The sequence below is a fragment of the Acinetobacter sp. YH12049 genome, from assembly GCF_013419875.1.
GTDB lineage: Bacteria > Pseudomonadota > Gammaproteobacteria > Pseudomonadales > Moraxellaceae > Acinetobacter > Acinetobacter amyesii.
This window is the reverse complement of the sequence record NZ_VOZH01000011.1, coordinates 55,048-104,901: the sequence shown is the minus strand read 5'-3', so window position 1 is coordinate 104,901 and position 49,854 is coordinate 55,048. Positions and strand designations below refer to the sequence as shown.

Genomic DNA, 49,854 nt, shown 5'->3' with positions numbered 1-49,854 from the left:
GCAAGTAACTTGGACCAGTGTTGATCATTTAGCATTGTTCGAGGCATAGCGAGTGTAAAATTGGGTTTGGCGATTTAATTTTACTATCTCGCTATTTTTTTAATCAACAAATGTCAACAGACCCTAATCAAAGACTAGGTATTTTTATTTAGATTTGATTGTGCTTAAACATGGCCTTGGAAGCTTTAACTCAACTTCCGTGCGCGGGCGAGCAACATGCGCTGACCAATTTTTGGAATGCCTTCAGCATCAAAATACTGCGTTTCAAAACATTCAAACTGGGCATCTTCAAGCAACTTTTGCATATGACGATCCAAATGACAGCCATCCGCGACTTTCTTTTGAATGGGCGTGAGTAAATGCTGTAACTGCTTAATTTTCCGATTTTCATTGTGTTGTACATGCTCTATTAAATGAAATGTCCCTGTTGGTTTAAGGACACGGTAGATTTCTTCAAGCGCAGTTTCAATATCGGCAATGCTGCATAAGGTCCATGTACTCACGACATGATCTAGACTTTCATCTGCAAAGGGTAATTTTTCAGCACCAGCTAAAATATGCTGTACCTCAAAAGGTGCTGCATGTACACGTTCAGCAGCTAAATGAAAAATATCAGGATTGGGCTCAAGCGCAAAAACCGTATCGACATTTTGATAAAATGCTAAATTCAAACCTGTACCAAAGCCAATTTCGAGCACCTCACCAGACACGGCTAAAAGGAGTTCGCGTCGTTTATCCATCAGGCTTGGCACCTGCATGACTTGATTTAAAAGATGCGGAAAAATGTGTTGTTGATAAAATTTATAAATCATAGCGAGGATTTTTGTTGGCTTTTTTTAAAGTGTAATTCATGTCTTTTTAATTTTAAATCATGTGGTAGGGCGTGGATATGGGCCAATTGACTGAATAACAGCATTTTGTTACCAAGTTCATAAGGTTTATGCAGACTGTGTGCGTAATATAGAGTTACAACTAGTGAAAACGACATTCATCAGGCTCAACCTACGCGATTTTAAGCTCATGTTCAGGTTGGGGCATTATGAATAGATGAAGTCGGCTCAATTGCAGAATTAAAATTGAGTAATGTGAAGTATTACAGGGTAAAGAGGATAACGCGATGATCAAGCGAATTGCATTAAGTACTGTGCTTGCAGGCTTTTTATTGAATGTCGGTGTCCAAGCGTCTTCAGATTATAATATTGCCAAAGGCTTAGCACCTGTTGCCAAAGGCCAGTCAATTTCTACCTTGAAAGAATTTAAAGGTGATTTCCGAATTCTAGGTTCAAAAACCTATCAAACAGATGAACAAGCAAAATTTTCTCCGATCGATTATGCGGTCAGTTGGGGTTTATTTGCAGAGCCAGAAATAGCTCGTACGATTTCAGTCAATCAATATGACCGTTTCTTAAATTGGAAAATGGATCGCGTTCCTGTACCGCAAAAGCAAGCCATGATGATGGTGTCGAATATGCACATCATTCCTGCAAACCCGCAAATTGCGAAACAAATTACTCAAGTGAAACGTGGCGATCTTGTGCGTTTAAAAGGGGATTTGGTTGAGGTGAAAGACAAAGATTTGGTTTGGACTTCATCTTTGACCCCAACAGATACGGGTGATGGGGCTTGTGAGGTTTTTCGTGTAAGTTCGATTCAGTGGATTGAAAAAGTCAAAGGCTAAACTTCGATTGCATCGAGATCGTATTGAAATCGGTGTGCATTAGATTCAAGGTAAAATAATTTGATGATGAAAATGACGATAAAGAAACAGCTTATTTTGAGTCTAATGTTGGCGAGTGGTTTGGCGCTTGGTGGATGTACCAGTATGAGTTCAACTGTAGATGGGAAAACCCATGTATTTACTGAACAGCAAAGTTGTCCGACTTTGCTTGAGATGGATCGTGGACAGACTTTGGAAGTACTGTTAAACGAAAATCCAAGTACCGGATATGTATGGTCTTTGGCTGAGCAACCGAAACTTTTTAAAGTTGAAGAAGTGTTTCAATCAGCTCAACAACAACAACAAGCTGCTGCTGCAGATGCGACACCAGTGCTTGGTGCCGGTGGTCAAAAAACTTATCGTTTTACCGCAACGACTGCGGGTGAAGAATTACTACATTTGAAGCATGCACGAGCTTGGGAAAAAACCGCGATGGCTGAATGGACTTGCAGAGTTCGAGTATCTTGATTTGAACCAATGATGAAAAGATAAAAAAAGCCAGTATTTATACTGGCTTTTTTATTGCAGACGAACTGATTTAGAACGTCTACCTAGGCATTATTTCGCGCTGAGCGCTTGACCGTCAAATTGAATACCTTCCCAACCATTTTGCATAAATTGGCGAATGTTTTGGTGGTCAGTTGCGTCTGGTGTTGCCAATACAGCAGCATAATGTTCAGCAAAAAGACTTAAGGTTTCAGCTTGGTTTAGACCATTCAATTGGGCAAAAGAAAATACTTTGGCACTGCCTTGGTTTTCAGTTGCTGCATTGGCTTGTTTGCCATTGGTAAAAGCGGTTGCTGTGTGGTTATAACGCGCTTCAATAAATACAATCACATCTGAAAATTTCGCAGTCCCTGCTTGAAGTTGATCTAATAATTCCTGAGCCATAATGTCCTCTTTCAATAAAAAATACCGCAAAGTGTTGCAGACTATAGCAAGCTTTGGCCCAAACATTTAACACTATTTGCGTAAATTAAATGCGTGTATATTGAAGGGCGACCTTAGGCAGTCTGTTGCCTAAATTGTAGATACCAATGATGTTGAAGTAGGACAACTATGAACTGGCTTTTGGTCGCATGTGGCGGCGCAATTGGGGCAACACTTCGCTATGCAGCAGGACTGTTATTGGCCAAGCCAACCGTGCTCTTTCCGTGGGCAACATGGTGGGTGAATATTTTAGGTTGCTTTTGTGCAGGTGTGTTTTTTGCATTTAGCCAAAAATATCCCGTTCTACAAAATGAAGCACGCTTATTGCTTATGGTCGGGATCTTAGGTGGCTTTACCACATTTTCAAGTTTCGGCTTAGAAACCTTCCAACTGCTTAGACAAGGGCAAAGTGGGCTGGCATTTAGTTATGCCATTTCCAGTGTGGTGATTGGCGTCATCGTATTGGGACTGGGATATTACTTATTTCAGTCGATTTTAAAAATAGATGTTTAAAACAACGCTTGAAATCCACAAAATTTCAGACATAAAAAAAAGAAGCTCAGGCTGGAGGAGGGGAACCCTGAACTTCTTCAATGCTTTAATTTTAAAAGCAAAACCTTAATCGAAACTGAACTTATTGTGAGCGTTTGAAACGCGCAAAGCGTTTATTAAAGTTCGCAATACGTCCTTCGTTATTCACTTGACGTTGTTCACCTGTATAAAAAGGATGTGATGCACTTGAAATATCGAGTGTCACATAGGGATAAGTTTTGCCTTCAAACTCTTTGGTTTGATTGGTGCTTAAAGTACTGCCAATGACAAAAAAGGCATTGGCATTGGTGTCATGAAAGAGCACTTCACGGTATTCGGGATGGATGTTGGCACGCATTCTTCTGTTCCTTAAACTTATTGATTAAAGAAATGTTATAACATAACAATATAAAATGCAAATATTGCCCGAAATTCATCGGGCAATCATCAGCGCTTTACGCTCCCTTAAGCGCTAGGTGGGACCAACTCATCAAAGAGATCATTGAGATTGTCATTCACTTTCAAATGAATCAAATTCCAATAATGCCCTGAAACAGTCCGGTTCACCATCAAGGTATCCGGTGACGGTTTAAACACATCCCAGTATTTAAGAGAAGGTTTAATTAATTCTACCCCGTCATGGTGCGCTGAGTTTTCAGCAAAGTCGTATTGTGTGGTCAGTGGACGCATCAGTACTTCAAGCCATTGTTCATACAACTCCGCAGGGAATTTACCGAGTTCATTGAGGGAATGTAGGGCATCGAGTTGCTGTTCCATCAGTGGAATATCGTGCTTGCGTGCAGCATTAATCAATTGCTTAAAGTGTGACACGATTTCAGGAGACAGGGTTTTCACACCGCCGTAGTCATACACGATGACTGAACCATCTTCACGAAAGGCGAAGTTGCCCGGATGTGGGTCACAGTGGAAACGTTTAAGGAAGAAAATTTCACGGCCAATGGCACGGAATAACCGTCTTCCCAAGGCATTTCGGGTTTCTTGTGACCATGTGCTGGCAGTTTCTATACTGTCGCCAAGCTCTAGGCTTAAAGTCAATATATGACGTGAAGAATAATCTTTATAGACCTGTGGAATGATGATTTTGTCATCCAGCGCACTATGAAACGCACGGGCCACATTTAAGTTTTGCGCTTCAATTTCGTAGTTCAGTTCGTTGTCCAAACTGTCCTGAATTTCACGAAATAGCTTGTTTTGTAACTTCCGATCAATTTTCAATACGCCCATCAGACGAAGGGCAAGGCGAACTTGTTTTAAGTCACTTTCACAGGCTTCTTCGACACCCGGATATTGCACTTTCACCACCACCTGCTGACCATTAGGTAACACGGCTTTATGCACCTGCCCAATGGATGCAGCGGCAAAAGGTTGTTCTTCAAAACTTTTAAAAATTTGCGCGAGGGGTTTGCCGAGTTCTTGTTCTACTTGGGCCTTAATTTCAGCAAAAGGCATGGCTGGCGCTTGGCGTTGTAATTTACTGATCGCTTTTGCGACTTCAGGTGGAAAAATGTCTTTGTACTGCGAGGCAATTTGTCCGACTTTCATCACCGCACCTTTCATTTCACCCAAAGTGTCTGCAATTTGCAGACCGATGTCCTGAAAAAGTTTACTGCGAGATGCATTTTTCTGTTCTTCATCGGCAGTGATATTGCGGATGGAATTGGAAACGGTTTTAGTAGCAATGCTTGCCGTCATACTGGCAAGTTTCATAAAGCGACGACCCGGTGTGCTAGCCGTTTTTGCCATGTGATGTTCCTCAAGATCATCATTTATTATCTAATACCGATCATAGGCGACAAAACACAAACTGCCTACTTTAAATTGTTAAGACTTTATTTGCATTGATAAAATGATGGGCAAAAATGTAAATACTGAAAATAATTCAGGCAAATTTAAGCCACGTGCTGAATGGTTTAAAATATCGCGTCGCTAGAAGAGAACTGAACGATGAAAGTGTATCGCTATTTAACCGGTAAAGATGATGTCAATTTCTGTGCCCGTGTGACCAAAGCTTTAAATGAAGGCTATGAATTGTATGGCTCACCGACCATGAGTTTTAATGGGACAGATGTGATTGTCGGGCAGGCGATCGTGAAAGACGTAGAGGACGACAGCCAAGTGCCACAAGGTTTAAAAAATGCCATCGATGCGCTTAATTAGTTGGTTTTTGCTGCTTCGCTCGATTCAGTTTTTTCCAGTTCTAAATGTGGACTGAGATATTTACTGCATTGGTTATGGTGTAAATTTTCATTCAAGGTGATGAGGTTTTGCGTCACGATAAAATCCTGATCATCCGCAGAGGTAAACTTTTGATTGGCCTTGATGAAGTCCTGATAGGTATACGCCATACCAGACTGCTGACAACTTAATTTTAAACGTGCGGTATATGAGTCCGCCTGTTGTTCATGATAAAAGCGAAAGGCTGTCCAAAGTGCTTGATTGATGTAATCAAATTCGGGTTGTGATTGGACTTTAATGGGTGCGTGATATAAAGGAAATTCATGTCGGTTGATTGACTGTTCAGCCAGTAGTGACATGGAAAAGCCTAAGCTCAGACAGAGACTGATCGAGCGAAATACATAGGACATGTTTATTTTCCTCTTCTTCGTGCTTTTTTATTTATGGCATTGCTATGCAGGGTGCTAATTTGCATTAATCTTCTGCATAGCCTAGCCGCCTTTTTAAAGTAACTTTTTAGATGATTTTTTAGGGTTTATCCCGCTTGAGCTAAACGTTTATTCATCATAAATAAACGTGTAAGTAGCAGTATACATGCGACAGTCAGACCCACAATCAGGCCAATCCAAACGCCTGCAGCACCAGTCGTAGTGAAGCGTGCAAGATAGATCCCGACAGGGAAGGCAATGATCCAATACGCGATCATGGTGATCCACATCGGTCCTTTGGTGTCTTGCATACCGCGTAAGCACCCTGCGGCACTGACTTGCCATGCATCCATTAATTGATAGGCAATTGCGAACAAGACCAAGTACACGGCAAGCTGAGTCACATCATAGTCATTGGTATACAGTGACACAATTTCATTACGTAAAAGCCAAAGCAGCAGCATGGTAATTAGGGCAAATACCGTCCCTGTCAACATACCGACTTTCTGGACTTTTCGCATCGCTAGCCAGTTCTTCTCCCCATAATAGGTACCGACCCGAATGGTCAGCGCAATCGCTAGTGACATTGGAATCATAAACAATTGCGAGGTAATCGAAATGGCGACTTGATGTGCTGCAATGGTGACTTCGCCCAAGGGACTCAACACAATAGCGGCTGTACTAAAAATACTGACTTCAAAGAAAATAGCTAAGCCAATGGGAAAGCCGAGTTTTAAAATACGTTTGATCCATTCACTGTTCATTTTTTCAAAAGCAGCGAAAGGTTGGGTTTTTTGATAGGCCGCTCCTTTGAAAACGTACATCGCCAAAGCAAAGAACATTAACCATTGCAAAATCGCGGTGGCAAAACCACATCCTGCAGAACCTAATTCAGGGACTGGGCCTAAACCATACATAAAAATAAAGTTCAGTGGAATTAACACCAATAAGGCCAATAGACTCAGCACAGTGACTGGACGCGGATGCCCCAATGCTTCTGAGTAACCACGTAAAGCTGCGTACATGGTGACAGCAGGCATACCTAAACTAATCGCATGTAGAAATAAACTGGCTTTGGGAAGCAAGGCCTCAGGTACACCAAGTACAGGAAGTAAAAGCGGCATTGCCTGTAAAACCAGTGCAGCGATAATGCCAAGAAACAACGCAACCCACAAAGACTGACGGGCGATGGTGGCAATTTTTTCAGGCGTCCGAGCACCATTGGCTTCGGCAACCAATGGGGTGGTGGCAATCATAATGCCGCTGAACAGCAGCATGACTGGTATCCATAAGCCGACCCCGACCGCAATGGCTGCAAGGTCATTGGCGGACATGTGTCCAGCCATGATGGTATCAATGAGACCAAATCCCGCTTGCGCAAACTGCGTGATCAATATCGGGATCATTAAATGAAACAGTTGTTTTAATTCATACTTGCTGCTTGTTACAGCCGTGACAGTAGACACAGAATGTACTCATTTCTTGTGAGGTGCTTAGGAATGAGGTCTTAGCGTTGGAAAGTGAGAAGCACACCAATAAAAATCACCACGCCACCCAATAAGCGTTGCCAGTTAATCGGGGTTTTTTCAGTGCCGAGCAAGCCAAAATGGTCAAATACCATCGACATTAAGATCTGTCCAAAAATAATCAGACCGGAGAGGGATAAAAAACCCAGTTTCGGTGCGGTATAAATACTGATACTGATGGCATAAACACCCAAACATCCCCCCAACCATAAATACCAAGGGATTTGAGCAAAACTTGCAAAGTCCGGTTTTTCGGCCGATTGAAAAAACACCATAAAGGCGAGGACTATTGTACCAACCAAAAAAGAAAAAAGGGCAGCTTGCAGCGGTGAATATAAATATTCACGCAATTGGCTGTTGATCGCTGTTTGAATGGTCATGGCGATACCAACACCCATCGCGAGCGGCAGTAAGTACAATAAATGGCTGCTTATTTTCATCTTCTAATCATCTAATTCTTCTTAATTTTATTAGTCTACTGTATTGTGGATGAGTTTTCATAAGCGCTCTGATGCAGTCATGTTAAAATGCGCTTACTTCTTTTGTTCCTTTTGAGCATTTTCCTTGGCTGAATTAAATCCTGCAGTTGTTCCGTTATCTTTATACATTCATATGCCGTGGTGTGTGCGCAAATGTCCATACTGTGACTTTAATTCGCATGCGGTGCCGAATGGTGAATTGTCTTTAGACTTAGAACAAGAATATTTACAGGCGTTGGTTGAAGACTTTAAAACCCAAGTCGATTTTGCTCAGGGTCGCTTGATTCATAGTGTATTTATTGGTGGGGGTACACCATCGCTCATTTCATCCAAAGGCTATCAATGGTTATTTGCTCAACTCAAAGCGTTAGTGCCATTTGAAGCGGGCTGTGAAATCACCTTGGAAGCCAATCCCGGTACGGTTGAGCACGATCCTTTTGCCGGTTATTTAGAGGCAGGGATCAATCGTTTATCCATTGGGGTGCAAAGTTTTAATACTGAGCAGCTGAAAAAACTGGGGCGGATTCACTCGAATGATGATGCGATTTCTGCCATTCAGCATGCACGGGAAGCAGGTTTTGAACGGGTGAATGTCGATTTGATGCATGGCCTGCCTGAACAAACCATTGAGCAAGCGCTTTTGGATTTGAAATTGGCTGTGGAAAATGGCGCAACGCATGTGTCGTGGTATCAGTTGACGATTGAGCCGAATACGGTCTTTTTCCGCACCCAGCCGATTCTGCCTGTCGATGATGTGCTTGAAGAGATTCAAGCACAGGGCGAAGCCTATTTAACAGCACAAGGCTTTATCAATTATGAAGTGTCGGCATGGCGTAAAGAAAAGCCGTCTGCACATAATTTAAATTACTGGCAGTTTGGCGATTATTTGGCGATTGGTGCAGGCGCACATGGCAAAGTGACCCAGCCTGATGGGGTGTATCGTTTCCAAAAAACCCGCCTGCCAAAAGACTATTTAGCCAAAGTCCCAGCGGAGAATCTTCAGTTTAAACGCATTGAGTCAGAAGATATGCCTTTTGAATTTATGATGAATGCTTTACGGCTAAATCATGGTGTAGATGCAAGTTTGTATACGCAGAGAACGGGTGAGAGTTTAGCGCCAATCTCTGAATTATTGGCTTCATTACGTCAGCGTCAATTGATGGTGAATGATCCTGCGCGTTTGTCTTGTACTGAACAGGGGCATATCTTTTTAAACTCAGTGTTGGAAGAGTTTTTGTAATGAATGCTATTGAAAAATTGTTTTTTTAATTTAAAAAGCACGTAAATTTTTATATTTCTAATGTAGTTTGCGTCCAATTTGTAAAATTAGACCTGTAATAATCCAATACATATTACAAGAAGGACTATCCTAAAAATGAAATATATTTTAAGTGCTGCAGTATTCAGTTTAGCTTTGATTGGTTGTGCAGATAAAAAGGCTACAGTAGAAAACACGGTATCAACTGAACCAGCGTCAGCAACTACTCCGTCGAATGACATTGCTATTGCTCAGGACGAGCAAGTTATTCATTTTACTGGGCCGCAAGATCTGACGATTGAGCTAAAAACCAAAGATAATTTTGAAACTGCACAATTGACGGATAATTCTGATCGGGTTTATGAGTTGAAACGAGCGGTTTCTGGAAGTGGTGTACGACTTGCCAATGAACAAGGCGTTTCTATTCATTTTAAAAACTTTAATGGTGTGAATGAAGGGACAGTTGAGTTGGTGAAAGATAAACCCATAGAGATCAAAGAATTTATTGCTGATAAAGCAAAGTAAAGATTAAAAAAGACCGCATTCGCGGTCTTTTTTTGAGTTTAACTTAACGATGTTTCGGTGGCATAGGGGGTAATTTATGCTGCGGTACAGGTTTGTGTTGATTGGCTTTAAATGCTGTGGCCTTATGGTTTTGTTTGGCAAATTTCGCATGAGCTTGTTGATGTTCTTTGTTCACCATGTGGGGCCCAGCAGATTTGTGATGTGTTGCTTTAGGTGGTACAGGTTTTTTATCGAAGTGTGCAGCAGGTGGTGGATTTTTATGATCGAATGCAGGCGCTGCCATAGCGGACATTGTCGCAGTTGTTGCAATCAGACCAATCATCAATGAAGACATCAATTTTTTCATGGTTACGCTCTCTATGAATCAATGAAGTCATCATAGGGGGAGGCTATGCAGAAGATATGAAGTTGTATGAGATACAAATGTAAAGCTAAAATTATGGAGTTAAATTTACTTTAAGTATTTAATATTTATTAAATAAAATTATGTTTTAGCGATAAGGTGTTCTATTTTTGTTGAAAAATACAACAAAATTTCTCCATATAAAGTTCATCTTTATACATTGTTATTACCTCATGAAGAAATTAAGAATACTACTCGTAATTCCTATAGATCAAAATTAAAAGAGAAGACAAAAAAGACCGCCGAAGCGGTCTTTTTATAGAGTCATTTAACTCGGTTTAAAGCTTAGTAGTCAAAGCTAAAGTGTTCAGGAGCCAAAGAAGTCATGGTCTTCGATGGGTTAACCATTGCTTCAGCGTGACCTTGTGAGCGTGGTAATAGACGTTCAAAGTAGAAGTCAGCCACTTTGATTTTTGCTTTATAGAACTCAGGAACTTCTGCACCATTGCCTTCTGCTAATTTTTCAGAAGCTACGGCAGCTTGTTGTGCCCAGAAATAAGCCATCATCACGTAGCCAGAGAACATTAAGAAATCGACAGAAGCAGAAGATACGATGTCACGGTCTTTACGTGCTGCAAGCATGATACGAACCGTTAATGCATTCCACTGTGCGCAAAGCTTCGTTAAGTCCCACGCAAAACGACGCATGTATTTGTTACGTGCATGTTGACCACAGAACTTCAAGATTTCAGCTGTGTAGTCACGAATCACTTTACCTTTAGAGGTCAGCAGAACTTTACGACCAATCAAGTCTAGTGCTTGAACACCGGTTGTGCCTTCGTAGAGAGTAGAGATACGTGAGTCACGAACAATTTGTTCCATGCCCCATTCTTTAATATAACCATGACCTCCGTATACTTGCATACCATGGTTTGCAGCTTCATAACCCATTTCGGTTAAGAAACCTTTGAGAATCGGGGTGTAGAAGCCTAAGTGGTCATCATGTGCTTCAAACGCTGCTGTATCACCGCGGGTTAAAGCATCAGTCATTTTGTCCGCAATTTGAGCTGCATAGTAAATCATTGAACGGCCGCCTTCAGCGATCGCTTTTTGAGTTAAAAGCATACGACGTACGTCTGCATGGTGAATAATCGCATCGGCTACTTTTTCAGGATCTTTTTTACCTGAAAGTGCGCGCATAGACATACGTTCTTTGGCATATGGAAGAGCGCCTTGGAATGCCAATTCAGCATGTGCAATACCTTGGATCGCTGTACCAATACGTGCAGTGTTCATGAAGGTGAACATTGCGTGTAGGCCTTTGTGTTTTTCACCGATCAAGTAACCAATCGCATTGTCAAAGTTCAACACAGCTGTTGCTGAAGCACGGATCCCCATTTTGTGTTCAATCGAACCACAAGTCACAGGGTTGCGTTCGCCCACTGAACCGTCTGCATTCACAAGGAATTTTGGAACGATGAACAATGAAATGCCTTTGGTGCCCGCAGGTGCATCTGGAAGACGTGCAAGAACGATATGTACGATGTTCTCTGTTAAATCATGCTCACCCGCAGAGATGAAGATTTTTGTACCAGAAATTGCATAGCTACCATCAGCTTGAGGTTCCGCTTTGGTTTTTACCTGACCTAAGTCGGTACCGCATTGAGGTTCAGTTAAGCACATGGTGCCTGACCAAGTTCCAGCAACAAGGTTCGGTAAATATTGGTTTTTCTGTTCTTCTGAACCAAATTGTAGAATGGTGTTGATACAACCTACGCTGAGACCCGGATACATTTGGAATGACCAGTTTGCTGTACCCATCATTTCAGATTTGATGAGATTCAACGACTGTGGCAAGTTTTGACCGCCAAATTCTTCAGGGAAAGACAGACCTTGCCAGCCACCCTGTACAAATTGGTCATAGGCTTCTTTAAACCCTTTTGGTGTTTTCACATCACCATTTTCAAAATGACAGCCTTCTTCATCACCCGTTTGGTTCAAAGGCGAAAGGATGTTTTCACAAAAATCCGCTGCACCTTCTAAAATCATGTCGACAGTGTCTGCATCAGCAGCTTCACCATTAGACAAAGTTTTGTAATGTGCTGGGTAATCGAGCACTTCATTCATTAAGAAACGAATATCGTGTAAAGGCGCTTTATATGCAGGCATAGTCTTAATCCTAATATCTAAATTTTTTTGGATTATCTGTATTGATGATTTGATTATTCATAATTTCATCTAAAAAACATTGATGAATACGCCCTTAAAAAATGTCAGAAAGGCGAATTGTAATATTTAACCAACATGTGAAAAATAAACTTCTGATAGACTTGATGTTGATCTTTTGATCATTTTTTTCTTTTAATAAATCATAAAGAACTTAGGTCTTTCGTACAATTATGCGATTAAAATATATAACACTTTGTTTACTGGGTTTGAGTATTACTGGGTGTGCTCAACATGTCATAAAAACCAATTCAACGGATCAGTCTCTCGGGCAACAAGCCACTCAAGGCTTAAACGCAATGTTTGAAAATGCCAGTTATGACATGAAAGGGCAATTTTCAATTCAGACAGATCTTCAGTTCGATGAAAAAAAGCCTGAAACCAAGTCAAAGCCTGCGATAAGCACACAGCCAGAGCTGGATCCTAAACTTAAAAAACAACTGGATCAGTTGATTAAAACCCAAAATATTCCGTTTAGCCAAAAAGAAAAGAAACAGCTCTATCAAGCCATTGCCAATGAATCGATCCCACCATCAGCGCGCTATAGCGATGAAGAGGATGGCGTTTCTCCGCAATCTAAAATTGCTCAATCACTGCTGAATGTATTGAATGATTTACAGTTTAGCTATAGCGGTTCAGTACATTTTAGAGAAAAACTTGCTGCCTTAACCTTGCAATTGAGTTATCAAAAACCGACCTTGCAGGTGAATGCACAGTTGCCGATGATCATTGATTTTAATCAACATAAATTTTATACCAACTACTTTGCGTTCATGCCGTTTATGGTGAATCGCGAAAGCCAAAGCAGCTTGGCTTATGTGGATTTTTCAAAACATAAAGAGACGATTGCTCAGTACGATTTGAAAAAATTTGCTGACTATTTAAAACAGATGAATGCTTTGCCCTATGTCTTGGCAGAGCCGAATCAAGTGCAAAATATTGCTTTAACACGTGATGAAAAAAATGCAGGGCTGACTAAAAAAATCCGCTATGTGGGTGATCTCGATGCGCTTTACACCCAGCTTGAACTTTTTGATTTTGTGAACGCCAACTATTACACCACGCAAATCAAAGGTCAGCGTAATAGTGACGCTGAGCAAGATGAATCTGTGGACGCTGCTGTGCATCACAGTGCTTCCGAAGAGGCGATGGCTGCGGCTGAAGCGGCGGGAGGGACTGCAGTAGCGGCAGCAGCTGAGGATGAAGACTATGATGCGGCTTATGCATCTGTTGAACGTGTGAATGAGCTGCTCAATGCGAAAATGCATGGCCTGATGTATCACCAACACGAAACTGAAGAAGAACAAACGTCTTCTGCCGCTGAATCTGCTGAATACGCGATCGATACTGCAAGTGCATATGCGGAGGCGACCGCGGCTGATGACGAAGAAACCTATAGTTCGGATACTGAAGTAACCGAAGCTTATGCGGTTTCCGAAGAAGATGATGAAACAGCGAATTTATCTGAAGAAGTCTGTCAGGCCTTGATGAACACCAAACAGGTGCCGATTGGTAAAGTCACACTGTGTCAGGATTATCAAGATGTTCGGGTGATACCGCTGCAAGAAGATTCTGTACCATCGGCCTCTGCTGCGGACGCATCCAATACAGATTCAGAGATTTCGGACGCTGTTGAACAGTTAAAGCCGGTATTCCAGCAATATCAAAGTGAACAACTTGTCGATGTCCAACAATTCCAGCAATTATGGCAAAAGCATCAAGTTGAAATTGCGCAGGTGCTGAATGCACAGGATAAATCATCTTCGAATGTCGTGATGGATGTAGGCTTAGATCACAAAGGCCGAGTCCAAGCAATGGACTATCAATTGGCCTTTAATGAGCCACGTTTAGGTCAATTAAAGCTGAAAAGTAGCAACCAAATCTTGAATTATGGCAATGCGACTCCAATTAATCGTCAAGCCATGAAACAGGCAAAATCCATTGAGGAAGTCAGTAAAGATTCACTCTTTGAAAATATGTTGAAAGGCCTGCTTGCGCCAATCACGGGAAATGATCCTCTGCTTGTTGAAGCAGAAACTGCCTCGGTTGATGATGTCCGTGCTGCAAATGAAGAAATCGAACTTCCTGAATATCTAAGTACTGTGGCTTTGCAAAGTTATAAGCGCCATCAATCTGAAGTGAAAGCTTATCAAGCGGCATTTGTCGTGGCATTTGCTAACTATCGCGCTCAGTATGTGCGTTATTACTCAGCCAATGATTTGAATGAAATTGCTGAAGTTTATGCATATCGATTTGTTGATGGCTTAAAAGAGCCAACAGGCAATGCGCTGAAACGTTTAAATCAATTACGTGATAAGCATGCTTTGCATCGCTATCAAGACTTTGATGACTTAGGTTCTTCAGTCAATCATTATGTGCAGTCGGGGATTGGTGAGTACAAAGCTCAGGTTGAGTGGAAACAATTGCAAAAAACCTATAAGACTGATCAGGCGATTTTTGCACATTTATATCAACAAAACTTTTTAGCCAGTTATGAACTGGAAGGAACTGAAAAAGCACATTTGGTGAAAGCATCAAAAATCTATGCGCAAGCCTTTGCTGATGATATCAAAGGAAAATTATCAGAAGCGTCATTACAAGGCCTAACAGCAGAACACGAAGAGTTGTTCAGCCAATCGGCTTATTATGAGACTTATAAGGCGATACAAAAACACAAGAACTAAGTTGGATAAAAAAAGAACCTCAATCGAGGTTCTTTTTTTAGGTGTTTCGACTGCTCTGAAAGTAAATTGAGCAAATCATTTTGAATTATAGAAAGTCTTTTAGATCAGGTTTGACGCCATTCCAAATGGAAAAAGATTCGATCGCTTGACCAACCAACATGCCAAAACCTTCTGAGGTTGGAACATGGCGTGCTTTGGCTTGATCCAAAAATGTCGACGGCTTGCCATAGGCCATTTCATAGGCGTGCGTGAATTGTAATGCTTCAGGCAAAATTAGCGGATCACCCGTTAAGCTTGCCGATGTGGCATTAATCACCAGATCAAATTGACCTGCTAAGTCAGTGAGGGCAATGGCTGCAAGTTCGGCATTGGGGACAGCAGTTTTTAAGTCAGCGACCAATTGTTCAGCACGCGCTAAAGTACGGTTGGCAATGACGATTTTTTTAGCCCCAGCTTGTACCAGCGGATAAATCACGCCACGTGTTGCACCACCTGCACCAATGATCAATATATCGCTCTGTTCTAAATTCCAATCTAAGGCATGAATGGCATCGACTAGGCCTTGTCCATCGGTATTATCGCCATGGAGTGTGCCATCTTGCATCCATAGTGTATTGACCGCACCTGCAATTTTGGCACGTTCAGTAAGGACGGCACATTGTGCATAGGCTTGTTCTTTAAACGGAACAGTGACATTCATACCGATGCCACCTTCGGCAAAGAAGGATTCGACGCTGTGCTGAAAACCATCGAGTGGCGCAAGTCGTTTGCTGTACTGAATGTCGAGGCCTGTTTTTTCAGCGAAGGCATGATGAAGTTCAGGTGAGCGTGATTGTTCAATCGGGTTGCCAATCACGGCAAATTGTTTGCTCATTGCACAGCGTCCATGTAGATGTGAAAGAGCAGACAATATACGCCAAAACCGAGGATGGCTAAAGTTCGGGCAGTCTTAAAATCGTGAAATAAAGGCGGAAAATTAAGGATTACAAATATCTAGGACGCTTTGAATCAAGATGCTCGCTGCACTGATGACTAAACCAATCAAGGCAACCACCATGAAGCCAATAGCCAAATTATCATTCAAAGACGTTTCGGAAAAAATATTAGTACTGATAGCGCTGATCAGCACAACAGCAAAGCTCCAAAACACCAAGGCAGTAAGACTGACTGCTTTTTTATTGAGTGTTTGATGTGTCATGTGCGTTGTACTCCGTACAAGAAAATTACAGCCATGAGTTTATTGACACATTGTGCAATGACATAGCTTAAAGCTGTTTAAAAGATGTGTCATTGTTGAGCAATATGATTACAAAGTAAATGCTTAAAAAATTTATTTATGCATCAAGATATTACATACAAATGAATACTCTAATCCTCAGGCAATAAAAAGCCCCTGACGGACAGGGGTAAATACATGTTTATCCGTTTTATTTCAATATATTAAGCCAATCTTGCGGTTTTAAATAAAAGTCAGTCAGTCTTTTTTCAGCAGAATTTTCTTCCCATTCAGGACGATATGACCAGCCTGCCAAAGGTGGCATACTCACTAAAATGGATTCAATACGTCCACCAGTTTGCAAGCCAAATAAGGTGCCGCGGTCATAGACAAGGTTATATTCAACGTAACGACCACGACGGTAAAGTTGGAAGTCTCGTTGTGCTTCGGTATAGGCTTTGTCTTGGTTTCTTTGGAAGATCGGTAAAATCGCCTCTAAATAACCATTACCCACGGCCTGCATATATTTGAAACAGGTTTCAAAGTCCCATTGGTTGAGGTCGTCAAAGAATAAACCACCCACACCACGTTGTTCATCACGGTGTTTTAGATAGAAATAGTCATCACACCATTTTTTATGTTCATCATAGAGCGTATCGCTAAATGGGGCACAAAGATCATGGGCAGTTTGATGCCAAGACAAGACATCTTCATCATTTGGATAAAATGGAGTGAGGTCAAAACCACCGCCAAACCACCAAATCGGATCTTGGCCTTCTTTTTCGGCAACAAATAAACGCACATTGGCATGTGAGGTCGGGACGTTGGGGTTTTTCGGGTGAATCACCAGTGACACGCCCATGGCTTGCGCTTTTGCACCTGCAATAGCGGGATGGCGTTCAGTCGCTGAGGCTGGTAATTTTGAAATGTTGATGTGCGAGAACATCACACCACCTTTTTCAATCACCGTTCCATTTTGAAGAACACGTGAGCGACCACCACCACCTTCAGGGCGTTCCCAGTCATCGATCGCAAATTCGGCACTTCCGCCACCAGCACGTTCTTGCTGTTCCAATGCGGCACAAATCTGTGCCTGTAAATCGCGAAGGAATTCATCTACACGTTGTATATCGGCTGAAGTTGGATTCTGCATGGTGACCTTTATTAAAATAATTTAAAGATAAGTGTCATCAAAGCATAAATTAGGTGAAAACTTAAGGCATTTTTCCCGATACTCAGCATCGGCTCTTTACTTTAAATCTGGAAATCTAGTGATTAAACCAAAAGTTCCTGCGTAGTGAGCAGAAGTACTCAGGCCAAAATTGGGACTATTCCGACAAATTTGCTAGGTTGAATTCACTTCTGAAGCTCAGCACAATAATCATCAGGTAGATTTAAATTGAATCTCATTGATTGAAATGGTGCATCGATGTCTCAGCAGGCGAGTTCTTTAATTCAAAAATACAATGTACCGGGTCCACGCTATACCAGTTATCCAACCGTGCCGTATTGGGAGGAAGCTGAATTTTCATTGCAACAGTGGAAACAGGGATTGAAGCGTTCATTTGATGAGACTAATCACAGCGAAGGCATCAGTCTGTACATCCATCTACCATTTTGTGAAAGCTTATGTACGTTTTGTGGTTGCCATAAAAAAGTCACGAAAAAACATGAGATGGAGCTGCCTTATATTCAGGCGGTGCTGAAAGAATGGGACTTATATTGTCAGCTCTTGGTCGACCGGCCAATAATTAAAGAAATTCATTTGGGCGGGGGAACGCCTACTTTCTTTTCTCCTGAGCATCTCACCCAGTTGATTCAAGGCATTCTAGTGCATGCTGATATTGCTGATGCACATGAATTTAGCTTTGAAGGGCATCCGAACAATACCACACGTGAGCATTTACAAGCTTTGTATGATGTTGGTTTTCGACGCGTAAGTTATGGAGTGCAGGATTATAATGAGAAGGTGCAAAAAGCCATTCACCGTATTCAGCCCTTTGCACATGTTGAACAAGTGACACAGTGGGCACGTGATATTGGCTATACCTCTATTTCGCATGACTTGGTTTTTGGTTTGCCATTTCAGGATTTAAACGACGTGTTGCATACCATTGAACAGACCAATCGTTTGATGCCAGATCGTTTAGCCTTTTATAGCTATGCACATGTACCATGGATTAAGGGCAATGGTCAGCGTGGTTTTAAAGATGCCGATGTCCCGAAAGATGATTTAAAGCGTCAATGCTATGAAGAAGGTAAAAAACAGCTACTGGCGCAAGGCTATCATGAAATTGGGATGGATCATTTTGCATTAACCCAAGATCCGATGTATCAAGCTTTTCAGCAGGGCAGTTTGCACCGTAATTTTATGGGCTATACCGCATCGAAAACCCAAGTGATGATTGGTCTCGGCTTATCTTCGATCAGTGATAGTTGGTACAGCTTTGCACAAAATGAAAAGAAAATTGAAGACTATTATGCACGTTTAGAAGTGAATGAAATTCCAGTCTATCGGGGGCATGTGCTGACAGATGAGGACTTAATCATTCGTAAACATATTCTCAATTTGATGTGTACCTTCCAAACTTCTTGGGCAGGTCCAGAAATGCAATTTCCTGAGCTTGATGACGTATTAGCGCAATTGGCTGAAATGCAAGAAGATGGCTTGCTCGAGATTTTTGATCAGCACATTCAGGTGAGTGATGCAGGCAAGCCTTTTGTCCGTAATATCTGCATGGCTTTTGATTTACGATTAAAACGTCGTGTTCCTGAAAATCGTATTTTTTCGATGACGATTTGAATCTCCCCTAACCCCTCTTTAATAAAGAGGGGGAAGCCTCCCTTTTGTAAAGGGAGGTTTGGAGGGATTAATTTATGGAGAATTTAAAGGATTTTTAAAAATCGTCCTTTTGATACATATGCGACATACGATCATGTTTGGTTTTTAAATATTGTTCGTTAAAGGGATTTAAACCCACAGTCAGCGGAACGCGATCAACGACATTCACGCCTTGCTCTTGTAGCGCTTCAATTTTTAACGGGTTATTGGTAATGAGACGCACCGCAGTAATGTTGAGATGATTCAACATGATAGGACACATATCATAACGACGTGCATCGGCAGGAAGATCCAATAATAAATTGGCATCGACTGTGTCATGGCCTTGGTCTTGTAGGGCGTAAGCACGAATTTTATTGGTCAAGCCAATACCACGACCTTCTTGGCGTAAATATAAAATCACCCCTTGACCTGCATCATTAATTAATTTTTGGGTGGCTTGAAGCTGTGGGCCACAGTCACATTTGAGTGAAGCGAAGGCATCACCGGTGAGGCATTCGGAGTGGATACGAACTAAAACAGGTTCAGTGGGAGCTTGTTCTAGTCCTTTAGAGAGTGCGACGTGTTCTTCACCGGTTTCAGGATCCTGAAAAACCGTAATATTGAATTCACCAAAAGCGGTCGGTAATCTTGACGTTGCGACAAATTCTATAGGCACTGCTTAACCCGTTTATTCGATTATAAATTGGCTAAAGTATAGCGTAATGCTTGGACATTGGTAGAATTGCAACGACGAATTTATGCAGAACATTTTCTTTTTTGTATAAAGCGAACGATAATAGTTGATAAATAGGAAGATTATTCAGGATAATCTGACTCATTCAAAATCTCCCCAACGAGATCATTGCTAAAAATTACATCGCTACAAGTTTGGCTGATTGTAAGGTGATACAATTCGACGATATGATCGAGTTACCCATTTAGACCGAGCTTAGGAATTTGCCAGGCTTTAGAAGGCTTTGCCACATTATGCTGTATAAAGAAATACCATTTCAACGCCCTGTAACACCGTTGCTGGATACGATTAACCATCCTCAACAACTTCGTTTACTCGAGCGCAGCCAATTAGAGCAAGTGGCGGATGAGTTACGTCAATTTATTTTGTATGCGGCCGGACAAAGTGGTGGGCATTTTGGTGCCAATCTTGGGGTGATCGAATTAACCGTGGCATTGCATTACTGTTTTGATACGCCACGAGATCGTCTGATTTGGGATGTGGGTCATCAAGCCTATCCGCATAAAGCCTTAACTGGTCGTCGTGAACAATTAGTGACGATTCGTGCCAAAGATGGTTTGGCTGCGTTTCCTGCCCGTGAAGAATCTGAATTTGACACCTTTGGTGTAGGCCATTCATCAACAGCGATTTCTGCTGGTCTTGGGATGTCATTGGCACGTCGCTTCAAGCAAGATCCCTGTCATGTGGTTGCAATCGTGGGTGATGGCGCGATGACAGCGGGCATGGCTTTTGAAGCCATGAACGATGCGGTGGCACACAATGCTGACCTCATGGTGGTATTGAACGACAACGATATGTCGATCTCATGCAGTACTGGTGGTTTTGCTAAGCATTTGGCTGCGATTTGGGAAAGTGGTCAATCGGTGAATATTTCTGAAAATGGCGAAGCCTATATTCAACCTCATCCTGAATGGGCGTATAACTCACGCCTACATTGTGCTGCGACCGATGCTGCAGACAACCTATTTAAAGCCATTGGCTTTGACTACTTTGGTCCTTTTGATGGGCACGATGTTGAACAATTGACACATGTGTTTGAAGCCTTAAAAAAACGCAGAGGCCCACGTTTAGTGCATGTCTATACCAAAAAAGGTAAAGGCTTTGCACCTGCCGAAGCAGATCAAATCAAATACCATGCCATCAGTAAAGTGAATGCACCTGCTGCAGTGGCAACTGCACCGAAATATTCAGATGTTTTTGGTCAGTGGTTATGTGATGAAGCTGCACAGGATGATCGTTTATTGGCGATTACTCCTGCGATGTGTGAAGGCTCAGGCATGGTGCAATTTGCCAAGCAGTTCCCTGAGCGTTTCTTTGATGTTGCCATTGCAGAACAACATGCGGTGACTTTGGCTGCGGGTATGGCCTGTGAAGGGGTAAAACCGGTTGTTGCAATCTATTCAACCTTCTTACAACGTGGTTATGACCAACTGATTCATGACGTTGCTTTGCAAAATCTCGACGTGACATTTGGTATCGACCGTGCAGGTTTGGTTGGTGAAGATGGCCCAACGCATGCCGGTGCATATGATTATGCCTTTATGCGTACCGTGCCAAACATGGTGATCATGGCGCCGAAAGACGAAAATGAATGTCGTCAAATGTTGCATACGGCTTATTTGTATAAAGGCCCAGCGGCGGTACGTTACCCACGTGGTAATGGACTGGGTGTTGAGATTCAGCAAGAGATGATTGAGCTTGAAATTGGCCGTGGTGAAATTGTTGCAAACTTCAATGATCAGCAAGATGACACCATTTCTATACTGGCTTTTGGTAGTCGTGTTCAAGCGGCACTAGAGGCAGGGCAGGCTTTAGCGACAAAGCTAGATGTGGCTGTACGTGTGATTAATATGCGCTTCGTGAAGCCATTAGATACACAGTTGATCGATCAAATCGCAGCAAGTACGCAACTATTTGTGACAGTTGAAGAGCATGCAGTCATGGCGGGTGCGGGCAGTGCAGTAAATGAATATTTAGCCCAAGCAGGCGTGGTTAAGCCTGTGCTGAATTTAGGTTTGGCTGACGAGTTCATGCATCAAGCAACACATGCTCAAATGTTGCATCAGGCTGGACTGGATGCTGAAGGCATTGGCGCTTCAGTGACACAGAGCTGGCTAAAACATAAGCAAACAGTGGTTTGTTGAATTTCTAATTTTTAGAAACATTTTTTCCCTAAAAGCCCTTATATTTGATAAGATATAAGGGCTTTTATGCATTATTCTTTATCAGTATCTTCAAATTTGTAGTGGGTGTTCAATGGAACCTATGGTGGTTATGGCTGCGCGTGCGGCTCAATTAGTTGGTCAAGAGCTTTTAAAAGCGCATCAAAATCGTCATAAACTCGATCTACAAGTCGAAGAAAAAGGAATTGATGGTCCAGTAACGCGTGTAGACCGTTATTTGGAACAATTGACTATCGATACCCTACGTAAAAGCTATAAAAATCACAGTTTCCTAGGCGAAGAGTTTGGTCTTCAAGAAGGCAAAGGTCACGACGCTGATTGGTGTTGGATCATCGACCCACTTGATGGCACATTAAACTTCGTTAATGGTGTTCCACATTTCTGTATCTCTATCGCAGTTCAACATAAAGGTGTAACTCAACACGGTGTTATTTATGACCCTGTGAAAGATGAGTTGTTCTCTGCAAGCCGTGGTCGCGGTGCGATGATGAACCAACGCCGTATTCGTGTAAATGTAAAAGACAGCTTAGAAAACACTTTCCTTTCAGTGGGTCATGCGTATCGTAAAATTCGTAATGGCGAAGTGGTTTCTTATGCGAAAAACCATTTCAACTCATTGTTAAATGTGACTGAAGCCGGTGCTCAATACCGTCGTTCAGGTTCTGCTGCTCTTGATCTAGCATATGTTGCTGCAGGTCGTTTCGATGGTTATTTCGAACTTGGTTTGAAACCATGGGACATCGCTGCAGGCGAACTTATTGTGAAAGAAGCGGGTGGTACTGTGGTTGATGCTCGTGGTGGTAACGACTCAATGGACAATGGTCAAGTACTTGCATGTTCTATGAAAATGCTTAAACCACTTATGCAAGCTGTTGTTCCAGCTTGGGGTGAAGCTGCTAAATAATAGAACGCTTAGTTCGAGTTTATTGACAGAATAATGAAATAAAGCCCTCTTTATGAGGGCTTTATTTTTGTCTAATCGGTCAAAAATAATAGCTTAAACATCTATAATTTAAAGCTTCTTACAAAAAATATTCTGAAGTTGACTAAAACAGGTGACATTTAAAAACTTTCTGCTATAATCCCCGCACGCACTAAATTTCGTTCATTACCTGAACATTCTCTTCTATCATTGTGTATGCGCGTTCCGGTCCAAAGAGAGGACGATATTTCGCGCCCCACCCAATCGCTAAGCGATTCCTTCAGGTTGCGGCTGTAATCATGTGTGCGTTATACGCATCGTCGTTCTCGGATCGCCGCTGATTCTATATTTTCAGCGTCTTTTGCTGTGCCGCTTTTTGCCGATGTCCATCTGAATTTATATTTTTAATGGAGCACCCATTTTTGGGGTGAAATACTCTATGAGCAAAACTTTTGCTGATTTTCCTTTACATGAGTCGTTACAACTAGCATTACAAGGTCTAGGTTTTACTACTCCGACTCCAGTGCAAGAACAATCAATTCCAGCTGCATTAGAAGGTAAAGACCTTCTTGTATCAAGCCAAACTGGTTCTGGTAAAACTGCTGCATTCTTACTCCCAACTGTGAATGCTTTGGCTGGTCAAGACACATTGATGTCTTTCAAAGAGCGCATGAAAGCGGTAACTGCACCGTCTATTCTTGTACTTTGCCCTACACGTGAATTGGCTCAACAGGTGAGCCAAGACGCAATTGCTTTAGTACGTCACATGAAAGGTGTTCGTATTGCTGCAATTATGGGTGGTATGCCTTTCGGTAAACAAATCCAACAGCTTAAAGGTGCACAAGTTGTCGTAGCGACTCCAGGTCGTTTACTTGACTTGGTTAACCGTCGTCAAATTAAATTAGATAACGTTGATGCGTTAATCGTTGACGAAGCTGACCGTATGCTTGACTTAGGTTTCTCTGAAGACCTAGAAGCGATCAGCGACTTGGCTGCTAACCGTAAACAAACATTAATGTTCTCTGCAACATTTGCGCCGCGTATCATTACACTTGCAGAACGCATGATGAATGATCCACAGCGTATTGCGATTGAAACTGGTCACTCTACAAATACTGACATTACTCAGACTCTTCACTGGACTGACGGTTTCGAACACAAGAAAAAACTTTTGACCCACTGGTTATCTGATGAGTCTGTAGATCAAGCAGTTGTATTCGCATCTACTCAAGAAGATACAGATATGTTGGCTGAAGAACTTGCAGAAGCAGGTCACTCAGTTGTCGCTCTTCATGGTGCAATGCCACAAACTGTACGTAACCGTCGTTTACGTAGCATTCGTGAAGGTCGTGCAAAAATCTTAGTTGCGACTGACGTTGCTGCACGTGGTCTAGACGTACCAACTATTTCTCACGTAATTAACTTCGGTCTTCCAATGAAGAACGAAGACTATGTACACCGTATCGGTCGTACAGGTCGTGCGGGCCGTACTGGTAACGCGATTACTTTAGCGACTTACCGTGAACGCGGTAAAATTCGTGCTTTAGAAGACTTCTTAGATGCACGTTTAAATGTATCTGAAATTGAAGGTCTTGAGCCATCTCCACCTCCTGCACGTGGTAGCCGTGATGGCGGTCGTGGTCGTCGTGATGGCGGTCGCGGTGGTCGTGGTGGTTTCGGTGGCGGTCGTCGTTTTGAAGGTGAATCAAACTTCAAACGTCGTGAAGGCAACCGTGATGGCGAACGTCGTTCATTCGGTGGCGAAGATCGTCCACGTCGCGAATACAACAACGATCGTCCACGTCGTGAAGGCGGTTTCGAAGATCGTCCACGTCGCGAATTTAACAACGATCGTCCACGTCGTGAAGGCGGTTTCGAAGATCGTCCACGTCGCGAATTTAACAACGATCGTCCACGTCGTGAAGGCGGTTTTGAAGATCGTCCACGTCGCGAATTTAACAGCGATCGTCCACGTCGTGAAGGTGGTTTTGACCGTCGTTCTAACGATGACAACCGTGGTAACCGTGTAGATTATAAACCAGCTCGTGAAGGTTATGGCGATCGTCCAAAACGTTCATTTGGTGAAGATCGTCCACGTCGTGAATTCAACGGTGACCGTCCTCAACGTTCATTTGGTGAAGATCGTCCAAAACGTTTCGGCGATGACCGTCCAAAACGTTTCGGTGATGATAAACTACGTGGCGAACGCACTTTCGGTGAAGACCGTCCACGTCGTAAATTCAATGACTAATTGAATTTCGAGAGAAATATCGAAAAACCGGTGGAAACACCGGTTTTTTTTATGGATTTAAATTAGCTTTTTAATCAGAAAAATGTATACTTGATCAAACTTTATGTGTTTAATGATAATTAATATGAACGGAAACGCGTTGGCAAATATGCGTACAGTGATGATCGAGGTACTTATGCCTTATATCGGTTTGACACTCTTATTGTGTAATATCGTTTACTATATATACAATTATTTTAACTAAATTCTTCTATTGGGTTGAAAACACCCTCTATAAAATCGCATTAATAATAAAAAACAATTTACCTGATGGAATGCAGGGATATGCGCCCATGCAATGGTAACATTTTAAACTTCAATCCTTTATAGTATGCATGCTGAAAAAAATGCAGGAAAATCCTCAGCTATGAATAATCAAACGTCTTCTCAGACTCAGGCACTGATCGAAGTGAAAAACCTGAGTTTTAAGCGAGGAGAGCGCGTCATTTATGACAATGTCAGTTTAAAAATTCGTCGTGGTCAGATCACTGCAATTATGGGTCCATCTGGTACAGGTAAAACGACTTTACTCCGTTTAATTGGTGGTCAATTGACTCCCGATAATGGAGAAGTGTTGCTTGATGGGCAGGACATTGCACAGATGTCACGTCAGGAACTCTTCGCTGCGCGTGCGCGTATGGGGATGCTGTTTCAGAGCGGCGCATTATTTACCGATATGTCGGTGTATGAAAACGTAGCCTTTCCAATTCGTGCGCATACCAAGTTGCCAGAGCATTTGATCGCTGAAATTGTTGCGTTGAAATTAGAGTCTGTTGGTTTACGTGGTGCAGAACAAATGATGCCCTCTGAACTTTCAGGTGGTATGAATCGTCGTGTGGCTTTGGCACGAGCTATTGCACTGGATCCTGAGTTGATCATGTATGACGAACCCTTTGCAGGGCAAGACCCGATTGTGATGGGGGTTTTAACTCGCTTGATTCGTTCGTTACGTGAAGCTTTAGATCTAACCACGATTATTGTTTCGCATGATGTGGCTGAAACATTATCAATTGCAGATTACATCTATGTGGTGGCTGAAGGGAAAGTGCAGGGCGAGGGAACACCTGAGCAATTAAAAGCACATGCTTCGCCTTTTGTGAAGCAGTTCTTGACGGGTTCGGTAGAAGGTCCGGTCGATTATCAATTCAGTCATCAGCCCTATTTAAATCATGAGGTTCGTTCATGAATGCTATTGCCGCATTAGGTAGACGCGTCATTGAACGTGTTCGAGGAATCGGCGTAGCAACCATTATGTTGCTGCAGATTCTTTTTTCCATGCCGACTTTACTTGGCGTGAAATTGTTTATTTATCAGATGTACCGTGTTGGTGTGCTTTCATTACTGATTATTGTGGTATCTGGCTTATTTATTGGCTCGGTACTGGGTTTGCAGATGTATAGCATTCTGTCGACCTTTGGTAGTGAAGCGATGCTCGGCACCGCCGTTGCACTGACGTTACTGCGTGAACTTGCACCTGTGGTTGCGGCTTTACTCTTTGCAGGTCGTGCAGGTTCTGCTTTGACGGCTGAAATTGGTTTGATGAAAGCCACTGAGCAGTTGTCGAGTATGGAAATGATCGGGGTCGATCCCTTAAAACGAGTGATCTCGCCTCGACTTTGGGCCGGTATTTTTAGCTTGCCAATGTTGTCGGTGATTTTCGCTGCGGTCGGCATCATGGGCGGTAAATTGGTGGGTGTTGATTTTCTAGGTGCAGATGAAGGCTCTTATTGGAGTGGCATCGAGAACAGTGTGCAATTCTTTAAAGACGTCTTTAATGGCACCATCATCAAAAGTTTTGTTTTTGCATTAATTTGTACTTGGATTGCGGTCTATCAGGGTTATGCCTGTGTCCCAACTTCAGAAGGTATTGCAACGTCGACCACACGTACTGTCGTGTATTCTTCGTTGTGTGTTTTAGGATCAGATTTCGTGTTGACTGCGGTCATGTTCGGAGGTATTTAATGAAATCACGTACGAGTGAACTGGCCGTTGGTTTTTTTGTCATTCTTTTTGCTATCGCTATTTTCTTCTTGGCGATGCGTGTGAGTGGTTTGGTCGGCAATAACATCGAAGACAGTTATGAATTGACCGCGACATTTGAAAATGTAAACGGGATTAAACCCCGTGCCAAAGTCACCTTAAGCGGTGTCAAAGTCGGTCAAGTGGAATCATTGAAACTCGATCCTGTGACGCGCTTAGTGACAGCACATCTGATTATGGATGGCTCATTAACCTCTTATAACGCAGAACAATTAAAAGAAGTGCAAAAGAATGCACTCGAAGAGCTGCGTTACACATCAGACTATGAAGCAGCAATACCTGCGAAACAAAAAGAAATGGAACAGCAACTGATTGCTAACATGAAATCCATCACCAATATCGATGAAGATGCTTACATTATGGTTGCAACCAATGGTTTATTGGGTGAGAAATATTTGAAAATTGTACCGGGTGGTGGTGTCAACTTCTTAAAACGTGGTGACCAAATTGGTAATACCCAAGGTACGATGGAAATCGAAGATTTGGTGTCTAAATTTGTGACCGGTGGTGCAGGGAACAAATCTGACAGCACAGCAGATACTGAACAAAAAACAGAAGCTGCTGACACAACAACGGCAGAAGAACCTGCATTTGTTGAATAATTTTTAGGAGAAATTAAGTGAACACATTGTTAAAACATACGCTTACAGCAAGTATCTTATCAACTATGATGGCAGGTACAGCTTTTGCTGCTCCAAGCGAAGCACCACCTGCATTTGTAAAAAAAGTGGCTGATGGCCTCATTACACGTTTAAAAGCAGACCACGCAAAACTACAAAATAACCCTGCAGCTGTGAAAACGATTGTTCGTCAAAACTTAGACCCGTATATCGATTCACAAGCGTTCACACGTATCGTGATGGGTACGTATGCAACGAATCAATACAGCTCAGCGGCTCAACGTGCGCAGTTTGAACGTAACTTCCGTGCAACGCTGATCGAAAACTATGGTTCAGCTTTTGCCAAGTTTAGTAACCAAACGTATAGCATGCGTCCATATAGAGCGTCGAACAGTAAGAACCCTGTTGTAACGATTGATTTCCATAACAACGGTGAAAAAATTCCAGTCTCTTTCCAGTTGGCGGATAAAGGTTCACAATGGAAAATCCGTAATATCAACGTTTCGGGTATCGACCTAGGCTTACAATTCCGTAATCAGTTTGCGGCAACTGTAAAACGTAATGGCGGTAACATTGATAAAGCAATTGCGAACTTCAAACCTGATGCTGACGCAGCATTGGACAAGAAAAAATAAGATAGGTGATGTGTGATTAAACTTCATCAACAAGAATTGATGGTTTCAGGCAAAATCGATTACAACAATGCCGAATTGTACTATCAAGACGGCTTGAAATTGATTCAACAACAGCAAGCTTTTCCCTTGGTGGTCAATCTTGCTGAGCTTGAGCATGGCAGTACTTTGGCTTTAGCTGTTTTGGTCCGTTGGTTACGTCAAACGCCAAAAGCGCAAGGTTTGCAGTTTAAAGCAGTCCCTGAAAAAATGATGAAGATTATTCAAGCTTGTCATCTTGAGCATGACTTGCAATTGATCTAAATAAAAAAAGCACCGTAAGGTGCTTTTTTTATTTCAGCGGGATAAGAAACTCTCGCAAGTCTACGCAATAGGAACGGATTAAATCCATTTCTTCCAGCGGAAGTACATCAATGGGCCAATAAAGAATGCCACGATGATTAAGCTGACCACGATAAAACTGGTTGTACCATGCGCGAATGGCAGTACGTCGGTGTTCATCCCATAGACACTGGCCACTAACATCGGTGGCGCAAGCATACTTGGTAAAATCGAGAATCGACGAATCGTATCATTCTGTTCGGTGTTAATGAATCCAGAGGTGGTATCCAGTAAGAATCGAACCTTTTGGAACAAGAAGGCATCATGCTCAACAAGAGAGCGTACGTCTTCGCTGAGTTCTCGGATGTCGGCATCATAAATATGACTGCCCAATGCGCGAGGACGTGACAGGAAGGTGAGAACACGACGTAAGTCGATCAGACACAGCTGAGCTTTCCCGAGCATATCTTCTAAATGCGCAAGTCGGGTAATCATGTCATCTAAGTCTAAAATCATCTCACGATGACGGTTATTCAGTACTTCTGTGGAATACTTTTCTAAGTCCTTGTGGATATCTTCCAAGATATCCGCAAGTTCATCGAGTTTGGCTTCTAAAAGACCCAATAAAATCCAAGTTGGATCTTTATAGTCAATTTCATAATCGTTACGACGCGCGCGGGCACGAAAGGCACGGAAAGCCACCAGCTTTTCACCCCGTAAAGTGAATAAGCGTTCTTTATGCAAAATAAAGGCAACCGTTTGTACGGTAGCTAAGGTGCTGGCATTTTCTTCGGGTTCGCCATCGACCTGAAAATTTTTATTTTTCGTTAAAAAATAGGTGCTGATGTGCAAAATACCGTCGTCATCACGGTAGAATCGTGCACTCGACGAAATATCTTCTAATGATTTTAATGTAGGTAAATTTTGATCATAGGCATCCATAATCCATTGCTGCTCTTCCTGAGACGGGGCAATGAGATCGAGCCAGACTAAATCCTGATGTAAATCGAAGTCACCATTGATGGTGACATCTTCCAGGCTACCGCGCTCTGTGGCGTAAAAGGCTTCAAGCATGTTGTCTTTTCCCCTTGCGCAGTAAGTTAAAAATGAATGGGTGTATTTTAGACAAGGATTTGCTGAAAAACACTGTTCTAATGCTTATTTTATGAAAAAATCTGTTTAAAGTTGATTTTTCCAGCATAGCGTTCCTGATCTGATGGTGATTATAAATGAAATCTATCGCAATTTTCTGTGGTTCCGCCCTTGGTAACAAGCCTGCCTATTTACAGGTGGCTGAAAAAGTCGGTCGTCATTTAGCGGCACGAGGCATCACACTGGTCTATGGTGGTGGTCGTTCAGGTTTGATGGGTGTTGTGGCAGATAGTGCTTTGCGTGCAGGTGGGCAAGTCATTGGGGTGATTCCAAAAGTCTTGGTCGATAAAGAATTGGCACATCCAGATTTAACCGAATTGCATGTGGTAGAAAATATGCAACAACGGAAAACCAAAATGTCTGAACTCTCGGATGGTTTTGTGGCGATTCCAGGTGGAGCAGGGACTTTAGAGGAAATTTTTGAGCAGTGGACGTGGGCTCAATTGGGCATTCATTTAAAGCCATGTGCCTTTCTCAATGTAGATGGTTTTTATGACGATTTATTGAATTTTCTGAAAACAACTGCAGAAAAAGGCTTTACCCATCCACGTTTTATCGAATGCTTAATTGCAGAAGATAATATTGAAACGATTGTTGAAAAGTTTCAATATTTCACTGCGCCAGAGCCGAAGTGGGGCATGGTTGAACGTACAGCTTTTATTGCGGATTTGGAACAAAATTGATGAAAATCATAACCGTTGCCGCAGCCATTATTTTAAATGAACAGTATGAACTTTTAGTGGTTCGTAAAAAACACACGGCATTCTTTATGCAAGTGGGTGGAAAATTAGAACCCAATGAAGCTCCTGAAATCACCATGCTGCGTGAAATTCAGGAAGAAATTGGCTGCGCTGCGCAGATTGAGCAATTCATTGGTCGTTTTGAAACGGCTGCTGCGAACGAAGTCGATCATCTACTGGTGAGTTATGTCTATCTGGTCCAGTTGCAAGGTGAACCGAAAATTGATGCGGAAATTGCAGCGATGCAATGGGTCAGCTTGGATGATACACAAACAAAACTTGCACCTTTAACACGTGAGGTGGTGATTCCTTGGGTGAAGCAGCAGGCGCGATCTCTTGCTGAAAGCTAAACCGCTTCGCTTGCTCAGTTTCTTTATTAGTGGTTGATGTTTGAAACTAAGGCTGTGCCGCAGCAATGCATGCGGCATATACCTGCGTGCAATGTAGCTGATGTAACAGCTCACTTAATGCATGGATTGAACTCCCCGTGGTCACCACATCATCAATGATGAGGACTTTACGGAAACGGCGTTTTTCGGTTGGGTTGATAATAAATTGCTGTTCGATATTTTCTAGGCGTTCTAGCCGACTTAAACCTTTTTGAGCGTGCTGTGCTTGACGAATCACTGGTTGCCAAACAGGGATGCGCAATTGCTTTGCCATCATGTGTGCAACGAGCAGCATTTGGTTATACCCACGGTCTTTAAGGCGTTCTACTGAAATAGGCATGGGGACGATGGCTTGAACCCTAGCTAAGCGCAAGCTTAAAAGGCTCTGTGCCAGTAAATTTTGATAGTGCAATTGTTGCTCATACTTATAGCTTTGAATGATGCGATCTATAGGGAAATCATAGTAAAAGGCACAAGAGATGCTGTGTTCATGGCGATCAACCGCTTGTTTAAACCAAGGCAGTTGTGCCCAGCAGTCGGTACAAAGCGAATGATGTTGTTGTCGATCGATACCGCAGAGCAGGCAAGGGGAAACGCTCTGTATTCCTTTTTGGATGAAGTGTTGGATAGATTGGAGCATGTTTTTATTCTAATCATTCTTTTTTGAGTATTTTGCACAGTTCGTGGTGAAGTGCAATCACAACACCACAGCAACCTGTTCGACAAGCTTATTGGTTCAAGCCAATCTGTATAATTAGGATGATCGATCTGTCATCCTAATAATTATTATACATAGGCGTATCGAGGAGCTTCCGGCAGCCATCGTTTTAAAAGCGCTTGAGCCTGTGCAGGATAGTCATTCAGGACTTGTTGAGCCACATAGTGAGCCTGATTGAGTAAATGGTCATCTCGCTCTAATTTTGCTACACGAAAGCCCATATCGCCCGTTTGTTTAGTGCCGAGGAGCTCACCGGGGCCGCGAATTTCCAAATCTTTTTCAGCAATAATAAAGCCGTCATTGGTCTCGCGCATAATGCGTAAACGCTCTTGCCCATTTTGCGACAAGGGATTTTTATACAGCAAGGCACAGAAACTGGCTTTGGCACCACGCCCTACACGACCACGTAGCTGATGTAGTTGTGAAAGCCCTAGGCGTTCTGCATTTTCAATCACCATGATCGAGGCATTTGGGACGTCAACACCGACTTCAATCACTGTGGTTGCAATCAGTAATTGCAATTCATTATTTTTAAATTGCTGCATCACTGCTTGCTTTTCATCGGCCTTCATTTTGCCGTGAACAAGGCCAATATTGAGGTCTGGAAAGCGTTCTTTAATTTCATTAAAAGTCGCTTCAGCGGCCTGAGCATCTAAGGTTTCGGATTGTTCCACTAAGGTACAGACCCAATAGGCTTGTTTACCTTCAGCACAATTGCTGGCAATCCGCTGTAGTACTTCTTCACGACGGTCAAGTGGAATGGTGACTGTTTGAATCGGTGTACGACCGGGTGGTAGTTCATCAATGACAGAGGTGTCTAAGTCGCCATAAGCCGACATCGCCAAGGTACGAGGAATAGGGGTTGCTGTCATCACCAGTTGATGCGGTGTCATGCCATTTAGACCTTTGTTTCGAAGTGCTAAACGCTGATCGACACCAAAACGGTGTTGTTCATCAATAATCACTAAACCTAATTTGGCAAATTGAACATTGTCTTGAAATAAAGCATGTGTGCCGACCACTAAATTGGCGGAGCCATCTTGAATACTTTGTTCTGCTGAAGCTCGAGCTTTACCTTTTTGTTTGCCTGAAAGCCAAGACACGGTCAGACCCATCGGCTCAAACCATTTTTTGAAATTTAGATAATGTTGTTCGGCCAAAATTTCTGTCGGCGCCATCATGGCCACTTGCCAACCTTCCTCGAGCGCATGACAGGCAGCCACACCTGCAACCAAGGTTTTACCTGCACCCACATCGCCTTGTACGAGTCGCAGCATAGGTTTGTTCTTTTTCAGATCGACCGCAATTTCTTTGGACACGCGTTTTTGTGCGCCGGTCATTTCAAATGGCAGCGTACTTAAAAGTTGTTTGGTGAAGTTCTTGCTTGCAGAGAAAGACGGTGCTTCGATTTGTTGAATATAAGCACGGCGGCTGAGCAAACTGACCTGATGGGCAACCAATTCTTCGAAAATTAAACGTTGCTGTGCAGGATGAGAACCTTGGCTCAGTTGCAACATATTGGCATCGACAGGGGGATGATGAATATAGTCCAGCGCTTGTTTTAGGGCATAGCCATTGGTGAATTTTTCTGGCAGTAATTCAGGTAAGTCATCACTATATAACTGTAGTGCTTGTTTGACATATTCACGCAGTTTGGGCTGCGTTAAGCCTTCGGTTGCAGGGTAAATCGCAGTGAGTTGGGTTTGTGGTAAAGGTGTGTGTTCAGTAATTACCTGTAGTTCAGGATGATACATTTCTAAGCCACGAGCACCAACACGGACTTCACCAAAAATCCGTAAACGATTGCCCGGTTTTACCCGATCAGTAATGCCTTTGTAGATATGGTAAAAACGTAAAGTAACTTTGCCACAGTCGTCATCTAGTAGGGCAGCCATCGATTTACGCTTACCCGCTGGAAAGTCGATACTTTTGACTGTACCTTCCAGTAAATAACTTCGACCCACGGTCAATTGGTTCATGGGGATGATCGTGCTACGATCTTCATAGTCGCGTGGCAGATGAAACAAAAGATCATCTGTCGTGAAAATATTTAGTTTTTCAAGTAAAGCAGCGGCGGCATTGCCAACCCCTTGCAATTGATGGACGGCAGCCATGTCCCCTCAACTTCGGTTTATATGATCTAAATGGATCAGTTCTGAGAATAGGTCGTTTGATGCATATTCTATTTATCGGTTATGGTAAAACATCGCAACGCGTTGCTAAACAATTATTTCAGCAAGGTCACCAAATTACCACAGTGAGTCGTAGTGCGAAAGAGGATGATTTTGCAGAACATTTAATCCAAGATATTCACCAACTGGATTTGTCGCAGGTTCAACCGATTGATGCTGTCTATGTTCTTTTGGCTCCTGCACGCCATGCTCAATTCAATGCTGTGGATGCTTACCGACATACTTATGTCGATTCTGTACAGCCAATTGTTCAAGCATTAGCACATCATCCAATACAACGTTTAATCGTGGTGTCGTCCACTCGTGTCTATGGTGAGCATGTGGGGGAGCGCATTGATGATGACACTGTGCCACGTCCGATCGATGAGCAGGGGATGTTGTTACTTGAAATGGAGCATCACTACTCACTAGCATTTCCTACCGAATGCGTGATCGTACGTCCATCTGGGATTTATGGCACATCGACAACACGAATGCAGAAACTGGCAGAAACGACTCATCACTATCCCAATATCCATTGGTCAAATCGAATACATATCGATGATTTGGCAAAATTTCTGTGTCATCTACTTCACGTGGAACATCATGAAAAATCATATATTTGTACTAATAACCAACCTCAACCTTTGCATGAGCGAATCTTGGATTTGCAAAGAGCTATGCATTTACCCGAATTGGTTTTAGAGAGTGAAGTAGAAACAGGTAAAAAAATTTATGCAATGCGGATGATGGAGAGTGGTTTTAAGTTAGCGCACGATTGATTGTGATGTGTAGCGTAAAATTGGTGTGACGTATAAAATTCAGTGTAGCTTGGTGAGTATTAAAAGAAATTCTATAAATGAATGAAATAGGTCTTTTACAACATGTATTGTTCAAATTTTCGAATGGATCTCAAAGGATAAAATTTAAATAATGACAAAATCATTTGCTGAACTTACTCAGAATTAACCCCATAGACCGATTTTGGAAAAAGCTTTGAGTTATTTTGAGAATTTACCAAAGATCGCGATTGATTGTGGTTGTGGTGCAGGAAATGAATCATCATTTCTACTCCGTCATCATTTTAAAGTATATGCATTTGATCCGTCTGTTGACGCTAAAAATATCTGTCTAAGTAAATTTAAAGACAATAAGAATTTTTTATTTTCTAATCAGGCCTTTGAAGACTATAGCTTTCCTAAAGCTAGTTTAATTATTGCTTTATTCAGTTTATTTTTTTGTTCTACGGATTCGCTTGAAAGTGTTTTAAAGAAAATGCAGGAATCCGCAAGGCATCTTACTCATACAACTGTTAGGGATAGATGATGATTGGGTAAATAATTTTTCTGAAAAATTTATAGGTTTTGAACAGGAAGAACTTAAACAATTGTTTGATGCGGACTTTGATATTATTTATATCGATGAATTTAAAGGCAATAAACCGCTAGCCAATGGAACTCCAAAATTTTGGAACGTATATACCTTAATTTTAAAAAAGAAAATATTAAATACTTTTGTATAGTCCAAAAAAAAGAGACAAGTTTTTTACAACTTGTCCCTGATTTTGCTCATCTTCTTCCGCTTTTATGGCGAAAAAATCAGAACGGTTTATTTCTTCTTACGTTTCAAGCGTTTTTTGGCTTGTTCCGCAGCAACTTTATCAAGTGCTTCTTTTAACTCTTCATCACTAAAGGTCGTAATGTGTTGCAACATTTGGAGTGTCACATCATCCAAAACGAGGTTGGCATATTGCGCAACATTTTGGAAATTTTCATCAAACACAATGGCATTGTTTTCATTGGTGCTGATATAACCTTGTTGGGTTAAGACTTTAATAAAGCTTTGGAATAAGGCCTTATCAAAGAACTCAGGCGAGTTAAATTCATACAACACAGACAGACGTTGACCAACCAAGTGACTGAGTTCTTCAACCTGACGCGTCGAGATATTGCCTGAACCACGTTGTGTGATTAAAGCCAAAGTCATGTAGTAACGCTCTAGACTTTGCATCACAGGTGCAGCCAAGACCACTAACTGATTGTGCTGCTCTGAGTTAGGCGCAGGGGAGATCAGGTTGCCTTCTGCATCTTCAGAAATTAGCTTGGCTTTGATCAGTACTTCTGCATACGCACAGATCTGATCTTTAAGCTCTTCATTATTCCATTTGAGGAATAACTCAGCTTTTAAGAATGGATACAGTGTACGAATGACATTAATCAAATCACCACGGCGAATAGAACCATTATGTTCAACCAAAGCGGCAATGAGTGATGGCAAAATAAATGCGTGCAGGATGTTGTTACGGAAGTAGGTTAACAGCACCGCTTGATTATCAGCAATGGCAATAATATCGCCAAGGACATGATTAACACGTTTGATCAGCTTGAGTTTTAAACCATAAGCAATGATTTCTTTACCTGACAGCGGTGTTACTTGCATGCGCTCATCGTAAGGTAAGGCATTTAAAAGATCGCGATAGGTATCTAACTGCTTAATGCAAATCTCTTCATCTAAAGTGTGTTTAGATGTTGCCAATAAAATCAGTGAAAGCAATGAAACTGGGTTCACCACTGCTGCACGGTTAATATTTTCTAAAATCACGTGTGCAGAACTGTTAATGGCATCCGAAACTTCTGGCGGAATTGGGTCGTCATTTTTCTCGATTTTGATGTTGCTTGCATTATGCTGTTTCAACATATCATCAAGGAAAACCGGCTCACCAAAGTTCAAATGAACTTTACCGAAAATACGTTCGATCTTACGCAGTGTTTTCATAATCCCGATGATTGATTCGCCTTCTTTTGGCTTACCATTCATTTCACCAACGTAGGTCGCACCTTCCATTAAACGCTCATAACCAATATAGGTCGGTAAGAACACGATCGGTTTGGCTGGATTACGTAAATGACCATGGACAGTCATGGCGAGCATGCCGGTCTTCGGTGGTAATAAACGACCAGTACGTGAACGCCCACCTTCGATGAAGTATTCAAGCGGTGTATTACGCGCCAAAATACTGTAGAGGTATTCTTTAAATACGGTGGTGTAGAGACCATTGCCACGGAATGAACGACGAATAAAGAACGCGCCGCCGCCACGTAAAATTTGCCCGACAAATGGCATGTTCAAGTTATCACCCGCAGCAATGTACGGCACCATCAAACCACGCTTATAGATCACATATGACAATAATAAATAGTCGATATGGCTACGATGACATGGGGTGTAAATGATCTCGTAGTCTTTGGCCAGTTCACGAACGGTACTGAAGTTATGTACTTCTACGCCATCATAAAGCTGTGTCCACAGGCGAGTCAGGGCTAAGTCAGCAAAACGTACTGTTGATGCAGAATAGTCAGAAACGATTTCATTTAAATAACCAATCGCACGACGTTCGGCTTCAACCATACTGATTTTACTGCGAATGCTTTCACGACGAATCGCATCTTGTACATCCGTAGATTTGATCAGGCCATGCATCACATTACGACGGTCAGATAAATCCGGACCCAAAACCACTTCACGCTGCGCATCTAAATAATCATTCAGTGTGCTGACAATATAAGTCGCAGGTGACAAGTTTGGATGTGTAGTTTTGGCATATTCAACCAAACGACGCAAAGACTGTGGCTCATGGAATTCGAGGTACGATTGACGACCGTGCAAACCAATATTGACCAACTGCTTCACTTTGCTTGGTGTAGACCATGTATCGGTAAATAATAATTTAAACCAAGAATCTTCTTTATCGGGTTCACGACCCCACAGCACGGTTACAGGAACGAGCTTAATATCCGCATCAGGATTTTTTTCCAAAACCTCAATTAAACGCAATAAACGAGGTGGAAAGGCATGCGGCGGTGGATTGAGTAAGTTGTCTTCATCATGATGTTGTAAAAACACCACAGAGGCTTTTTCTGTTTGCGTACCCACAGTCATTGGGTCGAGTGCAGGGTGTAGCTTTAAACGACGGGTTTCACCATCGACAATTAAAGCATTACTCCGTGAATGATTTTGCAGAACGTAGCAGGTAATTTTCGTTGTCTGTACGCCGGTATCTGTATCGGTTTCAGTCACTACAGGTTCTACAGGGACTTCACCTAAAACATGCGGTGTTACCACAAGGTCAAGCAGTTTACTCGAAAGCTTTCGATACATCTGACCAAAGCCGCTCTTGGACATACAAACTCCTACTTTTCATGACCAAACCACAGAGATTCTGAGGGGAATCTATTCTGCGTAATTGTACTTAAAAACTGTATGTCATTTTCTGACAAATTGCATAGATATTGTAAGATTTTATCGTTAAAAAACGTATTTTTAGCAGTTATATTGCATCAGCAAGGTGACAGATCAGTCAGCGAATCTTTAGGGTTTTAGTCTGGATTTATGGCAAAATGGAAAATATATTTAAACATCTGTTGATGTTGCCTGCGTTAGCTTAATCCCGAATGATAGATAGGTTTGTTATGAATGCCTTAACACAAGAGTTGGTTGATTTACTCAGTCTTGAAAAATTAGAAGAAAATATTTTTCGTGGGCAAAGCCGAAATTTGGTCGGGAAGCGTGTCTTTGGTGGACAGGTTTTAGGTCAGGCGCTCCGTGCGGCATCTTATACAACAGATCGACCTGCTCATTCCTTACATGCCTATTTCTTATTTGGTGGTGATATCAATGCACCGATCATTTATGAAGTAGATCGTATTCGCGATGGACGCAGTTTTGTGAGTCGTCAGGTTCGTGCGATTCAACATGGTAAAACCATTTTCATGTGTATGGTGTCATTTGCAGAGCAAGAAGAAGGTTTGAATTACCAAGTTGCAGAGCCAGAATATCCAGCCGTGGAAGATTTAAAATCTGAAGCTGAGCTAAAACGAATGATGGTGGAGTTTATCCCTGAAAACGTCCGTGCATCGTTTATGCGCGACCGCCATGTGGAAATTCACCCGATTGATCCGCAAAACCCGTACCAACCGCAGCCTGCTGCGCCATCGTATGCACACTATATTCGTACCCATGACAAAATTGCTGCTGACGTTGATGACATCTCTTTACATCAGGCCATTGCAGCATTCTATTCAGATTTTACATTGATGACGACTGCACTACGCCCACATGGTTTAAGTTATTTATCACCAAGTTTGCAGTGTGCGAGTATTGATCATGCCATGTATTTCCATAAGCCATTCCGTGTGGATGAGTGGATGCTTTATGACATGGATGCCACAGTCAGTGCCAGTTCACGTGGTCTAAATTTCGGTCGCATGTGGCAAAACGGTGAGTTGGTCTGTAGTACGACACAAGAAGGCTTGATTCGTTTACGCGAAATTGAAACCCAATAAGCTTTGAGCACTATGTGTTAAGTCGTAAAAGCTGAATATTGAAAAAACCGAATCTCCTGATTCGGTTTTTTTATGCCGTCAATTTTTAGTATGAATCTACTCACGGATTCGAGTTATCTAATTGGGGTGCAGTACAAATTGAATTGGGTTGAATACATGCTTTGCAGAATTGTAGCAGTATATGTGACAAAAAATTCCTCGATTCCCAGTGGGGCGCATGGCATAGTGCCTGAATAAAGGATGATAAATGCAAGGCACAATGAGCTTAAATACGCAGATTTTAATTGCCGCAATATTGGGTGTGGCATTTGGCTTTTTATTAATTCAGTTTCCAGAGACGCAGTTTTTATCCGCCAGCCTGTATGGCCTGGGGATTGCCAGTAGTATTTTTATTGGCTTGCTGAAAATGATCTTGGTTCCGCTGATCTTTAGTTCGATTGTGGTGGGGGTATCGAATTTACAAGCGGGTGGTCAGCTGAGTCGTACGTGGAAAATTACCTTAGCTTGCTGTGTCACCACCACAACTTTGGCACTGATCTTGGGTCTAGCATGTGCGCATATTTTTAAAGTTGGGCAGGGCGTGGACATCGTCATGTTCCAAGATGCAATACAACAACATCAGAGTCCTGACACCCTCACAGCAGGTTCATTCTTTACCAATTTTATTCAAAATACACTGATCAATCCGTTTAAAGCCTTTAGTGATGGCAATGTACTCGCTGTCGTGGTGTTTTCCCTATTTTTAGGTGTGGCCTTGGTCAAAGGCGGTGAAAAATTTCGAAGTGTGAGAAAGCTCAGTCAGCAATTTTTCGACATCATGATGATGATCATTGGTTGGGTGATGAAGCTTGCACCGATTGGTATTTTTGCATTATTGGCTAAATTGATTGCTACAGAAGATATTTCGGTGTTGAGTCGCCTCGCGGAGTTTGCTGCCGTAGTCACAGGGACCACGATTTTCCATGGGGCAGTGGTGTTACCTCTGTTGCTTTGGATTTTTGGGAAAATGAGTCCACTGACATTTTTTAGAGGAACACGAGCTGCCTTAATCACTGCTTTTGCAACCAGTTCAAGTTCAGCAACGATGCCACTGTCGATGAAATGTGCGCAGGAAAATTTAGGCGTACGTCCTCAAACAGCAGGTTTTGTGATTCCATTGGGCACACAGTTAAATATGGATGGTACAGCGTTGTATGAAGCTGCTGCTGCGTTATTTATTGCTAACTTGATGGGCTTAGATTTAACCTTGGGTCAGCAGTTAATTGTCTGTGCAACCGCCATGATTGCGTCACTCGGCGCACCGGGCATTCCAAGCGCTGGAATGGTGACAATGATTATGGTTTTACAATCAGTCGGACTCCCTGCAGAAGCGATTGCGATTTTACTGCCGATAGATCGACTCTTAGATACGGTACGGACTGTGGTGAACGTACAGGGCGATATGATGATTAGTGTAGTGGTTGATCGTCATACGCGAGATGTCGATGAACCAATGTTGTCGAATTAAGCAGATAAAGAGCTAAAATGTGGGTTGTAGACGATCTCCCACAGATGCCCATCTAAGTCTTGAAAATAGCCTGCTTAACCACCGTAAAACGTGGGCTGTGCGGGCTTAATTGTTTTTGCACCAGCGCGTTGGGCTTGTTGCATGCTTTGATCGACGGCTGCGGGACTGTTAACGTTATGTCCCAGAGACATTTAAGTTGGACAAAACGCTGATGCACTAATTCTGGTGTCATGACTCAGGCTATCTTGTGGCCAGAGTGCGAGCTTTAAACCGTGTTGTAAATCAAAAAATGCCACAGCGCTATGTTCAAATTCAGTCCCAATAATCCTCGCGCTATTAAGACCTAAACCCTCCTGATAAAACGCGAATGCAGCATGTAAATCTTTCACGGCCAGTGTAATGACGGAGATGTGAGCGTGCATGGAGATGCTCCTGAACGATGTATTTTTATTTTAGGATGAGACTGAGTATAAATGCATTTTAAAGAGAATAGGGAGTTCGGAAGAACTGTACTTTAAACCTCGAACTTATGACCTTTTCCATCTTGAGTGTGTTGATTGCTCAATAAAAAATGGAGCGTAATGGATGTGAGCACAAAAAAAAGCAGGGCGAACCCTGCTTAATACAGATTTTAAATGGTGTTTATGCAACTTTCAGTGCGGCACGTTTTGCAGCAGGAGAGTTGTCGAGGTAAGCAATCGCATCTTCAGTTTTCGCTTCATGCACAGGATCGTACCAAGGCATTAAATACCCCAATTGCTGCGACACTAACCAAAGCGGATGTGGCAATAAGCGATTGTCTTTTTGCGCGATACGCGCCCATTCACGCCAAATCCACGGTTTATATACGGCAGGTTTAATCGATGCATAGCGCGAGTCTTGCTGCATGATATGTGCAGCACCATCGACCCATAGACCAAGTACGGCAGCAATCACAATCACACTTTGATAATAGCGAGAAATATAGCCGCCACCGAGATGATGATACAAATCAAAAGCCACGGTACGATGTTCTATTTCCTCTGCACCATGCCATTTTACTAGATCGAGCATATTCGGATCAGCGCCTAGTCGTTCCCACTCTTTGTTGTATAAAGCATATTTGCCTAGTACACAGGTCATGTGTTCAACAGTTGCAATCACCCCTAAACGAAAGAGATCCCATTGATGATCTAAAGCTTTAGGTACGTTGAGCCCTAAAGGTTGGTCCGCAAGCAGTTTGCCAAAGAGAAAGTCCATGATTTCAAGGTTGCGTTGAATACTGATATTGCGCTGAGATAGATATTCTTTATTGGCAGAGTTATGCGCCTGAGCATGCATGGCTTCTTGGCGGATAAATGCTTTAACGTCCTCTGCTAATTTTTCATCTCTAATTTGCGGTAATACTTTGTTATACAGACGGCAAAACCAAAACTCACCTGCCGGTAAGATCATATTAATTTCATTAATAAAATAGCTGACAAAAGCTTGGTTGGGTACCCAGTCAACTTGAGTATCTTGCCACTCAAATTTCACTTTACGTGGCTTAATTCTATATTCGATTGATGATCCAAGTTTTGTGTTTCTCAAGCGGGAGAGTAATTTCATGACCTATCCTTGTTTTTATGTGATCGAGTACACATCTGATGTATTTAGTATCCAAAAAAAAAAAATCCTGCATTGTGATTAGCAATACAGGACATTTCATTATCTTCAGATGATACTTTTTGTTAGACAATCATCCTTGCGCTGACTTTAAAATTACTGGATTAGTGGTCTGAATTTTTGCCTTCAGCTTGGGGTAAATCTTCAGATGTAGTGTCGACGTCATCGAATGCTTCCGCATCTGCATCGATTTCAATATCATCTTCCGATGCTTCAGGAATGCTACCAAGATCAAACTCTGTGGATTGTTCTAGAGTGAAGTTAAGACGACCCGCCATGACACTCGCTAACTCTTCTAAACCTTGTTTATTCAATGATGAGAACAATTGGATAGAGAAGTTTAGCTTCATTTTTTTCAATGCTGCTTTCACTTCTTGTAGTGCTTTAGAGGCTGGGCCACGGTTTAATTTATCTGATTTGGTCAGTAGTACATGCACGAACAATTTACGTGAATGTGCCCATTCCAACATCATGACATCAAAGTGTTGTAGTGGATGACGGATATCCATCAGCAGCACAAGACCTTGTAAACTTTCACGGTGTATCAGGTAGTTTTCTAACTCTTTTTGCCACACGATTTTCATCGCTTCAGGTACAGCGGCATAGCCATAACCCGGTAAGTCGACCAAACGCTGATCAGGATTTCCTAAACTGAAAAAGTTGATCATTTGGGTACGACCCGGTTTTTTCGACGCACGAGCCAATTGTTTTTGGTTGGTGAGCGCATTAATGGCACTCGACTTACCCGCATTGGAGCGGCCAGCAAAGGCAATTTCATAGCCGGTATCTTCAACGCAGAGGTTGAGTTTAGGCGCACTCATTAAGAACTCAGCTTTGCGTAGCCAGTTGAGCGAGCGCACAGCATATTCAGTAATCGCAGAGTCTACTTTTTTCTCGTAAGTAATCCTTTGCTTCGGCGCATTGGCCGCTTTACTGTTTCGTGATTTTCCTCTGTGCTGATGCATAACCCAACTTCAATAACTGATTTAACAACACGCATTATAAAGGAAGTCGGGCAGGCAAGCGAATTTTGTCGCAGGCAAAGTGAAATTAGAGATTGATCATTTGAATTGGAGATTGTGTTGTAAATTTAGATGCGCTGCTTGGTTGCAAGACATCGGCAAGTTTGTACTGATCGAGACTTTGATAAAACTGTTCTAAAGCTTGGTCTAAGATGCTTTTTAAACCACACTGACTGCGCAGTACGCAGGGTGGGTCGTTGCATTCAACAATCTGGTGATTACCTTGCAAAATTCGCACAATTTGACCGAGCTGAGCGTCAAGTGCTTCAGGGTTTAGGCGAATGCCGCCACCTTTGCCGCGGCTGGTGATTAACCAGTTTTGCTTTGCCATAAAATGCACAATTTTCACCAAGTGATTACGCGAAACGTGCAGGTCTTCTGCAATTTCAGCAATGTTATAAGGCACATCACGAGGACGTGCGATATAGAGCAAAATGCGTAATGCATAATCGGTGAATTTATTGAGTTGCATGATAATACTGTGAGTCTGAGAGAAATAAATAAGGGCTAGTCTAGCATAACTAAACTAACCCTTTGTATTTCAGGTGAATAGCTTAGTTAGTGTTTTACACCACCAGTGCCGAAAGCTTCGCTGTGAATATTGCTAGCAGGAATACCACGAGCAATTAAAGCTTTCTGTTGTTCAGCCATAAATGGCATTGGACCGCAAAGGTAATAATCCGCATTGATCGGTAACAGTGCAGTATCCATGCTGCCTAAGTCTAGACGACCAGCAGCATCATAATCTTCACCTAATTTATCATTAGCATGAGGGAACTCATACGCTGTAAAAGTGCTAAGACGTGGGTATTTTGCTTCCAAATCCTGAATGTGTTTATGCATTGCATGCACTTGTTTGCTACGGCAGGCATGGATAAAGGTTACAGGTTGTGGCATGTCTAAAGTCACCAACTGATTCAGCATCGCAATCATTGGTGTTAGACCTACACCACCACTGATAAAGACATTGCGTTTTTGTGAATCAATCAGGAAGAAATTACCTGTTGGTGCAGACACTTCGATTTCTGAACCGATCTCCAAGCCATGCAGTGTATTCGATACCCAACCTGGAACCAAGTCACCTTTCTGATCTTCACGTTTTACAGAGATACGTAAGTAGTTGTCTTGCGGGCTGGTCGACAGTGTATATTGACGTGGCTGTTTTAGGCCCAGCTCATCGACCAATACACGTACAGAGATGTACTGACCTGCTTCATATTTTGGTAAATCACCACCATCAGAAGGCTCAAGGTAGAATGAGGTGATTTCATCACTTTCAGCCACTTTTTTCGCGATTTTGAAATTACGCCAACCTAACCAACTGCCTTTAGTTTGCTGATGTTGCTCATAAATCGCTTTTTCAGTGCTGATAAACAAGTCTGCCAATTGTCCATATGCTGCTGCCCAAGCGGCAATCAGTGGATCTTCCATTGAAATGCTTAATACTTCACTGATCGAGTGCAGCAAATTTTCGCCGACAATATTATAGTCTGGCGCTTGAATGTTAAGACTCACATGTTTATGCGCAATTAATTCTACAACTGGTAAAAGTACAGATGGGTCCTCAATATTTTCAGCATAAGCCAATACAGCACCCGCCAAGGCTTGTGCCTGAGCACCGCTGCGCTGATGTCCCATGTTAAAGGTTTCTTTGAGGTCAGGGTTATTGCCCAACATACGATTATAGAAGTAACCAGTCAGCGCGACACCATTTTCACGTAGAACAGGAACAGTAGCTTTTACTAGGTCAATTTGCTGCGGAGTCATAGCTGATCTCTCATGGCTGTTATTTGTAAGATGTATTTAAAATACATTTTTAAATACATCCGCGCAATACATGTTTTAGTAAAAACCATAAAAAAATTATGGAATATAAAAAGATTCCATAAATTTGTACTTTTTAATTGGGCTTTTAGATTATTTCTTGCCGAAGATAGAACCTAAGAGGCCACGGATAATTTTCTGACCTGTCGACCCACCCAAGCTGCGTGCTGCACTTTTTGCAAAAGTTCCTACAGTGTCTTGAATCAGTTTTTCACGTTGTTTGGCTGAGCGCTCAGCTTCTTTTTGTTGTTCGCGTGTAAGGCGTTCTTGTTCACGCGCTTGCTGTTTAGCGAGTGCATCTGCTTCCTTGGCTTGTTGTTTGGCCAACGCTTCTTGTTCTTTGGCTTCTATTTTATCTTGTTCCGCTTGGACGGCTTGTTGTTGGCGCTCCGCCACTTTATTTTGTAAAAGTTCATAGGCACTTTCACGATCTGCTTCGGTGTCATACACACCTGCGACAACGCTATTTGCCATCAGAGCTTTGCGTTCTTCTACAGCAATTGGGCTAAATGAAGAGTAGGGTGGCATCACCCAAGCACGTTCAACAATTTGAGGTGTGCCTTGTTCATCTAGACAGCTAATCAGTGCTTCACCTACAGCCAGTTCCGTAATCACTTGATCGACTTTAAACGCAGGATTGGCTCGGAAAGTATCTGCTGCGGTTTTTACGGCTTTCTGATCTTTTGGGGTAAATGCACGTAGCGCATGCTGAACGCGGTTACCTAGTTGTCCTAAAACACTCTCGGGTAGGTCAAGTGGATTTTGCGTTACAAAGTAAATGCCGACACCTTTAGAGCGAATTAGACGAACCACTTGTTCAATCTTTTCTTGTAAAGCAGGGCTGGCATTATCAAACAATAAATGCGCTTCATCGAAGAAGAACACCAGTTTGGGTTTATCCATATCTCCAACTTCAGGCAATTGTTCAAACAGTTCTGACAGCATCCAAAGTAAGAAGGTCGCATAGAGCTTAGGGGTATTCATTAACTTGTCAGCGGCAAGCAGGTTGATGTTGCCACGACCTTGTGCATCCGTTTGAATGAAATCCATGATATTGAGCGCAGGCTCACCAAAGAACTTGTCACCACCTTGATCGGCCAATGCGAGCAAATTACGTTGAATTGCACCTAAGCTTGCAGGTGATAAATTGCCATATTCATTTTTAAATTCTGCTGCATGTTCACTGACGTAGCTGATCATGGCTTTTAAGTCTTTAAAGTCGATGAGCAATAAGCCCTGATCATCAGCAATACGAAAGACCGCAGATAACACGCCTTCTTGCGTGTCGTTTAAATTCAGAATTCGGGCAAGGAGAAGTGGACCAATTTCAGAAATGGTGGTGCGAATGGGATGTCCTTGTTCACCAAACAAATCCCAAAACACCACAGGGGAGGCAGCAAAAGGAATGCTCTCGATATTTAAACTTTTAATTCGTTCGTCAAACTTAGGATTGCTTTCACCTGCTTTGGCAAGGCTAGAAACATCCCCTTTGGCATCGGCTAAAAATACAGGTACACCCAGCCGAGAAAAACTTTCTGCCAACACCTTCAACGTCACTGTCTTACCAGTACCTGTGGCGCCAGCAATCAAACCATGGCGGTTTGCAAATTGTGAATGAAGCACCACATCTTGTGTGGTGTCTTGTGTTTTTTTGCCAATAATAATTGGTGTACCCATAGATGCTCCTGTATTTATTCGAGTTGCTGTTTATTTAAATGTTGTAGTGCGTTTTCTATATCTTGTATTAAATCTGCAGGATGTTCTAGTCCTATACAGAAGCGAACCAGTAAGCCGGCTTGAATATGTGAATGTTCGAGTACACGCATATCTTTTAAGTTATATAGCATGACTAAACTGACTGGGCCACCCCAGCTAAAACCGAGCTTAAATAGTTTAAGTGCATCACAAAAGCGGCGTACATCCTGCAGGCTATATTTTTCATTAAATACCACGCTGACCAAGCCGGCACTGTGTTGTTCTGTACAAATTTCTTTCCAATACTGATGTCCTGCGGAAGCTTCATCAGCAGGATGTAAAACCTGTACAAAGGCTGGTTGCTGTTTTAGCCAATTTAATAAAGTTAAAGCACTTTGTGACTGGTGTTCATAGCGCAGGCGCATTGAAGCCAAACTGCGTTGTACTTGCGCGGCGTCATCACCAGAGATACTAATGCCTTGAATAGCGTGCGCACGAAACAGTTTGTGATGAAGCTTTTTATCTCGTGTAATTACCGAACCCATCAAAATATCCCCGCCGCCACTTGGGTATTTGGTCAAGGCATGCACACTGATATCGACACTCAGATGCTCAGAACTGAAATCAAAAGCATTAAAGGCAAGTCCTGCGCCCCATGTATTGTCCAGTGCAGTGAGAATGTTATGTGCTTGGGCTTTTTTGACCAAGCCGACTAAATCTGGAAACTCTAAAGTGACAGAACCTGCTGCTTCTAACCAGATAAGCTTAGCTTGCGCTGAAGGGCTAAATGAATCGACATCAATCGGGTTATAAACCTTGACCACGATGCCATAGCGGGTTTCTAGGTTACGCAGATGTTCCATATTTGGGCCATAGATATTATCTGCGACCCACACTTCATCCCCTTGACTTAAAAAACATGAATTGACCAAATTAATTGCAGATAAACCGCTTGGTGCGAGTAAGTGATACAAGCCACCTTCAATCTGAGCAATCTGATCGCCTAGGGTAAATGTCGTGGGGGTGCCATGCGTTCCATAGCTATAGTCATAATCATCGGTCCAATGGCGATTAAATAGCGCATCTGTATTTTCGAAAATTATAGTGGATGCACGAAACAGGGGAGGTTGAACACTATTGATGTATTGCGGTGCCTTTCTTGGTGCATGAATGAGTTCGGTTTGAGGATTCTTTTTCACGTGGCGCTCTGAAATGATCAAAATAATAATGAATGTTCAAAAGAATACGACTAAAACACATGGTTTTACGATGCTTTTGTATAGAAAATTAAGTGAAAAGCAAAGTTGGCTTCATTCTTGCAAAACCGATATCAGAGCAACAACAATAGGTTTAGCGCATGAAGTCGCATTTAAAAGTACATTATTTTCAGCATATTGCTGGCGAAGGGTTCGGCAGTTGTTATGAATTTTTAAAACAGCATCAGGCCAAAATTACGGCCACAGAATTCTTTGCATTACCTGTCGATCAAACCTTAGATCTCGAGGCTTTGCCGCATGTTGAAGATGTCGATTTACTCATCATCATGGGTGGGACCATGAGCGTAAATGATGAGGCAAATTTCCCATGGTTAAAAATAGAAAAGCGTTGGCTGCGACGCTATTTGGCCCTCGGTAAACCCGCAATCGGGCTTTGTTTAGGTGGGCAATTGATTGCTAATGCTTTGGGCGGTGCAGTGAGTCGAAATGCACAACAAGAATTGGGTTGGACGACCATCCGTAAGGTCGCTAACGTACCGCATGACTGTTTCAAACTACCTGAAGAGTTTAAAGTCATGCAGTGGCACAGTGAAACATTTGAAATTCCCAAAGGAGCGGTATTACTGGCGGAAAATGATGTATGTCGTAATCAAATGTATCAAATCGGGCAAAATGTTTTGGGCTTTCAATTTCATCCTGAAATTACCCCTGAAGTACTCGATTTATTTTTGGAAAATGATGAAGAGGTGGCATTTTTTTCAGGAACATCTGTACAGCCAGTACATGATCTACGGAAAAGCGCAAAAAACAAATTTATTGAGGGAAATCAAATACTAAACCAAGCAATAGAGTATGTATTAAGAAAAAATGCCTATTGATTAAAAGTTAAGCAATTGATCTTGCATAAAAAATGAAAAATATAAGAAAAACAGCAAAAGAGATTTGCTTATGCATTAAACAATAGCTATAATGGGCGACCCTTTGATGAAGGGGGTTAGCTACGAATAAAGTAGTTAACATCGTGACAGTCGCGGCATCGATCGTGACCTTAGTGATATTTCACTGCTCTTGACACTTGCCTCTTTTAAAGTGGGGTGAGATGCGTCAAGGGTGATTCTTTATATATTTGGCTTGGAGTTAACTGGTATGTCTAACCAGAGAATTCGTATCCGTCTTAAGTCTTTTGATCACCGTCTAATTGATCAATCAGCTCAAGAAATCGTAGAAACAGCAAAACGTACTGGCGCACAAGTTTGTGGTCCAATCCCGATGCCTACACGTATCGAACGTTTTAACGTTTTAACATCACCACACGTTAACAAAGATGCGCGTGACCAATACGAGATCCGCACTTACAAACGTTTGATCGACATCGTTCAACCTACAGATAAAACTGTTGATGCATTGATGAAGTTAGATCTTGCAGCTGGTGTTGATGTTCAGATCGCTTTGGGTTAAGGCTTTCGGTTAATTAACGCTCTAAGTTAATTAGGCCGCTTTTTTAGAGGTTTATGCACATGGCTATTGGTTTAGTCGGTCGCAAGTGCGGTATGACACGTATCTTTACAGATGCTGGTGTTTCTGTACCTGTAACAGTGATTGAGGTTGATCCTAACCGCATCACACAAATCAAAACGCTTGAAACTGATGGTTATCAAGCGATTCAAATCACTACTGGTGAACGTCGCGAATCTCGCGTAACTAACGCTCAGAAAGGTCACTTCGCTAAAGCGGGTGTAGCTGCTGGTCGTCTAGTTCAAGAATTCCGCGCTACAGAAGCTGATCTTG

General features: G+C 42.3%; 47 protein-coding genes and 2 pseudogenes (1 of these 49 only partly in view). 25 read left to right on the top strand and 24 right to left on the bottom strand.

What is annotated here, in order from left to right:
• Positions 1–185 precede the first annotated feature (185 nt).
• Positions 186–812 carry a class I SAM-dependent methyltransferase gene (locus FTU05_RS06850; protein WP_180039441.1) on the bottom strand — a complete coding sequence of 209 codons (627 nt, stop codon included), beginning with the start codon at positions 810–812 and terminating at the stop codon, positions 186–188.
• A gap of 305 nt (positions 813–1,117) precedes the next feature.
• On the opposite strand from FTU05_RS06850, the gene FTU05_RS06845 reads away from it, so the two are divergent.
• Together FTU05_RS06845 and FTU05_RS06840 are read left to right on the top strand one after the other, a co-directional pair.
• Entirely contained in the window at positions 1,118–1,678 is a 561-nt protein-coding gene (locus FTU05_RS06845; protein WP_111884184.1) for a hypothetical protein, read from the top strand.
• A 72-nt stretch (positions 1,679–1,750) separates the two neighbouring features.
• The gene (locus FTU05_RS06840; RefSeq protein ID WP_257230094.1) at positions 1,751–2,185 is read left to right on the top strand and encodes a protease inhibitor I42 family protein; all 435 of its coding nucleotides are present in this window, start codon (positions 1,751–1,753) and stop codon (positions 2,183–2,185) included.
• Positions 2,186–2,275: 90 nt separating this feature from the next.
• Here the strand turns inward: FTU05_RS06840 and FTU05_RS06835 are convergent, their stop codons facing one another.
• Positions 2,276–2,608 carry a HopJ type III effector protein gene (locus FTU05_RS06835; RefSeq protein WP_180164707.1) on the bottom strand — a complete coding sequence of 111 codons (333 nt, stop codon included), beginning with the start codon at positions 2,606–2,608 and terminating at the stop codon, positions 2,276–2,278.
• Between the two features lie 168 nt (positions 2,609–2,776).
• Between FTU05_RS06835 and crcB the strand changes: the two genes are divergently transcribed.
• Positions 2,777–3,160: a fluoride efflux transporter CrcB gene (gene crcB / locus FTU05_RS06830; protein WP_078189322.1), complete on the top strand. Its 384-nt coding sequence runs from the start codon at positions 2,777–2,779 to the stop codon at positions 3,158–3,160.
• Between the two features lie 121 nt (positions 3,161–3,281).
• On the opposite strand, the gene FTU05_RS06825 is transcribed toward crcB, so the two are convergent.
• Both FTU05_RS06825 and FTU05_RS06820 read right to left on the bottom strand, forming a co-directional pair.
• Positions 3,282–3,536 carry a type B 50S ribosomal protein L31 gene (locus tag FTU05_RS06825; RefSeq protein WP_078189321.1) on the bottom strand — a complete coding sequence of 85 codons (255 nt, stop codon included), beginning with the start codon at positions 3,534–3,536 and terminating at the stop codon, positions 3,282–3,284.
• A gap of 107 nt (positions 3,537–3,643) precedes the next feature.
• A complete protein-coding gene (locus tag FTU05_RS06820) occupies positions 3,644–4,942 on the bottom strand; it encodes an AarF/ABC1/UbiB kinase family protein (protein WP_180049233.1) in 1,299 nt (432 codons plus the stop codon).
• A 201-nt stretch (positions 4,943–5,143) separates the two neighbouring features.
• Between FTU05_RS06820 and FTU05_RS06815 the strand changes: the two genes are divergently transcribed.
• The gene (locus FTU05_RS06815; protein WP_180164705.1) at positions 5,144–5,356 is read left to right on the top strand and encodes a DUF1737 domain-containing protein; all 213 of its coding nucleotides are present in this window, start codon (positions 5,144–5,146) and stop codon (positions 5,354–5,356) included.
• On the opposite strand, the gene FTU05_RS06810 is transcribed toward FTU05_RS06815, so the two are convergent.
• The 3 genes from FTU05_RS06810 to FTU05_RS06800 form a co-directional block, all read right to left on the bottom strand.
• Positions 5,353–5,784, bottom strand: a complete 432-nt coding sequence (locus FTU05_RS06810) for a hypothetical protein (protein ID WP_180164703.1) — start codon at positions 5,782–5,784, stop codon at positions 5,353–5,355. The two genes, FTU05_RS06815 and FTU05_RS06810, sit on opposite strands and share 4 nt — an antisense overlap.
• A gap of 125 nt (positions 5,785–5,909) precedes the next feature.
• Entirely contained in the window at positions 5,910–7,268 is a 1,359-nt protein-coding gene (locus FTU05_RS06805; RefSeq protein ID WP_373423861.1) for an MATE family efflux transporter, read from the bottom strand.
• 41 nt (positions 7,269–7,309) lie between these two features.
• Positions 7,310–7,768 carry a DMT family transporter gene (locus FTU05_RS06800; RefSeq protein ID WP_180003411.1) on the bottom strand — a complete coding sequence of 153 codons (459 nt, stop codon included), beginning with the start codon at positions 7,766–7,768 and terminating at the stop codon, positions 7,310–7,312.
• Positions 7,769–7,892: 124 nt separating this feature from the next.
• Between FTU05_RS06800 and hemW the strand changes: the two genes are divergently transcribed.
• Entirely contained in the window at positions 7,893–9,047 is a 1,155-nt protein-coding gene (hemW, locus tag FTU05_RS06795) for a radical SAM family heme chaperone HemW (protein ID WP_180164701.1), read from the top strand.
• Between the two features lie 135 nt (positions 9,048–9,182).
• Positions 9,183–9,590 (top strand): hypothetical protein, encoded by a 408-nt coding sequence (locus FTU05_RS06790; protein ID WP_180115995.1) that lies wholly within the window; start codon positions 9,183–9,185, stop codon positions 9,588–9,590.
• Positions 9,591–9,633: 43 nt separating this feature from the next.
• Here the strand turns inward: FTU05_RS06790 and FTU05_RS06785 are convergent, their stop codons facing one another.
• Together FTU05_RS06785 and FTU05_RS06780 are read right to left on the bottom strand one after the other, a co-directional pair.
• Positions 9,634–9,936, bottom strand: coding sequence for a hypothetical protein (locus tag FTU05_RS06785; protein WP_180039449.1), 303 nt, complete (start codon positions 9,934–9,936; stop codon positions 9,634–9,636).
• 342 nt (positions 9,937–10,278) lie between these two features.
• Positions 10,279–12,102 carry an acyl-CoA dehydrogenase C-terminal domain-containing protein gene (locus tag FTU05_RS06780; protein WP_180123928.1) on the bottom strand — a complete coding sequence of 608 codons (1,824 nt, stop codon included), beginning with the start codon at positions 12,100–12,102 and terminating at the stop codon, positions 10,279–10,281.
• Between the two features lie 230 nt (positions 12,103–12,332).
• On the opposite strand from FTU05_RS06780, the gene FTU05_RS06775 reads away from it, so the two are divergent.
• Positions 12,333–14,843, top strand: coding sequence for a hypothetical protein (locus tag FTU05_RS06775; protein ID WP_180164699.1), 2,511 nt, complete (start codon positions 12,333–12,335; stop codon positions 14,841–14,843).
• Between the two features lie 85 nt (positions 14,844–14,928).
• On the opposite strand, the gene aroE is transcribed toward FTU05_RS06775, so the two are convergent.
• The 3 genes from aroE to hemF form a co-directional block, all read right to left on the bottom strand.
• Positions 14,929–15,717 carry a shikimate dehydrogenase gene (aroE, locus tag FTU05_RS06770; protein WP_180164697.1) on the bottom strand — a complete coding sequence of 263 codons (789 nt, stop codon included), beginning with the start codon at positions 15,715–15,717 and terminating at the stop codon, positions 14,929–14,931.
• 102 nt (positions 15,718–15,819) lie between these two features.
• A complete protein-coding gene (locus FTU05_RS06765; protein WP_078189308.1) occupies positions 15,820–16,041 on the bottom strand; it encodes a hypothetical protein in 222 nt (73 codons plus the stop codon).
• Between the two features lie 229 nt (positions 16,042–16,270).
• On the bottom strand, positions 16,271–17,212 hold the full coding sequence (gene hemF, locus FTU05_RS06760) for an oxygen-dependent coproporphyrinogen oxidase (RefSeq protein ID WP_180160130.1): 942 nt from the start codon (positions 17,210–17,212) through the stop codon (positions 16,271–16,273).
• 276 nt (positions 17,213–17,488) lie between these two features.
• On the opposite strand from hemF, the gene hemN reads away from it, so the two are divergent.
• Positions 17,489–18,862: an oxygen-independent coproporphyrinogen III oxidase gene (gene hemN, locus FTU05_RS06755; RefSeq protein ID WP_180164695.1), complete on the top strand. Its 1,374-nt coding sequence runs from the start codon at positions 17,489–17,491 to the stop codon at positions 18,860–18,862.
• Between the two features lie 94 nt (positions 18,863–18,956).
• On the opposite strand, the gene ribA is transcribed toward hemN, so the two are convergent.
• The gene (gene ribA, locus FTU05_RS06750) at positions 18,957–19,559 is read right to left on the bottom strand and encodes a GTP cyclohydrolase II (RefSeq protein WP_180024333.1); all 603 of its coding nucleotides are present in this window, start codon (positions 19,557–19,559) and stop codon (positions 18,957–18,959) included.
• A gap of 311 nt (positions 19,560–19,870) precedes the next feature.
• Between ribA and dxs the strand changes: the two genes are divergently transcribed.
• From dxs to FTU05_RS06710, 8 genes are all read left to right on the top strand, one after another.
• Positions 19,871–21,781 (top strand): 1-deoxy-D-xylulose-5-phosphate synthase, encoded by a 1,911-nt coding sequence (gene dxs, locus FTU05_RS06745; protein ID WP_180160132.1) that lies wholly within the window; start codon positions 19,871–19,873, stop codon positions 21,779–21,781.
• 112 nt (positions 21,782–21,893) lie between these two features.
• Complete coding sequence (locus FTU05_RS06740) at positions 21,894–22,724, top strand: inositol monophosphatase family protein (protein ID WP_078189303.1); 831 nt, start codon at positions 21,894–21,896, stop codon at positions 22,722–22,724.
• Between the two features lie 457 nt (positions 22,725–23,181).
• Positions 23,182–24,993, top strand: coding sequence for a DEAD/DEAH box helicase (locus FTU05_RS06735; protein ID WP_180164693.1), 1,812 nt, complete (start codon positions 23,182–23,184; stop codon positions 24,991–24,993).
• A 406-nt stretch (positions 24,994–25,399) separates the two neighbouring features.
• Positions 25,400–26,218, top strand: coding sequence for an ABC transporter ATP-binding protein (locus FTU05_RS06730; RefSeq protein ID WP_111885426.1), 819 nt, complete (start codon positions 25,400–25,402; stop codon positions 26,216–26,218).
• Positions 26,215–26,994, top strand: coding sequence for a lipid asymmetry maintenance ABC transporter permease subunit MlaE (mlaE, locus tag FTU05_RS06725; RefSeq protein WP_078189301.1), 780 nt, complete (start codon positions 26,215–26,217; stop codon positions 26,992–26,994). Before FTU05_RS06730 ends, mlaE begins: the two co-directional genes overlap by 4 nt.
• The gene (locus FTU05_RS06720; protein ID WP_180073426.1) at positions 26,994–27,674 is read left to right on the top strand and encodes an outer membrane lipid asymmetry maintenance protein MlaD; all 681 of its coding nucleotides are present in this window, start codon (positions 26,994–26,996) and stop codon (positions 27,672–27,674) included. Before mlaE ends, FTU05_RS06720 begins: the two co-directional genes overlap by 1 nt.
• A gap of 17 nt (positions 27,675–27,691) precedes the next feature.
• Positions 27,692–28,327 (top strand): ABC transporter substrate-binding protein, encoded by a 636-nt coding sequence (locus FTU05_RS06715; RefSeq protein WP_180164691.1) that lies wholly within the window; start codon positions 27,692–27,694, stop codon positions 28,325–28,327.
• Between the two features lie 39 nt (positions 28,328–28,366).
• Positions 28,367–28,627 (top strand): lipid asymmetry maintenance protein MlaB, encoded by a 261-nt coding sequence (locus FTU05_RS06710; RefSeq protein WP_218945760.1) that lies wholly within the window; start codon positions 28,367–28,369, stop codon positions 28,625–28,627.
• 78 nt (positions 28,628–28,705) lie between these two features.
• On the opposite strand, the gene FTU05_RS06705 is transcribed toward FTU05_RS06710, so the two are convergent.
• Positions 28,706–29,719 carry a CorA family divalent cation transporter gene (locus tag FTU05_RS06705; protein WP_078189297.1) on the bottom strand — a complete coding sequence of 338 codons (1,014 nt, stop codon included), beginning with the start codon at positions 29,717–29,719 and terminating at the stop codon, positions 28,706–28,708.
• A gap of 155 nt (positions 29,720–29,874) precedes the next feature.
• Here FTU05_RS06705 and FTU05_RS06700 point away from each other — a divergent pair, with 155 nt between their 5' ends.
• Positions 29,875–30,480, top strand: coding sequence for a TIGR00730 family Rossman fold protein (locus FTU05_RS06700; protein WP_180164689.1), 606 nt, complete (start codon positions 29,875–29,877; stop codon positions 30,478–30,480).
• The gene (locus FTU05_RS06695) at positions 30,480–30,887 is read left to right on the top strand and encodes an NUDIX domain-containing protein (RefSeq protein ID WP_180064822.1); all 408 of its coding nucleotides are present in this window, start codon (positions 30,480–30,482) and stop codon (positions 30,885–30,887) included. Before FTU05_RS06700 ends, FTU05_RS06695 begins: the two co-directional genes overlap by 1 nt.
• Before the next feature lie 46 nt (positions 30,888–30,933).
• On the opposite strand, the gene FTU05_RS06690 is transcribed toward FTU05_RS06695, so the two are convergent.
• Together FTU05_RS06690 and recG are read right to left on the bottom strand one after the other, a co-directional pair.
• Positions 30,934–31,566: a ComF family protein gene (locus FTU05_RS06690; RefSeq protein WP_180164687.1), complete on the bottom strand. Its 633-nt coding sequence runs from the start codon at positions 31,564–31,566 to the stop codon at positions 30,934–30,936.
• A gap of 146 nt (positions 31,567–31,712) precedes the next feature.
• Positions 31,713–33,758 carry an ATP-dependent DNA helicase RecG gene (gene recG / locus FTU05_RS06685; RefSeq protein WP_180164685.1) on the bottom strand — a complete coding sequence of 682 codons (2,046 nt, stop codon included), beginning with the start codon at positions 33,756–33,758 and terminating at the stop codon, positions 31,713–31,715.
• Positions 33,759–33,817: 59 nt separating this feature from the next.
• On the opposite strand from recG, the gene FTU05_RS06680 reads away from it, so the two are divergent.
• Together FTU05_RS06680 and FTU05_RS18085 are read left to right on the top strand one after the other, a co-directional pair.
• A complete protein-coding gene (locus tag FTU05_RS06680) occupies positions 33,818–34,597 on the top strand; it encodes an NAD-dependent epimerase/dehydratase family protein (RefSeq protein ID WP_180164684.1) in 780 nt (259 codons plus the stop codon).
• 199 nt (positions 34,598–34,796) lie between these two features.
• A pseudogene (locus FTU05_RS18085) lies at positions 34,797–35,337 on the top strand (class I SAM-dependent methyltransferase).
• An 86-nt stretch (positions 35,338–35,423) separates the two neighbouring features.
• Here FTU05_RS18085 and plsB read toward each other — a convergent pair.
• On the bottom strand, positions 35,424–37,997 hold the full coding sequence (gene plsB, locus FTU05_RS06670; protein WP_180164682.1) for a glycerol-3-phosphate 1-O-acyltransferase PlsB: 2,574 nt from the start codon (positions 37,995–37,997) through the stop codon (positions 35,424–35,426).
• Positions 37,998–38,284: 287 nt separating this feature from the next.
• Between plsB and FTU05_RS06665 the strand changes: the two genes are divergently transcribed.
• Together FTU05_RS06665 and FTU05_RS06660 are read left to right on the top strand one after the other, a co-directional pair.
• Positions 38,285–39,157 carry an acyl-CoA thioesterase II gene (locus tag FTU05_RS06665; protein ID WP_180164680.1) on the top strand — a complete coding sequence of 291 codons (873 nt, stop codon included), beginning with the start codon at positions 38,285–38,287 and terminating at the stop codon, positions 39,155–39,157.
• A 247-nt stretch (positions 39,158–39,404) separates the two neighbouring features.
• Positions 39,405–40,664 (top strand): dicarboxylate/amino acid:cation symporter, encoded by a 1,260-nt coding sequence (locus tag FTU05_RS06660; RefSeq protein ID WP_180164678.1) that lies wholly within the window; start codon positions 39,405–39,407, stop codon positions 40,662–40,664.
• A 77-nt stretch (positions 40,665–40,741) separates the two neighbouring features.
• Here FTU05_RS06660 and FTU05_RS06655 read toward each other — a convergent pair.
• From FTU05_RS06655 to FTU05_RS06625, 7 genes and pseudogenes are all read right to left on the bottom strand, one after another.
• A pseudogene (locus tag FTU05_RS06655) lies at positions 40,742–41,086 on the bottom strand (VOC family protein); the annotation flags it as partial.
• Between the two features lie 220 nt (positions 41,087–41,306).
• Positions 41,307–42,251, bottom strand: a complete 945-nt coding sequence (locus tag FTU05_RS06650) for a metal-dependent hydrolase (protein WP_180164676.1) — start codon at positions 42,249–42,251, stop codon at positions 41,307–41,309.
• 161 nt (positions 42,252–42,412) lie between these two features.
• On the bottom strand, positions 42,413–43,273 hold the full coding sequence (yihA, locus tag FTU05_RS06645) for a ribosome biogenesis GTP-binding protein YihA/YsxC (RefSeq protein WP_180164674.1): 861 nt from the start codon (positions 43,271–43,273) through the stop codon (positions 42,413–42,415).
• 85 nt (positions 43,274–43,358) lie between these two features.
• A complete protein-coding gene (locus FTU05_RS06640) occupies positions 43,359–43,802 on the bottom strand; it encodes an Rrf2 family transcriptional regulator (protein ID WP_078189285.1) in 444 nt (147 codons plus the stop codon).
• Between the two features lie 86 nt (positions 43,803–43,888).
• A complete protein-coding gene (hmpA, locus tag FTU05_RS06635) occupies positions 43,889–45,097 on the bottom strand; it encodes an NO-inducible flavohemoprotein (RefSeq protein WP_078192460.1) in 1,209 nt (402 codons plus the stop codon).
• 150 nt (positions 45,098–45,247) lie between these two features.
• Positions 45,248–46,831, bottom strand: coding sequence for a helicase HerA-like domain-containing protein (locus FTU05_RS06630; RefSeq protein WP_180064818.1), 1,584 nt, complete (start codon positions 46,829–46,831; stop codon positions 45,248–45,250).
• A gap of 14 nt (positions 46,832–46,845) precedes the next feature.
• Complete coding sequence (locus tag FTU05_RS06625) at positions 46,846–48,048, bottom strand: PLP-dependent transferase (protein ID WP_180164672.1); 1,203 nt, start codon at positions 48,046–48,048, stop codon at positions 46,846–46,848.
• 158 nt (positions 48,049–48,206) lie between these two features.
• Here FTU05_RS06625 and FTU05_RS06620 point away from each other — a divergent pair, with 158 nt between their 5' ends.
• The 3 genes from FTU05_RS06620 to rplC all read left to right on the top strand — a co-directional run.
• Positions 48,207–48,944 carry a type 1 glutamine amidotransferase gene (locus FTU05_RS06620; RefSeq protein WP_180164670.1) on the top strand — a complete coding sequence of 246 codons (738 nt, stop codon included), beginning with the start codon at positions 48,207–48,209 and terminating at the stop codon, positions 48,942–48,944.
• Between the two features lie 268 nt (positions 48,945–49,212).
• On the top strand, positions 49,213–49,524 hold the full coding sequence (gene rpsJ, locus FTU05_RS06615; protein ID WP_000070912.1) for a 30S ribosomal protein S10: 312 nt from the start codon (positions 49,213–49,215) through the stop codon (positions 49,522–49,524).
• A 59-nt stretch (positions 49,525–49,583) separates the two neighbouring features.
• Positions 49,584–49,854 carry the 5' end (the start) of a 50S ribosomal protein L3 gene (gene rplC, locus FTU05_RS06610; RefSeq protein ID WP_078189280.1) on the top strand. Its footprint extends 368 nt past the window's final position, so 271 of the gene's 639 nt are visible here — the first part of the coding sequence; the start codon lies at positions 49,584–49,586; its stop codon lies beyond the right edge, outside the window.

Bases quoted from the DNA above. Each gene is read 5' to 3' on its own strand.
- FTU05_RS06695 (WP_180064822.1), top strand. From the start codon at position 30,480: ATGAAAATCATAACCGTTGCCGCAGCCATTATTTTAAATGAACAGTAT.
- FTU05_RS06825 (WP_078189321.1), bottom strand. From the start codon at position 3,536: ATGCGTGCCAACATCCATCCCGAATACCGTGAAGTGCTCTTTCATGAC.
- FTU05_RS06705 (WP_078189297.1), bottom strand. From the start codon at position 29,719: ATGCTTGAAGCCTTTTACGCCACAGAGCGCGGTAGCCTGGAAGATGTC.
- FTU05_RS06690 (WP_180164687.1), bottom strand. From the start codon at position 31,566: ATGCTCCAATCTATCCAACACTTCATCCAAAAAGGAATACAGAGCGTT.
- FTU05_RS06840 (WP_257230094.1), top strand. From the start codon at position 1,751: ATGACGATAAAGAAACAGCTTATTTTGAGTCTAATGTTGGCGAGTGGT.
- crcB (WP_078189322.1), top strand. From the start codon at position 2,777: ATGAACTGGCTTTTGGTCGCATGTGGCGGCGCAATTGGGGCAACACTT.
- FTU05_RS06680 (WP_180164684.1), top strand. From the start codon at position 33,818: ATGCATATTCTATTTATCGGTTATGGTAAAACATCGCAACGCGTTGCT.
- FTU05_RS06650 (WP_180164676.1), bottom strand. From the start codon at position 42,251: ATGAAATTACTCTCCCGCTTGAGAAACACAAAACTTGGATCATCAATC.
- FTU05_RS06740 (WP_078189303.1), top strand. From the start codon at position 21,894: ATGGAACCTATGGTGGTTATGGCTGCGCGTGCGGCTCAATTAGTTGGT.
- FTU05_RS06810 (WP_180164703.1), bottom strand. From the start codon at position 5,784: ATGTCCTATGTATTTCGCTCGATCAGTCTCTGTCTGAGCTTAGGCTTT.
- FTU05_RS06780 (WP_180123928.1), bottom strand. From the start codon at position 12,102: ATGCCTGCATATAAAGCGCCTTTACACGATATTCGTTTCTTAATGAAT.
- FTU05_RS06790 (WP_180115995.1), top strand. From the start codon at position 9,183: ATGAAATATATTTTAAGTGCTGCAGTATTCAGTTTAGCTTTGATTGGT.
- FTU05_RS06850 (WP_180039441.1), bottom strand. From the start codon at position 812: ATGATTTATAAATTTTATCAACAACACATTTTTCCGCATCTTTTAAAT.
- FTU05_RS06820 (WP_180049233.1), bottom strand. From the start codon at position 4,942: ATGGCAAAAACGGCTAGCACACCGGGTCGTCGCTTTATGAAACTTGCC.
- FTU05_RS06620 (WP_180164670.1), top strand. From the start codon at position 48,207: ATGAAGTCGCATTTAAAAGTACATTATTTTCAGCATATTGCTGGCGAA.
- FTU05_RS06665 (WP_180164680.1), top strand. From the start codon at position 38,285: ATGAATGCCTTAACACAAGAGTTGGTTGATTTACTCAGTCTTGAAAAA.
- plsB (WP_180164682.1), bottom strand. From the start codon at position 37,997: ATGTCCAAGAGCGGCTTTGGTCAGATGTATCGAAAGCTTTCGAGTAAA.
- yihA (WP_180164674.1), bottom strand. From the start codon at position 43,273: ATGCATCAGCACAGAGGAAAATCACGAAACAGTAAAGCGGCCAATGCG.
- FTU05_RS06710 (WP_218945760.1), top strand. From the start codon at position 28,367: ATGGTTTCAGGCAAAATCGATTACAACAATGCCGAATTGTACTATCAA.
- rpsJ (WP_000070912.1), top strand. From the start codon at position 49,213: ATGTCTAACCAGAGAATTCGTATCCGTCTTAAGTCTTTTGATCACCGT.
- FTU05_RS06765 (WP_078189308.1), bottom strand. From the start codon at position 16,041: ATGACACATCAAACACTCAATAAAAAAGCAGTCAGTCTTACTGCCTTG.
- FTU05_RS06845 (WP_111884184.1), top strand. From the start codon at position 1,118: ATGATCAAGCGAATTGCATTAAGTACTGTGCTTGCAGGCTTTTTATTG.
- recG (WP_180164685.1), bottom strand. From the start codon at position 33,758: ATGGCTGCCGTCCATCAATTGCAAGGGGTTGGCAATGCCGCCGCTGCT.
- FTU05_RS06735 (WP_180164693.1), top strand. From the start codon at position 23,182: ATGAGCAAAACTTTTGCTGATTTTCCTTTACATGAGTCGTTACAACTA.
- mlaE (WP_078189301.1), top strand. From the start codon at position 26,215: ATGAATGCTATTGCCGCATTAGGTAGACGCGTCATTGAACGTGTTCGA.
- FTU05_RS06630 (WP_180064818.1), bottom strand. From the start codon at position 46,831: ATGGGTACACCAATTATTATTGGCAAAAAAACACAAGACACCACACAA.
- FTU05_RS06815 (WP_180164705.1), top strand. From the start codon at position 5,144: ATGAAAGTGTATCGCTATTTAACCGGTAAAGATGATGTCAATTTCTGT.
- FTU05_RS06720 (WP_180073426.1), top strand. From the start codon at position 26,994: ATGAAATCACGTACGAGTGAACTGGCCGTTGGTTTTTTTGTCATTCTT.
- hemF (WP_180160130.1), bottom strand. From the start codon at position 17,212: ATGCAGAATCCAACTTCAGCCGATATACAACGTGTAGATGAATTCCTT.
- FTU05_RS06835 (WP_180164707.1), bottom strand. From the start codon at position 2,608: ATGGCTCAGGAATTATTAGATCAACTTCAAGCAGGGACTGCGAAATTT.
- FTU05_RS06785 (WP_180039449.1), bottom strand. From the start codon at position 9,936: ATGAAAAAATTGATGTCTTCATTGATGATTGGTCTGATTGCAACAACT.
- FTU05_RS06640 (WP_078189285.1), bottom strand. From the start codon at position 43,802: ATGCAACTCAATAAATTCACCGATTATGCATTACGCATTTTGCTCTAT.
- FTU05_RS06800 (WP_180003411.1), bottom strand. From the start codon at position 7,768: ATGAAAATAAGCAGCCATTTATTGTACTTACTGCCGCTCGCGATGGGT.
- aroE (WP_180164697.1), bottom strand. From the start codon at position 15,717: ATGAGCAAACAATTTGCCGTGATTGGCAACCCGATTGAACAATCACGC.
- FTU05_RS06775 (WP_180164699.1), top strand. From the start codon at position 12,333: ATGCGATTAAAATATATAACACTTTGTTTACTGGGTTTGAGTATTACT.
- FTU05_RS06660 (WP_180164678.1), top strand. From the start codon at position 39,405: ATGCAAGGCACAATGAGCTTAAATACGCAGATTTTAATTGCCGCAATA.
- dxs (WP_180160132.1), top strand. From the start codon at position 19,871: ATGCTGTATAAAGAAATACCATTTCAACGCCCTGTAACACCGTTGCTG.
- FTU05_RS06700 (WP_180164689.1), top strand. From the start codon at position 29,875: ATGAAATCTATCGCAATTTTCTGTGGTTCCGCCCTTGGTAACAAGCCT.
- hemN (WP_180164695.1), top strand. From the start codon at position 17,489: ATGTCTCAGCAGGCGAGTTCTTTAATTCAAAAATACAATGTACCGGGT.
- FTU05_RS06730 (WP_111885426.1), top strand. From the start codon at position 25,400: ATGAATAATCAAACGTCTTCTCAGACTCAGGCACTGATCGAAGTGAAA.
- hmpA (WP_078192460.1), bottom strand. From the start codon at position 45,097: ATGACTCCGCAGCAAATTGACCTAGTAAAAGCTACTGTTCCTGTTCTA.